Below are 52,822 nucleotides of genomic sequence, written 5' to 3'. Positions count from 1 at the left end.
AGTTTCTTAAGCGCACCCGTCGCCCATGAAGCCGCTTTCGCCTCTTCTTGACCAGCTGCGATGCCGATACCTTTCGGGTTGATGCCTTCACAGTTGGCCAGCACGATGTCTAGCACTTGTTGCTGTTTCGGTGTCAATGCCACGTCCACTGATTTCGCTGCGACGACTTTCTCAGCCGGTTTTTCAGCGGCTACTTTAGGTGCAGGCGCAGGCGCAGCTTTCGCTACCGCTTGAATGTTTGCTACCGTCGCTTTAATGCGTTTTTGCAGTTTCATCTGCACTTTACGCTTATGAGCTAATCTCATTGAATCTGTCTCCGTATCACTGCAGATTCACGAGGAATCGAGCAGCGGTTGAAATTTGAAGCGCGTTTTATACCAAAATTTCCACACTATTTACAGAGTTAGGGCGGCTTTGTGCGCCAAAAATGCGCTATCTACCAAGATCAGACTACAATTTAAACAACGTATAAACTTATCGGTCCTGCTCATCGTAGTATTAGAAGTCATCAGATTGTGACCGGAGAGCGACATGGAAACGCAACACCTTGTGAATCAGCCTATCAACCTTGCTTCCCCCTTGTGGCGAGTGTCACTGGCTTCTCTGTTGTTGGTGGTGTTTGCAGCGTTAATGTTCTGGGCCCCCGGTTTTAAACCCTTCTTATTGGCGCTGTTCTTGCTCGGATTTTCGCTCTTCGTCGCCTATTGGTTGATTTTAAAAAGTACCGTCAAATACACCCTAACGTCGACCCATTTTCAGCAGCATCTGTTCAAAGGCGGCTGGGTAGTGAAATGGAACAACATCAGCCGCGTTGGTCTGTGTTACTACGATAGCGACGGTTGGCAGCAACCACTGCCTTGGATAGGCATCAAGCTCAAACACTACTCGCCCTACCTCACTGGCGTGTGCCCTCGGATAGCGACAGAAATTTTGCTCAGCCAACGTGCACTACTTTACCTTGGCGCAAAACAGCACAAACAAGGAACGCGTTTTGAGGAGATTGTGTTGGACTCGGCCGATTACCACGACGAAGACGGGCAAGCCTTTACTGGTTTGCAAGCGATGCTCGCCAACCGCATGCGCTATCAACGCGCCTACTATGACTATGATATCTTCATCTCTACCCAAGACCTTGATCGCCCTGCCGATGAGTTTGTCGGTCTAATGCGACGTTACCTAGCCGCCGCAGAACCCGAATAGCGACCACAAAAAAGGCCGCATTCGCGACCTTTAGGGGAGGATTCATCAGTACAGCGGCATTTCATCCGCCACAAACGGGTTAGTGCGGCGTTCATGGCCGAAAGTAGATTCCGGTCCGTGGCCGGGAACAAAGCGGACCTCATTACCTAGCGGCCACAGTTTTGATTTGATCGAATGAATCAAGGTATTGAAATCACCTTTCGGGAAGTCGGTTCGACCGATGGAGCCGTTAAACAACACATCACCGACAAACGCCAGTTGCGCCGATGGACTGAACAACACCACGTGACCAGGAGTGTGGCCCGGAGTGTGAAGGACATCCAACTGCTGATGACCGAACGTGACCGTATCGCCATCCTCTAGCCACTCATGAGGTTCAAATGCACTGGTAAGCGGGAAACCAAACATTTGGCTCTGCCCTTCTAGTCCTTGCAACCAGAAGTTATCGTCTTTGTGTGGACCGACAATTTCAACACCGCCCAATACATCAGAAAGAGGCTCTGTGCCGCCGACATGATCGAGATGGCCATGAGTCAACACCAGTTTGACGACGTCGACACCCAACTCTTGGATAAGCGTTGCCAATGACTTCACGTCACCGCCTGGGTCAATGACGATGCCTTTCATGGTTTCATCACACCAGACGATGGAGCAATTTTGAGAAAAGGAAGTGACAGGGACGACTTGGTATTTGAGTGTCATAATTCAGCCTTGAGTAACAGTTAAACTGGCTGAACTATGACACCACAGGTTTGATTTGACAACCGTTACGCCCAGTAGCGTACCGGCCCAGTGTCGATATGAACAAAGTCGCTACTTGGGTAAAATCCAACGCCGCCCGCTTTGAGCTCTCTCGCGGCATCCCGTACTTTCTTCAAATCCACACCATCGAGGCGAAAATCGATTGCTTGACCAAGCATGTGGTAGCTCTTCTTCGCCACACCACTTGACTGCGCACGCAGCGCTTCATTGGTGGCTGGAGAGCGGTAGCCGGAGACAATCTGCACTTCGGCTTCGACACCAAGCATAGTTTGTATTTTTGAAATTTGGTCAAACAAACGTTTATCCATTGGGTGAACCTCATTACGTCGAAAGTCACGACATAAATGGTTCAAACGTTTGAGCTCATTTTTAACGTACTTAGCACCGTCAAAGTAACAGGTTTCTAATGCTTCTCCAGTATGGAGATTACTCATAGCGAGGACACGTGGCTGCTGGGCTCGTGATGCGAATGCCACCCCGGGTAGACAACTTGCTACAACAATGCCACTGCCTGCCAACTGAATGAAATGTCTGCGTGATAAATCCAAAACTTTGCACCTTCATCAAATAGGGTAGTTATCAAGATGTCAGGACACTACCCGAGTCTAATAATAAGTGCAAATGCATAAAACGTGCACAATCTCAAAAATTTGAGCGGCACGTTTGCTTAGTAATTGAGCTGTCAGGCTATTTTTGTACGTTGATAGAATTGTAAATTTTTGGTCAGCTTAACTTTTTGTGTAACTGGATTTATCGAGGCGGTAAATATCGTCGCGGTAGTGGACAATCCCTTCCTCATACCATGCCGTTTGATAAATGATGTAAACCGGAATACGCGTGCGCAGCGCTACGGCTTTGTTCGATACCCACTCACTGCGATCGACATCATTGATATTCATGCCTTGCTGAGCAAGAAGCAAGTTGGCGAAGGTGTCCGCATGTTCAACGCGAATACATCCGGAGCTGAACGCTCGCGACGTTTGACTAAAGAGACCTTTGCTTGGCGTGTCGTGCAGATAAATCGCGCGCGCGTTGGGGGTATTAAACTTATACAGACCTAAGGCATTGTAGCTGCCCGACATCTGCCGCATCCGATAAGGGAAAGACTTAGGTCTCAAGTTCTTCCAGTCTATCTCGCTGGCCGGAATTGTCTCACTTGATCCCCATTTAGGAATGATCTGGATATTGTGTTTAGTCAGATACTCAGGATCGCGTTTCACCTTAGGAATGATGTCCTCGACCATGATTTTCCATGGGATATTCCAAGTGGGATTGAATATCAAAGAGTCGAGACGGGTTTGCATTACTGGCGTAGGTCGTTTGGTTTTACCCACAATCACTTTGGATTCGAAAACCGTCTGACCGGCATGCCAATAGTGCATATCAAAGCTAGGCACATTGACCAAAATGAGCGTGTCGCGCTGAGCGGGCCACATTCGCATCCGCTCTGCATTGAGTGCGAGAGTTGTCATCCGTGATTCAATCGGTCGGTTTAGCCAGCCGATGGTCTCACTGCCAATAATGCCATCTTGGGTAAGGCCATGTAGCGCTTGAAAGCGTTTAATCGCCGGTTCCAGTGTCACGTCGTACCAACTCACATCGCGTCTGACCTCATCTAAGTTGACGCCGACCATCGCCATACGTTCAAGCAACACGTCACGATCGGTCAGCGTATCCCCCACCCGCTTGAGACCTTGTTGGGTGTATTTGGGCACATCAATCTTTTGATACTTAAGGAGATCCAGATAGCTATCGACCAATTTTTGATAGCCTTCGCTGTCGGGTGTATAGGCTTCAATCAACTCAGCGAGCTGCTGATTGTGAGCTGCAGATTGAAACGCGAGCCAAGCATCACTGCTCAGCTGAGGTAACGCTGCATTGAGTGAAGCGCCAAAAAACCAATCTTCGCCTTGTGAGCGTGCGTGCTCGGCGTAACTGAGATAGAGCAGCAGTGTGTCAGTGGCGAGGATGTCATACTCATGCCAGCGATTGCTCTTACGAAAGAAAGCCAAATAACTGAGTTGACGTGAAAAAAGAGGGCTGAATTGCGCTTGCTGGATAACCTCAAGTTGGAATTCAAGTTTGGTGCTTTGTTGCAGATCGAACCAAATCATCTGGTCACTGTTCTGACGATAAGCCTGCTCCACCAGTTGCGGATATTGAACAATCTCATGCACTTGACTGCTACTGTCAATCCAACCGATTTGCTGAAAATGCTCCATGGCTTTGAGTGGGAACGCCATTACTAGGGTTACCCAAACACCGATCATCCATCTCTTCATACGCTCTCTCCGCCGTTTGCTTTTCAGCGTCCATGTGATGAGTATGGCAAAAAATAATGGGCGCGTGTGCACAGTTTATGAGAACGCCCATTAAAAGTGTATGACACTCTATCGCTATTTAATTGAACTATGTGATCCTCGACCAATGGTTGTCCCATTGAACACCCGACTGTTGCCGAGTTTTCACGTTGGGTTGCTCTTGCGAGACCACTTGCCCTGAACCAGAGCTGACCATAAAACGTTGTTGATGAACAACCACACCAGAGGCATCGGCCAGTGCCGACAGTTCCACCAGCTGACCGGTCGCTTTACTCCAAATGCCATAGCAGTTTCCTCTTGGCGAGGTAGCAAGAATCCACTCTTGTGTAGCGGCAATACTGGCAATGTAGTGGTCAAAGCGCGCCCACTCTTCCGGCGCTGCTCGTAGCGACACCATCTCTTCACCTGCGCTATGCATAGCCAGCAGTGACGGGGTCGCCTCCGGTTGGCCTCTGTATTGCTGACCGCACAACACGGTTTGATCGCCATCATGGGCGAGATGCCGGATACTCAAATACCTATCAGGTAGCGAGACTTGTTCCACCACATGGCCGTTGGCGTCAAGATAACTTAGGCTCGGCTGCATAGTGGTGAGATTCAAAGGTGTCCGCCCATCAGTGTGTACCCCTCCGACACCAATCACCAAGCGATCATCAGGCATCACGATCACTTCATGCGGCCCAAGACCAAACCCGGTAAACTCTGCCACTTTCTTATAACCCGCCAGCACGTCGTAGACACCGATGATCCCGCGGCTAGATCCGCGTTCCCCTTCGGTGGCATAAAGCCACTGTCCATCATTGGAGTAAACGCCATGACCGTAGAAATGACGATCACCTGCTGCAGCGCTTAGAGTGACAACGTCACCGGTATCGTAATCAAACACTAAAAAGTAGTGCCCCGGACGACGCGCAAACGCGACCGCGTGGTGAAGCCTTGCGGATGTCGCGACACCATGCCCACGAGACGGGAGCGCGACTTGACGTATCGGCATGCCAGTGGAATCGGCCACCACCGCGCTAAAGCGATTCGGACCCGTCATCGCACAACCAATCAAATCGGGCTGCCCGGTATTCTTTTTCGCCGAGGCGCACCCCATAGGCATCCAAGGCACTGCGGCGCCGAGCAATGCGACTTTCAATAGCTGCCGGCGTGTTGAATCAGTCACCATCGGTTGCATTAAATCCTATCACCACACCTAACTTGACAGCCACTTCATCGTGAATGAGATACTTCAGCTGCTCCAACTTATTGTACTGAGCATACGCCTCTCGGTAACCCTCTTTACTCTCGAGCAAAGTAAACAAGCTGTCGTCCTTAGGCCATGTGGTAATGATCAGCTCAAATTGGTTAAGCACGCGATCGGCAAGCTCACTGTGCCCCTCGCGGCGTAAACGTGCATCTAAGCCATTACCGCCGGCCAGATAAAGAGCGTGCATCGCCTCGACGTTCGCATACAGATTGGCCATCGATACTTGCGAGCGCCAAGATTCAGCAAAGTAGCGACGCGGCTGACCAAAATCCGCCAGCGGCAAGGTCATCTTTTTCATACTGAATTCGAGTTGATTGGACAGCAACGCTATGTACTCCGCCAGCCATTGCTCATCGTTCAGCGCTTGCCAAGGGTTGGTTTTCCACGCTTGGTGAATGGTATTGGCATTGTTGGCGAGTGTTTCGGTGATCGCTTGCGCCGTTTGGCAAGTGGTCTGTGAGCTCTCCAGCGTCGAACTGGCGTCATAAAGTAACCATTCCACTGCCCCCAATCCTTGCACCGTAACACTTTGCTGCGCGATCTCTGCTGCGGTCCATGTCGATGTCGTTAATGCGCTCATCTTGCGACCCGTGGTGTTCTTTTTATCTGGCCAGAACTGTAAGTTCCAGCTCTGTTCAAGGGCCTGTACCGGCCCGCGCTCCTGACCTTGGAGCGCCATCCAATCTTGCATCGTGGCTTGCCACTGGGTTTTGAGTTCTGGGTTGTGGTGACCATTTTGGCAATAGTTCACCATCTCAAAGTGCAAGGCTTGGGTTGAGTCAGCCAAACGCGCAGCAGCAAGGTATTCCACTTGATAGACACCTTGGCTAACGTGAGACGTGACTTCATAGCCGCTATCTGACGTCGAGTGAGAGACGCTTTGGCAGCCAGACAAGCTCGCCGCTAAAACAACGGTCGATAGAGTAAAGGGCTTCATAACGTTCCTTATAATGAGTTGAGAAAGGCGACCAACGCCTCACGCTCTTGTTGATTAAATGTCAGTACATGCTGCTTGGCAGGGAGGGCTTCTCCCCCGTGCCACAATACGGCTTCGAGTAAGTTTCGAGCTCGCCCATCGTGGAGGAAGTAGGTATGCCCATTCACTTCTTGGGTATAGCCTATACCCCAAAGCGGCGCGGTACGCCACTCTCGGCCCGTCGCCAAGTATTCAGACCGATGGTCTGCAAGGCCTTCGCCCATATCATGCAGCAGCAAATCCGTATAAGGGTGAATGCGTTGCCCAGAAAGTGCAGGCAAGCCCTCTCGCTCGGCCGTCACAACGTCCGTTTTATGGCAACTGTCGCAGCCTGCTTGCGCAAACAAAGCCTGTCCCTGCTTCACCTTGGGGTCATTCATATTGCGGCGAATGGGCACCGCTAAGTGCTGAGAGTAGAATTCGACAAAGTCCAAAATATTGTCACTGACTTCCGGTGAGCCGCCGTTGGGCAAGTCACGGCACAGGCTTTGCGCTTGCGTGCAATTCTCTTCTGGGAATAAGCGGCTGGTGAGGCCAACATCGCCGTTAAATGCGGCGGCGTTTTGCTGCATCAAGGTCGGTTGCCCCGCTTTCCAGCCAAAACGACCAATGACATGGGTCTGTTTTTCAATATCCCACACGCGATTAAATTTGCCTGAAATGCCATCTTGATTCTCATCGAGCTCATCGGCCCACTGCACAAGTGTGTCATCGGCGATACTTTCCAGTAGTCCTAGCCCTATCATCGGTGGCGCAATACGCGCTGAGATCTGAGTGTCCGGGTGAAGTGGCCCATAGCCAAGATCCGTCAACTCAACATGAGGTTTACGCAACGTGATGGTGGTGCCATCACTGAAGGTTTCTACATGGTTGGTGTAGGTGATCTTGATTTGCCCTTCCGCTTGCTGATCTTGAATAGCGAAATCTTGCAACTGTGCGCCGTAAGTCGGTTCAGGGATCACGCCATCACGAATGTACGCCGCTTTTTGCTCCGCCGTCATCGCTGGGATGCTGAGTCTTATCAGCATTGACACGGCATGCTGGTCGTTCTCTTCTGGTGGATGACCACGACCATCTTTGATGTGACAGTTTTGACAACCGTTGGTATTAAACAGCGGCCCTAACCCGTCTCTGGCATCGGTTGATGCAGGCGCTTGTACCCAGGGGTTGCGAAAGAAGCTATTGCCGACACTGAAATCCAAACGCTTACTCAAGGGTAAATTCGCCGCTGGGAGCGAATACGCATTCGGTCCCTCTTTGTTTACAGAGGTGGCGCCACCTGACTTAACTTCATACGCATTCGCCATGGGCTGAAAGGCAAAAGCCAGTATGTATAGAGCCAATGAGCGCGAGGGTCGTCTGCGGGATAACGAAAGAGCTGAGTACAACATGATGAAAGGGACTTTTCCTTAAATCTAAACAAGAACTACTATCAAAAACCACTAGGGGATAAAAACAGCAAAAGGGCTCTAAAAAGAGCCCTTGGTTTTGATACCACGATTAAAATTCGTGGTCAGCGGTGTCAGGATTTAGGTTGGTGATACCCACAATTTTCGCCGCGCGCTCGATAGAAGCGGTCTGTGCAACCAGAGACATGATCGCTTCATTGACCAAGGTATTACCTTGCGCATTCCCTGATGCGATCAATTGGTCGAAATACTGACCTTGTTCAGCCGATGTGACCAACTCACCCACTTGGGCGCGTGTCACATCAAACTGTTTTTGGATCTCTGCTGCCGCTTGCGCATCTTGCTGTGTCACTAGATCATGCAGACTTGGGCCTGACAATAGTGTGCCATCTTGACGCTTGTAAAGACCGGTATAAACGTTGTAGATACCTTGCTCATTGTAGTAGTGAGAGTTGTGCGTGTTGTCAGAGAAACAGTCGTGCTCATCTTCTGTTGAGTTGGCTTCTAGCGCGACTTTCATTCGCTCACCCGCCAGTTCACCAAGAGAGAGTGACCCCATTCCAAACAGCATTTTACGCAAACCGTTCTCAGCAGAATCCGCCAGCAGGGCTTCACGGTAGTTGCCTTTTTCATCGGCGGACCATTGCTTTTCCATCCACTCAAGATCTTGGACCAACAAGTCTGCCGCCGCTTGCAAGTATTGACCACGGCGATCACAGTGACCATTGGTACAACCTTCACCCACTACGAAATCTGTGTAAGCACGTGCACCCGCGCCCGCATTGGTACCGTTCAGATCTTGGCCCCAAAGCAAGAATTCAATCGCATGGTAACCCGATGCCACGTTCGCTTCTGATCCGCCCACTTCATTCAAGTCCGCAATCAGCTCAGGCGTGATGGTCGACACATCTAAGGTCGTCGCACCGATCTTCAGCTCTGTGTTGGCAACGATGTTGGCCGCCGCGCCTTCATTACCAAGTTCGTATTGATAGTCGCTCGATACGTAGTCAATCAAACCTTCATCCAAAGGCCAGGCGTTGAGTTGTCCTTCCCAATCATCAACAACGGTGTTACCAAAACGGAACACTTCCGATTGTTGGTAAGGAACGCGTGACGCGAGCCAGGCTTGTTTCACGGCGTCAAGTTTCGCCGCCGATGGATCGGCCAGAAACGACTCGATAGCGTTGTCGAGTGTTTTTGCCGTGATCAGCGCGTCGGCAAAGACAGCGTGTGCAACATCCGCATAGTGTTCGACCACTTGCGCTTGGGTCACGTTGGCTGCGTACAACGATCCACTCGCCAATACGAGTGATGCAGTAACAGATTGAGCGAATAGAGACTTTACGTTCATGAAAGGGGCATCCTTGTTGAGCTTAACTATTATTTATATTATTAGTGCTAATCATTATCATTTGCACTACAGATGCCGATAATACAAATTTACAATTTTTTTGCAAGTAAGGATTCAGGGCGGATATAAAAAAACCTCACAAAAGTGAGGTTTTAATAATCGGTGGTAAATGAGTGTGTTACAGGTTGAGCTTATGCTTACCGTGCGACACTTTCGCCTGTAAGTAACCCTGATTCCCCTCTTTAAGGTGAGCAGAGGTATTGACGACTTCTTGAATCTCTATGCCGTGCTCTTTCAACTCTCGAATTTTCTTAGGGTTGTTGGTGACCAATCGGATGGCCTCTACACCCAGCGCTTTGAGCATTTGAGCCGCTTCAGTAAAGTCGCGCAAGTCATCGCCAAATCCGAGATGGTTGTTGGCTTCGTAGGTGTTCATCCCTTCACTTTGTAAACGATAGGCGTCTATTTTGTTGTAAAGACCGATGCCCCGCCCCTCTTGACGCAAATACAAAATGATACCGCCGAGCTCACCCATGCGGTTGATGGTTTCGTCCAACTGTTCGCCGCAATCGCAACGCGAGGAATGAAAAACGTCACCGGTCAGGCATTCTGAATGCATGCGAACCAGAGGCGCTTGCTGAGTTTTGTCTGCTTGCTTAAAGATGATCGCGACGTGTTCTTTGTCTGTTTTAAGACCATGAAAAGAAAGGATTTCTGCGTCGATGTTGCTTTGGGCTCCGACTTTAAAATCCACTCTGGCTCTTACTTCCGCCATATGGGTTCTCACTTGCAACTTTCTATTATCATTATACGCGTTCATTGATAGCGCCTTTGCCGTTAACTATGGGGACTCTTACTGTAAAATTCAACGATAAGATCACTTTTGTTATAATATAACAATTTTCTTGTTAAGCAATTACGATAGGCAATAAAAAACCCCAATCGATTCACTCAGATTGAGGTTGTCAGTATTTGGTGGTTTAAACGCAGAGCGCGTGGACTTAGCTTTGTTGGCTCTTCCAGATATTGAGCTCAATCCATCGAGCTTCCAACTCTTTTAATTCCTCTTGGGTGAGCACCGCCAATGAGGACTCTTTATTCGCCGCAGGGGATTGCAGCGCATTGAGCTTAGAGTGAAAGTCTTTTTTCAGTTCTCGGATGATCGCGTCCACTGCTTTTCCTTAACCTTACCTATCGATGATATTTACCTGTGGATGATAATGCACGGTAGCGTCATATTCACACTATAAGTCTCAAACATGATAACAAATTGCGCATATCTTGCATTATGACGTCAGGTAAATGGGAGCGAAATCACTTTTATTCGCGGTTCAAAATAATCATTTCCCGCTTATGGAAATAGAGCAGTCACCCCGACAAAAGCGGCTGGACGCCGCATATTGATTATTTACGACGCCCCAATTTTACTTGGCCGTCATCACTGAACCACAAGGCTTGATCACGGCGGCGGGCGATCAACATCGGGCCGTCATCGTAAAACAAAAAGTTCTTCCAGTGTTTTTTGAAAATAGCCCACTTAGTTTCGATGATGTTGTATTTCTCGTAACAAAAATAGACGGTGACATCATCTTGCCAATCAAGATGCTCAAGGACCGCTTGTGGTAAACTCTCGTCATCACTTTCCCAGTTGGCCATCCAGTCAACACTCTCAGACCAGTTACTGGCTTTCATCGGCCAATCGGATGAGCTAAAGCGCTCTGAATCGGGGCTTTGTGCACTGATGTTCTCTTTCCAGAGCTGCGCAGCTCTGGCTTGTGTCATGGGTTGCAGTTGCACCAAGTCTTCTTCAGGCAATGGCATTGACTGGTGAGTAAAAATCCATTTTCTTTGGTATTCATCCAAAGGTATGTACGACATCAATAGTCCTCTAGTGTTAGTCAGCTTTCAGCCAACCTTTTTTGGTCGCGTCTTCAATCAGGTGTTTGGCTTTATCCCACAACGCGGTGGAGCCCAACTCAATTTTACGATTCACCGTTAGCGCTTGCTCTCGGCGCACGCCATGCTCCTGCCAACTTTGCCCCTCATTGTGGTAGTTGAGCAACATAGGGATGAGCCTATCGAGCGCCTTGGCGAACTTAGCATCATCAGTTTGGCCTTGTTCAAACTCACACCACAGCTGAAACAGCGCCTCCCCCTGATCGCTAGGAAGCATTGCGAACAGGCGCTGCGCGGCTTTCAGTTCCTTTTCTTCTTGTTCAGCGCTCGCTTTGGCATCATAAACAAAGGTGTCACCGGCATCAATTTCGACAATATCGTGCAGCAGCAGCATTTTCACTACTCGTGCGATGTCGACGGGCTGATTGGCGTGCTCTTGCAGTAGCACCGCCATCAAAGCGACGTGCCAACTGTGCTCTGCGCTATTTTCTAATCGGCCCTGCGCGCTCTTGACTCGTGTGCGGCGCAAGACGCTTTTCAATTGGTCGAGCTCAATCAGAAGATTAAGCTGCTGTTCTAAGCGTGTCATTCAATTCGCCTTCCAATGTGGATTAATTAACGACGTCAGTTTGTGATCTTCCCACTGACCATTGATCAATAAGTACGCTTTTGCGAAGCCTTCTGCTTCAAACCCCACTCTCTGCAACACCGATTCGCTCCTTGTGTTTCTTGGCATATAGCTGGCGTTGATTCGGTGGAGGTTTTGAATCTCAAACATGTAGTTCACCGCTAAACGCAGTGCTCGGGTCATCACACCTCGTCCTAGCGCGCTTTGACCAAGGGAGTAGCCCACCGTGCACGTGTGAGCAGGAAAACGCGAGATATTGCTAAACGAAATCGTGCCAAGCATCTCGCCGGAATCCGTGTCGAGAATAAGCAGATAATAGCCAAGGCCCATCTTGTGCAGTTCATGCAACTTGATCAGGCGTTGAGTCCAACCTGAACAGGTATAAAACGGCGCTTCTCTCTCAGGCTCCCAAGGCTTTAAGTGTTCGCGGTTCGCCACAAAGTAATCACTGATCATCTGACCATCGGTTGGCTCTGCCGTGCGTAGTGTCACATCACCATCGACCTCAAATACGCTGGTGGGGGTACTGATTCGCTTCATCTAGTTTTTTCTGATCCCATACTCGCGCAGTTTATTGGCAATAGAGGTGTGCGAGACGTTGAGGCGTTTGGCCAACTTACGACTCGATGGGAACGACTGATACAAACGCTCTAACACCTGTGATTCATAGTCTTTCATAATGTCATCTAATGAACCGTCTAGATTGATCTTGGCGCTGCTGCCGTGGCTGTTTTCTAGTTGCGGAAGATGGAAAAGATCGACCGTTAACGTATCGCTTTCCAGTTCCGTCAGCGCTCTAAGGACCATGTTTTCTAGCTGGCGCATATTCCCCGGCCAATGGTAATTGACCAGTTGATCCACCAAGCCTTCTTGGAGAGTGGGTTTGTCCACACCCAACTGCTTCATGTATTTAGCGACAAATAGGTCGAGCAATACTGCGATATCGTTAGTGCGCTCACGCAGAGGAGGAATATTGAGGGTGAGGACATTAAGGCGATAGAAAAGATCTTCACGAAACGCTTTTGACTCCGCTAAATCGGCTAAGTTGTGGCGCGTAGAGGCAATCACACGCACATCGACATGCACTTCGTGCTCTTCACCCACTCGGCGGAAGGTGCCATCTTGAAGCAATCGCAGCAGTTTGATCTGCAAATGTGGACTCATTTCACCGATTTCGTCGAGGAACACTGTCCCACCATTGGCTTGTTCAAAGATCCCTTTGTGGCCTTGTTGATGGTTGAATGAGCCCGGCGCGTGACCAAACAGCTCGGTTTCCGCCACATCATCAGGCATCGAGGCACAGCTCAATACCAAAAATGGGTGATCCGCACGATGAGAGCGATTGTGACATGCACGCGCGAGCATCTCTTTGCCGGTACCGGTTTCGCCTTGAATCAGCAGGGGTTGATCAAGCATAGAGAGTTTCTTCGCTTGGCTGATCAGCGCTTTATGGCGATTGGAAATACCGACAAAATGCTCAAAGCCGAGGTTGTTGTGCAGTGGGAGCGAGTCATCAAACAAGCTCTTCTCTTGAGCTGAGCGAATCATCACCATCGCACTGGCGAGTACAGAAACATTGGTTTCATCGGTAATGTAAACCGGCATGACTTCCATTAAGTAATCCAGCCCACCAATCACGATGTTTTTCCGTTGGCGATTGATCTTGCCATCTATCCACTTTGAAAAGTTAAAGTTGGGCAGCAGTGAAGCCACAGGGTGACCCAGCATCTCTTGTGGTTCAAGATTAAACAAGCTCGTCGCCGCATGGTTAGCCATGTCGACATTGCCTTTGAGATCAATGGCCAATACAGGCTCAGGTAGATTGTTCAGCAGCGAAATCAGCTCTGTATTGTGGCGCTCCATCGGCATGAACTGAATTTTACGTACGTCGTCGACACCTGAAATGCGGCGTATTTCTGCCATCAGTTCACTGAAGGTGTCAAAGTCGATGTCTGGGCAGTTGAGATAAATGATGCCCGAGATGTCAATTTCGATGCCGCGTAAGTCGATGTCCTTAGAGGCAAGGATGTCGAGTAGCTCGCGGGTGAGACCAACCCTGTCTTCACATAGTACTTCTAAGCGCACAGATCCGTTCCTAATTTGGGTGTCACGAAAAGTTGACAGAAGTGTCGCCTAAGCCCCGATTTTCGTCAAGCCGCATGCGCTTGCCTGCCTCACATTCGCGCTATTTGACCGATAAAGCGACGACTTTTTCTACAATTTGCTTACGAATCTCACCCAATCGGACTTGTTTCCCCGCCAACCAAGGAAGCGGCCTCAATAGTCCCATCGCTTTGATGCCGAGTCTTGCTGTGAGTATGCCAACCCCAAGTCCTTGCCCCGCACGCGCAGACAAGCGACCTGCTAAGTCCATCGACATCAAGTCGATACTGGCATCGACCGCTAATTCACTCGCTCCCGCCGCGGCCATATTGACTAAGGTGGCTTTAAACAGTGTCAGCCGAGACCAATAGCCCAGCTCCACACCGTAGACCGCTGCTAGCTTGTCCAACATCTTGAAATTTCGCCACGCGACCAAGGCCATATCTGCGATCGCCAATGGGCTGATCGCCACCAACGCCGCGGACTCCGTGGCATGTTGAGTGACAATCGCTTTGGCGCGTCGGTCTTGCTCTGCGATGACCAACGCATCAAACAGTTCTAGAATATCAGCGTCGCTGTGAGATTGTGTCACCGCCTCTTGCCAGCGCTGAAAATCAAGGCTCTTGTCATCAAGGCCACCTTGCTTGGCCAACTGCTCACAAAATGCCTTCGCTTGGCCAACACTGTTGGCCTCCAACAGCGCTTGGCTTTGTTCTTGTACACTAAAATGGTGACACAAGCGGCGCAGTTTCCATAACTCTTTCCCCAGCGCTGTTACACCAAGGCCGGCCAACGCCGCGACAAATCCAGTCCACCCTAATGTCAGCCAATCCCCCGCTTGAATTGCATTGTAGAGAGAATCGACCGCTTGCCAGCCCACCAATCCAGCAAAGGCCGTAAGTAGCACTGTCACCCAACGACTGGTGCGTTTTTTCGGTCGCAAGTTTTCTAGCTTCTCAATGGCCTCATCCGCTTCCACCTCATCATCAATGCTAACGGGCGCGAAGGACTCTTGGGACGAGAAGGCCTGCTTGAGAGTCAAGTAGTCCGCCTGTGACTGCGTGTCCTCATTGGACGTGGACTCAAAGACCTGCTTTTTCTTTAAGCGAGGTTCACTGTGGTGCTCATCATGCTGACTCATTTCAATTTATCTCCCAGCAAAAACTGCAGAACTTTGTCCATTCGGATGTGAGGTAGTGGCGCATCGAGCTGTGCTTTTTGCGGTCTAAATTCCGTGAACTCAAAACCGTGCTGCTGCCAATAGCTGGCACCGGGAAGTTTTCTCGGCACTTCGCCGGGATAAATGGTTTGCGGCTCACCGCCAAGGTCGACACCTCTTAGTGCAGGGTAAGACGTCCCCGCTTTGGTCACAAAGCCCGGTTGGGTTGCCTGTACGGAAGCAATGGAGAGGCACTGCATCTCGATATTCTCAAACGTGGTGGCTTGCCATGCTGGGTAAACCATCTGGCCCAGCAGTGATACCAAGTGTGGGTGCTGATCGGGCGTCACATGATCGGCTTTGGTGGCGGCAAACAAAATCTTGTCGATAGTAGGAGAGAACAGACGTCGCAACAGGTGGCTTTTCCCATAGCGAAAACTGCCCATCAGTTGCTCTAACGCGCCGCGCATATCATGAAAAGCGTCAGCGCCCGCGTTGAGCGGCAGCAAACAATCCACAAGCACAATTTGGCGATCAAACGTGGCGAAATGGTGCTTATAGAATGCTTTGACAACCTTGGTTTGGTATTCGTGATAACGCGCTCTGAGCATCGCTAACTGGCTGTCTTTGTTTACTTGTTTCCCTTGTTCTTTCTCCAAATAAGGGAAAAATTGCAATACAGGCGCCCCGGTCAAATCGCCCGGCAAAACAAATCTCCCCGGCTGAACCCAGTGTAGCCCCGCGGCTTTACAGGCATGCAAATAGTCGGTGTAGGCGGCTGACAGTGCGGCCAGTTGCTCTTCATCGGCGTCCGCTTGGGGCGAAAATTGCGCTAACTGACTAAGCCAAGGCTCGGCCAGTTGAGCTCTTTCGCCTTTCAACGCAGCAAATTGCTGCTCAGACCATTGATCAAAATCCATCTCCAACAATGGCAAATCCAGCAGCCACTCGCCTGGATAATCAATAATATCAATATTGAGCGTTGCACTGCTGCCTAACAACTTTTTGCTTCGCTTCTTCGGCTTGTACTTAAGCGCTAAACGAATTTCACTCACGTCACGAGTGGGTAACGGCCAATCGGGCTGCTCCGCATACAAGGCCCGCATCGCCTCATCATAGGCAAAGCGCGGCACCATGAGATTGGTTTGCGGTTCACGTCGCGCACCAATAATTCGCTTTTCACGCGAGGCTTCCAGCAGGGGAAGCGCCTCATGGGTCGAGGCATGCAGCAGTTGATTGACGAGCGAGCTGATAAACGCGGTTTTCCCTGCACGAGATAACCCCGTGACCGCGATTCGCACGTGAGAATCCATACTGCGACTGAGCAAATCTTGCATCTCTTGTGAGAGCTGTTTTATCGGCGTAGGAATGGACATGAATGGCCTCTTTTGATCATTTGTACTAAAGGTACCGACTTCAATCTTAATCAAAGATGAACAAAAAAGCCCCTGATTAAAATCAGAGGCTTAGCAAATCGAGATTGCGCTTGAGCGTCGCTTAATCGTCTTCAATCAATTTGTAGATAACAAACAAGCTAATCTCAACCAACACAAACAGCACACAGGTAATGGTGACGTATTTCTCATTGAAGATACTGATACCGTGCAGGATTAAGTCGTAGCCGATGAGGGCGCCAACAACTGCAGCGATGATCAGCTGTAAGATTTGTACAAAACGAGGCATGTGCACTCCTAATACCAGTAGACGTTAAACAAAAGGTGCGACTCATTCGCACCTTTGTCAACTGATTCCTAATGAAATCAGCGATTTCTCACACTTAAGCTTGGCTTTCCATCTCTTGGATTTTCACTTTCCAAGTGTCTGGGCCAATCTGGTGAGCGTTCACGCCATTGGAGTCGACGGCGACAGAAACGGGCATATCTTCCACTTCGAATTCGTAGATCGCTTCCATACCCAAATCTTCAAAGGCGACGACACGCGCTTTTTTGATCGCTTTCGCCACTAGGTAAGCCGCGCCGCCTACGGCCATCAAATAGACCGCTTTGTGTTTTTTGATCGATTCCACCGTTGCCGGGCCGCGTTCGGCTTTGCCTATCATGCCCATGATGCCGGTTTGTTCGAGCATCATATCGGTGAATTTGTCCATACGGGTTGAGGTGGTTGGCCCAGCAGGCCCAACGACTTCATCGCCCACCGCATCAACGGGGCCCACGTAGTAGATAAACTTGCCTTTTAAGTCCACGCCTTCAGGCAAGCCTTCACCGCTCTCTAGCATCCCTTGAATGCGTTTGTGCGCCGCATCTCGGCCGGTCAGAATTTTACCTGACAACAGCACCGTTTCACCGGTTTTCCATTGCTCAATGTCTGCTTGCGTCACGGTATCTAGATTCACTCTGCGGGTGTTTTCGCCCGCTTCCCAGGTAATGTCGGGCCACTCTTCGAGTTTCGGCGGCGTCAGATCCGCAGGGCCGCTGCCATCAAGCGTAAAGTGAACGTGGCGCGTTGCGGCGCAGTTCGGGATTAAACAAACAGGCTTGGAGGCTGCATGAGTAGGCGCGGTTTTGATTTTAACGTCAACAACCGTCGTTAAGCCGCCTAAACCTTGCGCGCCGATACCTAGACGGTTCACACGGTTGAAGATGTCTAAACGAAGCTCCTCTTCTGCGTTCTGCGGGCCGCGTTCGATGAGCTCTTGAATATCAATGTGCTCCATTAATGATTCTTTCGCCAATACCGCCGCTTTTTCAGCAGTGCCACCGATACCAATGCCCAGCATACCCGGTGGACACCAACCTGCGCCCATAGTTGGCAAGGTTTTCTCTACCCACTCTGCAATATCATCGGATGGGTTGAGCATCACCATTTTGGTTTTATTTTCACTGCCGCCGCCTTTGGCCGCAATTTGAATTTCAACTTTGTCACCCGGCACCATATTGATGTGTACCACCGCTGGCGTGTTGTCTTTGGTATTAATGCGTTTCCCGGCAGGGTCCATCAGTACTGAGGCGCGCAGTGGGTTGTCAGGGTTGGTATAGGCTTGGCGCACACCCTCATCGACCATTTCCTGCACCGTCATGTCGGTGGAGTCCCATTGCACGGCCATGCCAATATTGACAAAACAGGTCACAATGCCGGTGTCTTGGCAGATAGGTCGGTGCCCTTCTGCGGACATGCGCGAGTTAATTAGAATCTGAGCAATCGCGTCTTTCGCGGCTTGACTCTCTTCCTTGTGGTAGGCTTTTTCTAGGGCTTGAACAAAGTCCAATGGGTGGTAGTAAGAGATGTACTGAAGTGCGTCAGCCACACTGCTGATCACATCCTGCTTGCGAATTACCGTCATTGCATGCCTCTTTTATCGTTATGCTTCCTTATTATAAGGCCGATAGATACGCGTTTGCTTAAGAGGAGTCGTATGACCAACGCCGTAATAGGGTCAAACGCCGATGTAGCGACCTGAGTTGCCATTATGATACTCTTGCTTTCCCTCTTATACCATGCAACGAACGATCTCTTTGTCACAAATTAAACAAATGAATAACAACGCGCCAAATGGCTTACAAATCAAACCTCTTTCTTATGATCCGCACTTAGCGACGACGCTATTTGCCCCAATTGCGTCGATGCCGTGGGCGATGTTGTTACGCTCACCGTCACGAGATCATGTCGACAGCCGTTTCGATATTCTGGTTGCCCAGCCGATTGCCACCGTCACAACGCGTGGCGATACCAGTACGGTGGTCACGCCTGAGGGGCAAATGGACAGCAAGTTAGACCCTTTTCAGCTGCTCGACGACACGCAACAGCGCTGGTTAAGTGACACAGACTACGACGGGGAACTGCCCTTTGTTGGCGGTGCATTGGGTTATTTTGCTTACGATTTGGGCCGCCGCGTGGAACAGTTACCTGTGTATGCGATGCACGATCTCACCACACCAGATATGGCCGTCGGCCTGTATCGCTGGGCACTGGTGGTCGATCACTCGCAACAGAGTGCGGTTTTGGTTGGTGAAGACATAGAGGCGGCGCACCAATGGTTGTTTGCTCAATCAGAGGTATCCTCGCCGACGTTTGCGCTGCAAGCGCCGTGGCAATCGAATATGACGCCAGCAGATTACGCGCGCAAGTTTGACCAAGTGCAGCAATATCTGCGCTCGGGCGACTGTTACCAAATCAACTTGGCGCAGCGTTTTCAAGCCCCTTATCTAGGTGATGAGTGGCAAGCGTATCAAAAACTCGAAGCGGTCAATCAAGGCCCTTTTTCTGCCTTTATTCGCACCGAGCAAGGCGCGATTTTAAGTGTCTCTCCCGAGCGTTTTCTGCAACTCAATGGCGGCCAGATCGAGACCAAACCGATTAAAGGCACCCGACCACGCCACACCAACCCTGAGCGCGACAAGCGCGCCGCTGACGATTTATTGTACGCGGAGAAAGATCAAGCGGAAAACTTGATGATTGTCGATTTGCTGCGCAATGATGTCGGCCGCGTCGCCGCGCCAGGCAGTGTTGCCGTTCCGAAATTGTTTGATATTGAGAGCTTCCCAGCGGTACACCATTTGGTGAGCACGATTACCGCCAGGTTGGACTCGCCATACCGTGCCAGTGATTTGCTACGTGCGTGTTTTCCGGGGGGATCCATTACCGGCGCACCCAAAGTGCGCGCGATGGAGATCATCGAAGAGTTGGAACCGCATCGCCGCAATGCTTACTGTGGCAGCATTGGCTACATCAGTCGCCACGGCCGAATGGACACCAGCATCACTATTCGCACCCTAGTGGCAGAAGGCGGCCAGATGTACGTTTGGGCAGGAGGCGGTTTGGTGGCTGACAGTCAAAATGATGCCGAATATCAAGAGACGCTCGATAAGCTCAGCCGCATTTTACCCGTGTTGAGTGCTTAACCCCACTTTTCAAGCATCAGATGTAGGTCTTTGGCAGTGTAGGGTTTGGTCAGAATGTCGTTCATCCCACTCTCGATGCAGCGCTCGCGCTCTTCTAGAGTGGTGCCGGCAGTCAACGCGATAATGGGTAAGGTGTAGTTTTGATCGCGTAAATATTGCGTCGCCTCAAACCCATCCATTTCGGGCATGCGGCAATCCATGAAAATCAAATCGTAGTGACGCTGTGTGACCGCCTCAACAGCTTCCAGCCCGTTGTTGGCAATATCAGGCACAATAGCGAGCTTTTTCAACATCTGGTTGATGATCACTTGGTTCATGCGGATATCATCCACCACCAAAATGGTGAGATCGTCTAAAGGTTTTTGATGTTTTTTCGCCTCGACTTGACCCGACGACCATTCTTCTATTGAAGCCAAGGTCAAAGGGATATGAAAAGAGAAACAACTGCCTTTGCCCTTCTCACTGTCTGCTGCGATCTCACCGCCCATCAGCTCCACAAGATTTTTCGAGATGGCTAGCCCAAGTCCAGTGCCCTCATAGTTACGTTTTGCCGTTCGGTCAGCTTGGACAAAAGGCGTGAACAACTGCTCTAACGAATCAAAATCGATCCCTATCCCCGTATCGACCACCTTGATGTGTAGCTGCCCCTTTTGCCACTTCGCAGAGACACTCACTTGGCCTTGTTCGGTAAACTTAACCGCATTGCCGACTAAATTGACTAAGATTTGACTGATGCGTTCAAAGTCACCAGTGAAGGCTTCTGGCAATTCGGTGCACTCGTCGATAATAAAACCAATGCCTTTTTCTCTCGCTCTTGGTTCAAACACACCGAGTAACATGGCTCGGATGTCCGCCCAGAGGAAGGTTTTGGGAATCAATTCCATCATCCCGGCGCTCATCTTACTGAAATCAAGAATGTCATTGATGATATGGCGCAGCAGGCCACCCGAATGGGCTAAGTTAGTGAGTAAGGTTCGCTGCTCTTCGTTGAGCTCCGTTTCAGACAGCAGCTCTGCACTGCCGAGCAATCCGTTAAGAGGTGTGCGTAACTCATGGTTGATCATCGCGACAAATTCCTTGGTCGCTTTCTCTGATTCCTCGGCACGTGCGCGCGCTTCTTGGTTACTGGTCATAATAAGCTGGCGACTGATGGCATTGCAGAGCAGCTCGCCTACCAGCGCGATTTGGCTCTCGATAAAATCAGCCTCTATCACGCTCGGTTCTACCTCTACACAGAGTTCACCTATCACCGCGAAATCCACTTCAAGTGGCAGCCTGAGTGTCGTCTCATCCCAAACCGCATAAGGCTTGATACTCTCGAGCGTTGTTTGGCTACCTTGACCAAATTGGTCGGCGATCACCGTAGGCAATAAGTTGGGTGAGATAAACACCCCTGCACGTAGGACGACGGAAGAGGATTGAATCCGCTCTAGGAAATTGGCAATTAAGCCATCATCAGGTGTGCGACTTAAGAACGCCCGGCCAAAATGGATCAACGCTTCGTTGATCTGCTGCTCAAAATCGAGCTTGCGTAAATCTTTGTGGGTTTGCTTTTTGAGTTGCGCTAAGACCAACTGAAGCTGCTGATTCGCCTCATACAGCTCCAAACTTTTATTTTCGAGCAGCTTTTCTGCTTGCTTACGCGCAGCGATTTCTCGTGCTAACTTGCGCTCTAGCGACGATGGACTATCCATAGGCTAGCCTTCAAGGACCACATGGAAACGCACGTCATCCCCCGCGCCGGTTTTGTCTTTCATTTCAATCGCCAATGTTTCACCAAAATGGCGCGCGCAGCCTTCAAGTAGGCCAAGGCAAACATGCGACATACATCGGGCACTTTGATAATCAAACACCACTTCAGATTCACTTTCTGAGATAAACACAAACTTCGGTGGATTGGCTTCGGCGTAAAGCTTTTTCACCTCAATATGAATGTAGTCTTCTACCAATTTGATAAATTGCAGTGAGTTTTTACAGCCCCCCAAACTGTTGGCGTCAGGCAAGGTCGCGAACAGATTATCAAACACGCTTTGACCAAAGACGCGCTGCAAATCTTCGGGCGAAATGCCGGTTTGTTTGCTCAAAATAACAATCAACTTGACCAAATTTTTCCTCGACCAAGGCGAGAAACTCAGTGAATATAATGCCCTTCATAAAATACGCTATCCTTGCAATAACCATTACCCAATAAAGCATGATCCATAAGCGGCGGTTTTTCAAATAACGACCAAGGGCTAAGATATTGTCTGTGCTAAATAAAAATCACTTAATACAACGTTTTCAGTTTCTTCAAACCGTGGATTATCATCAGGAAGCACTGAAACGTGTCTCGCACTTCAAATCGGAATCGCTGCGTCCAGCGTCAGTGCTGGTCGGCTTTGTGGAGCGTGATAATGGCCTGCACGTGCTGTTTACTAAACGGGCCGCGCACTTAAAGCACCACCCGGGTCAGGTGAGCTTTCCGGGCGGAAAGTATGAAACGAGTGATGGCACACTGGCCCAAACAGCGCTGCGAGAGACTCAAGAAGAAATTGGTATCGACCCTAAGCGCATCGCCATTTTTGGCCAGATGCCGGAACTTGTCACCGTCAGCCGATTTACGGTCACGCCCTTTCTCGCCTTTATCGAGCCGGACTACACCCCACGCATTGACACCAATGAAGTGGCAGAAGTGTTTGAAGTCCCCCTGAACTTAGTGTTGGACCGATCCAAACTGGTCAGTCAGCACTTTCTCGTCAACCAGAATCGACATCGAGTGTTCGGTCTCTCTTACCAACACCATTTTATCTGGGGGATGACGGCGCAGATCATTCAAGCGCTGCAACAACATTTATCACTCCCTCGCCGATAAGTGATCTTTTTTCATCTATTCACATCAACTTTGTTCATCTCACACAGCCAATCGTTTGCGCCAACCTCAAAATAGCCACCTTTTAGTCAGCATTAGTTTTTGTAATGATTAAAATTAGCATAAATCACCAGTGGCACGTCATTTTCGTGATGAAAAACCTGTTTTGAAAACCGACTGGTGCGACCAGACACAAAGCATGATTTAGATCTATTTTTCGTGAAACAAAATAAGGCACTATTGCACCCGACTTATTTCCTGTTCCCAAAAATGAGTATCACAACATGAATTCAACAACAACTGCGGTTAATGCCGCACAATCCTCTAGTAAGTTTGCTTACACCGACTTCACTTGGTGTCTCTCTTTGTTCGGTACCGCAGTCGGTGCCGGCGTTCTATTTCTACCGATCAAAGCTGGTGCGGGTGGCTTTTGGCCATTAGTTATCTTAGCGCTAATCGCAGCACCGATGACATGGTTTGCACACAAATCACTGGCTCGCTTTGTACTTTCGGCGAATAACCCTGACGCAGATATCACAGATACAGTAGAAGAACACTTCGGTAAGACTGGCGCAAACATCATCACTTTTGCCTACTTTTTCGCCATTTACCCTATCGTTCTTATTTACGGTGTCGGTATCACCAATACCGTTGACTCTTTCCTTGTCAACCAAATGGGTATGGAGTCGATTCCGCGCTGGTTACTCTCTGGTGCGTTGATCGCGGCGATGACAGCGGGCGTCTTGTTCGGCAAAGAGCTGATGCTTAAAGCAACGTCCGCACTGGTTTACCCTCTCGTGTTCATCTTGCTTGCGCTCTCTTTCTATCTTATCCCTGACTGGAACGGCTCTATGATGTCGGTCGCTCCAGACTGGTCATCAATGCCATCTATCGTTTGGCTTGCAATTCCTATCATCGTGTTCTCTTTCAACCACAGCCCGGTGATCTCTCAGTTCTCTAAAGAGCAACGTCGCGTTCACGGTGACAACGCAGTGAAGAAAACAGACGCCATTACCGGCGGCGCAGCGATGATGCTGATGGGCTTCGTAATGTTCTTTGTGTTCTCTGTGGTGCTCTCTCTGTCTCCTGAGCAACTTGCGATGGCGAAAGAGCAAAATATCTCTGTGCTCTCTTACCTTGCGAATGTGCATGAGTCTCCACTGATCTCTTACATGGGTCCTTTGGTGGCATTTGCTGCGATCACCTCAAGCTACTTCGGGCACTTCTTGGGTGCACATGAAGGTTTAGTTGGACTTATCAAATCACGTTCACAAACGCCGGTAAGCAAAATCGAAAAAGGCTCAATGGTATTCATCGTTCTAACCACTTGGGTTGTGGCGATTGTTAACCCAAGCATCCTTGGCATGATTGAAACCATGGGCGCGCCAATGATCGCTGCCATCCTATTCTTGATGCCTGTTTTTGCTATGCAAAAAGTCCCAGCGATGGCGAAGTACAAAACTTCTGCACCTGTACAGATTTTCACAACTATCTGTGGTCTTGCTGCCATTAGTTCTGTAATCTACGGCGCGCTATAAACCGGGCTCTGATTCATCAGGACGGATAGCAAACAAATAGAATAATACTAAGCCTCCCTCTTGCTCGGGAGGCTTACTTTGAGGTAATCAATATGATTAGTGTTTTTGATATCTATAAGATCGGCGTTGGTCCTTCTAGTTCTCACACAGTCGGCCCAATGAAGGCGGGTAAAGAGTTTATTGATGACTTACGTGCAATGGGAAAATTGCGCGACATCACTAAAATCACCGTTGACGTCTATGGATCACTTTCACTGACAGGGAAAGGTCACCACACGGATATCGCCATCATCATGGGTCTTGCTGGCAACACCCCTGAGAAAGTCGATATCGACGCGATTCCAGGCTTTATCGCTCGCGTTGAAGAAACAGAACGCCTTCCTGTTGGCATGCACTGTCATACCGTCTCGTTTCCTAGAGACGGAGGAATGAACTTCCACCGTAGTAACCTCTCTTTGCATGAAAATGGCATGCAGATTCATGCTTGGATTGGTGAAGAGAAAGCCTACTCTAAAACCTATTACTCTATCGGCGGCGGTTTTATCGTTGACGAAGAAAACTTTGGTAAAGAAGAAGCCAACCCAATCAAGGTGCCTTACCCGTTCACATCAGCGGAAGAGCTCGTCAATCAATGTAAAGAGAGCGGGCTATCCATCAGCACCTTGGTGATGAAAAACCAAGCGGCAATGCACTCTGATGAAGAGTCTCGCACTTACTTTGCCAATATTTGGAAAACCATGCGCGAGTGTATGGATCGCGGTATGAACACCGAAGGTATTCTTCCGGGACCATTGCGTGTACCGCGCCGTGCTGCGGCGTTGCGTCAGCAACTGTTGACCTCTGAAAAGACGACCAATGACCCTATGTCTGTGGTCGATTGGGTGAACATGTTCGCCTTTGCGGTGAATGAAGAGAACGCGGCGGGTGGCCGTGTCGTAACAGCGCCAACCAATGGGGCATGTGGCATCATCCCTGCTGTGCTCGCCTACTACGACAAGTTCATTCAAACCGTGACAGAAAAAGATTACATCCGCTACTTTGCTGCATCTGGCGCAATTGGTGGCCTGTACAAACGTAACGCCTCGATTTCTGGTGCTGAAGTGGGTTGTCAGGGTGAAGTGGGTGTCGCCTGTTCGATGGCAGCGGCGGGCCTCGCTGAGCTTATGGGCGGTAGCCCTGAGCAAGTGTGTATGGCAGCGGAAATTGCGATGGAACACAACCTTGGCCTTACCTGTGACCCTGTTGCAGGTCAAGTTCAAGTCCCTTGTATCGAGCGCAATGGCATTGCCGCTGTGAAGTCGATTAACTCGACTCGCATGGCGCTTCGCCGCTCGTCAGCACCAACAGTATCACTGGATAAAGTGATCGAAACCATGCTGGAGACGGGGAAAGACATGAACGCCAAATATCGTGAAACCTCGCAAGGTGGTTTGGCCGTTAAAGTGATCTGCTAATCCGATGATGTAATCGCTTACCTTTGAGTCGGTTACACTGGTTCGGGTTTGAATAAAAAGGGAGCGCTGAATATCAGCGCTCCCTTTTTCGTTGGGTTACTTCAACTCGAAAATACGCATCACAACAGCACTTGTGAAGCGAGCAGCGCGCTACCAAACAGCAATGACAGCACCAGCATCAACGGCCCACCTTCTGCGGTGTAACGCTGTGATTGTGTATCAGCCAGTCGCAGTGCATACACCATGGCAAGCGGTACAAACACCGCTAAAAACACCAAGATAATTCCGGCATAGCCCAACACCGCTAAGAATTTATCCGCCGCAAACAGCGATCCCAGAAGTGGCAAGATGAACGTCAACACATAGGTCACGACGCGGTTTTGGTGGAACATGTCGCGATTCTGGTTATACAGCGCCATAGCGACACCAAAAAACGATGTCAGCAATGCCAATCCGGTAAAGAGTGACAGCAAGGTGCCAATCCAGCGGGAATGATGCTCGAAAGCCGCGATCAAATCGCCCACCCCTTTCAACTCACCCAACTGAGTAGGGTTCAGATTCCCGACCACGGCAAACAGCCAACACAAATAGCAGAAAAGCGGTATCACCGAACCGATGATGACCATGTTTCTCAATTCGCGGTCCGTCGCCTGCGAATTGTAAGCAACCAAAGAAGGGATCACGACCATAAAACCAAAACTGGTAAAGAGTACGGCGCTGGTTTTGAACAGTTGCCAATGGTTGTCATTGAGCACTCGACTTAAGTGATCAAAATGAAAATCTGGCAGCAAAAACGCCAGTGTGGTCGCAAGACACGCGATCATGACCAAGAATAAGCCGCGGTTAAGCTTATCGATAATACCGGTTCCGGCGGCGATCACTCCACCAGCGATAACAGTAAAACCCATCTGGCTTTGAGTGGGTGTGATAGCCAAGCCCATTGCCGCCATCAACTGACTGACCAAATCCGCTGCGCCTAAGATGTAGGCCATCAATAAACAGATGAGCAGCGCGTATAAAAGCGCGTTGGTGATCCATTGACCACTTTTTCCTAACGTGTTGCGCGCGATGGAGTTCAGGCCCAGTCCGCCACCGGATTTTAACGTTGCTTCAAGCAGTAACAAGGCGGCGTAGGTGGTACCGGCGCAGATCACGATCATCAGTAAGGTGCCAGACCAAAGACCAAATTGCGCCAATACCATAGGTATAGCGAGCATGCCGGCACCCAGTGCCGTACCCGAGATAATAAGGGAGCTTCCCAAGAGTTTTGTATTCATAACGTTGTTTTCTGTGTTAGTGCGTGTTGAGTAAATGTGCGCTACCTAGCGCGGTGGCTAACGGTCAGAAACAATAGGAATAATGGTGTTTGACGTCGTGATATAGGGAGAAAAGTGACGATAAAGAAGCAGAATGAGAATAGAGCGAGTGAAGAGGCGTGACAGCACAGTGTGGCGACCCTTCCGTCGGCTCGATAATAGGCGTAGTAATTTTAACAATCATTGAACTATCCAAGGCGATGCAGCAATCCGTGCCAGAAAAACAGCCTATCCTCTGCTGCCGTGCCCAGTTTGGGCTCAGCCATCTTAAACATCATCCTCGTGATTGCAACGCCTGCCACGTTGAGTGATGAATTATTGGCCAGCACAGTGCGCAACACGATGAACCCAACGTCGATGGACGAGCACACAAAAAAAGCGAAGTCATCTATTCTTCGTTTTTTCCACAGAATCCTTTACCAGCCGCTACGCTGTGGCGATTACTCGCCTTTGTAAATACAACCGGCCGTGCAGGTCTCTTTAATTTCAACCTTGCTTAATAGCGGCAGTGACGGTTTGAGCTCGTTCCAGATCCATTTCGCCAATACTTCACTGGTTGGGTTTTCCAATCCCTTGATGTCATTAAGGTAGTAGTGGTCAAGGCGGTCATAAATCGGTTTAAACGCCGCTTTGATTTCCGCAAAGTCGACAACCCAACCTGTGTGAGGATCCACCTCGCCCTCGACATACAGGCGAACTAAGAAAGAATGACCATGAAGGCGACCACATTTGTGTCCTTCTGGCACATGGGGCAAGTGATGCGCGGCTTCGAACATGAATTCTTTGTATAGTTCAGTTTTCATTTTGACTCTCGGGTTTTTAAAGAGTGGCAATACTAAGGAATTAGTATAGTGGAGACAAGCGCGAAATCCGTTGAATGACCAAGCAAACGCTTTCCCTTCCACACCTCTTATCTGTAGCACGGCGGCAAAACGTCACAGCGTCAAGTTTTTGATTACAACAGTTACACATCACATTTACACACGACTAACATGTGTCGCATCACAGTCTCAAATAAACCTACTTTCTATAGCGGTATCTATCCAAGATCATAGTGATGTCAGTTCCAACTCATACCAAGAAACGATCATGCGTCTAATCATAACAACAAAACTCTTGATTACCCTACTCTCCGTTTTTGGCTTGGTGTTGCTTGCCTCGACAAGCTACCAATACCTTCAGCAACGTGAGTTATTAAATTCGGTACTCAGTGAGCAGCTCCATGATAAAGCCAGCAACTACTTTGATAACCTCAATATGATGATGTTGACTGGCACTATGGCGCAAAAAGAAACCTTGCGTCAGAAGGCGTTAGCTCAAGATGGCATTGAACAAGTACGTGTGTTGCGCTCGGATCTCGTCAGCAAGCTCTACGGCCCAGGCAACGACAATCAAAGCCCCGTCGATGACATTGACCAACGAGCGCTCAGCGGCGAATTGGTGATTGAGCCCATTCAAGCAGAATGGGGCTCAGGGATTGTGGTCGCCATGCCAATGAAATCGAGTGAGAACTATCGAGGCACGAACTGCGTGGCCTGTCATATGGCACCAGAAGGCGAAGTGCTCGGTGCTATCCGCCTTGAGTACAATCTGTCACACGTTAATCAGATGGTCAGCCAGCGTACACTGATCGCCTTAGCGATCATGTCCGGCTTTGGGTTCGTCGGTTTTCTCGTCACTATGGGTATCATCCGCAAAACCATTGTTCAGCCCATCCAAAAGACCTCGCGCTTTATGCAAAGCGTCAGTGATTCCAAAAACCTTACTCAGCGCGTCGCCTCCAAGCAAGGTGATGAAATTGGTCAACTGGCCAAAGCCATCAACTCATTTATGGACACAGTGACCAGCAGCCTGAGTCAAGTGCAAGCGACTTCCCATCAGGTGGCGCACTCAGCCAATCAGTTAACGCACGTGGCGCAAATTACCGACGATGCCGCTGGCAACCAACAGCAAGAGACCGACGAAGTTCAAGCCAATATTGAGCAGATGCAAGCGCAGCAAATCGATGTCGAACAAGCGACGGTGAACGCCTCTGAGCTGATCAAGCACACCACCACGATTGCCGAGCACAGTGCCACACGAGCGCACAACGCCAGTGACGAAATCAAACATCTTGTGACCGATATTGAGCAAGTCAAAGGTAATTTGGTCGATTTGAATCAGCAAACCGTCGAAGTCTCATCGATTTTAGAAGTTATCAAAGGCATCGCAGAGCAAACCAACTTATTGGCTCTGAATGCGGCCATTGAAGCGGCCCGTGCTGGCGAACAAGGACGTGGCTTTGCGGTAGTTGCGGATGAAGTCAGGCAGTTGGCCAGTCGCACCGCAGAGGCGACCGGCAGTATCGAAAAGATCATTGCGGATTTTCAAAGCGATAGCCAAACGTCGCTCGCATCCGTCGATACGGTGTGCGACACCGCCCATCAACGATCAAGTGAGGTGGAGCAGTTATCCGTCGCCATGTCCGAAGTGGTGTCAGAGATGCAGCAAGCCCTCTCCCACGCCACCAGCATTCAAAGTCAGAGCAGCAATACCTCGCACTTGACGCAAGAAGTTCAGCAGAAAGTCGACGTCATCACTCAACACGCCCGGGCAACCTCGGATTCGGCGGCACAAACACGAGACATTAGTATGAATCTTGAACAGTTATCCGAACAACTAGAGGATCTTCTTAATCAGTTTTCTCTTTCTCAACCGAAATGAGTGGATATGAACGGTTTTTCGCCAACTTATCGACATTAATGGTTGAAGCATATTAATTGAAAGGTAATATGTCACATTGAATAGTTAGAATTCTACCCAACCCAATGTTTTGCTCACGCATTGTCCAATGACGGTTTTGCAAACATTGGGTTGAATTTTTACTCAATGGAGAATATTGAAAACATGACTTACGCGCCTGTATCAGACGTTTTGAAAGGTCAGCTAGCGGTAGACAGTGAAGTCACTGTACGAGGCTGGATCCGTTCACGTCGTGATTCCAAAGCTGGAATCTCTTTCCTTGCCATTTATGACGGCTCTTGTTTCGACCCGATTCAGGCCGTGGTCCCTAATAATCTTAATAATTACGACGACAAAGTACTTAAGCTCACCACGGGCTGCTCTGTTGAAGTAACGGGTAAGATTGTTGAGTCTCCTGCGAAAGGCCAAGACTTTGAGCTTGCCGCTACAGATGTAAAAGTGGTCGGCTGGGTCGAAGACGCAGAAACCTACCCAATGGCGAAAACTCGCCACTCTATCGAGTACTTACGTGAAGTGGCACACCTACGTCCGCGCACCAACGTAATCGGTGCGGTAGCACGTGTACGTAACTGTCTATCTCAAGCCATTCACCGTTTCTACCACGAGCAAGGCTACTTCTGGGTATCGGCGCCACTGATCACCGCTTCTGATGCAGAAGGTGCTGGTGAAATGTTCCGTGTTTCTACGCTAGACATGGAAAACCTGCCGCGCACTGACGAAGGTAAAGTGGACTACAACGAAGACTTCTTTGGTAAAGAGACCTTCCTAACCGTATCTGGCCAGCTTAACGCGGAAGCATACGCCTGTGCACTAAGCAAGGTGTACACCTTTGGTCCGACTTTCCGCGCGGAAAACTCAAACACCAGCCGCCACCTAGCGGAGTTCTGGATGGTTGAGCCTGAAGTGGCGTTTGCCGAGCTAGACGACGTTGCTAAACTGGCGGAAGACATGCTGAAGTACGTCTTTAACGCCGTTCTTGCAGAGTGTCGTGATGACCTTGAGTTCTTCGCACAGCGCATCGACAAAGAGGCCATCACTCGACTAGAGAAGTTTGTCTCTTCTGACTTCGCACAAGTGGACTACACAGACGCCATCCAGATCCTGCTTGATTCTGGGCGTGAATTCGAGTTCCCAGTGGAATGGGGCATCGACATGTCTTCTGAGCACGAGCGCTTCCTTGCTGAAGAACACTTCAAAGCACCGGTGATCGTGAAGAACTACCCGAAAGACATCAAAGCATTCTACATGCGTGCGAACGATGACGGTAAAACCGTTGCAGCAATGGACGTACTGGCACCTGGCATCGGCGAAATCATCGGTGGTTCTCAGCGTGAAGAGCGTCTAGACATCCTAGATGCACGTATGCGCGAAGTCGGCATCGATCCTGAGCACATGAGCTGGTACCGCGACCTACGTCGTTACGGCACCGTGCCACATGCAGGCTTTGGTCTAGGCTTCGAGCGTCTCGTCTCTTACGTAACAGGTATGGGCAACGTTCGCGACGTGATCCCGTTCCCACGTACGCCACGCTCAGCGAACTTCTAAATGTTCGGCCTCTCGATTTAGTGTAAAAAAAACCTCCGTCTCACACGGAGGTTTTTTTCGCTTTCTCATAAAAATTGCGCCCCGCTTTTCCCCTTCAGGGGAGGACTTAACCCAAGAAAAAGGCGCGTTGATGTTAAAAATTGACCAAATATAACTTTTCTTCATTTTTCCCTGAATTGTCGGTTGTATGGCTGTTAGGAGAAAGGTATAAATAACCAAGTTTATTAACGCCTCCCTTCGACTAACATGGATGACGATTATGTTTGAAAAAGTTGTAGCTGCTCCGGCAGATCCTATTCTTGGACTCACTGAAGAGTTTAAAAAAGATCCACGCGCTGAAAAAATTAACCTTGGCGTCGGTATCTACAAAAATGAACAAGGCGAAACCCCTGTTCTTGCCACGGTAAAAAAAGCGGAAGCTGCACTGGTCGAAACTGAAAAAACCAAGTCATACCTAACGATTGAAGGCACAGCAGAGTACGGTCTTGCCGTACAAAAGCTGCTGTTTGGCGAGCAGTCGGACATTGTCGTGAACAAACTGGCTAAAACAGCGCAAGCCCCTGGTGGTACAGGCGCGCTACGTGTAGCTGGCGAATTCATTAAGCGTCAATTGGGCGATGTGAAGATCTGGATCAGTAACCCTACTTGGGCAAACCACAACGGCGTATTTACCGCCGCAGGCATCGAAACCGCGCAATACAGCTACTACAACGCCGAAACTAAAGACAAAGATTTCGCAGCAATGCTCGCCGATCTTGAAAAAGCATCTGCGGGTGATGTTGTCCTGCTGCACGGCTGCTGCCACAACCCAACCGGCATCGATCCAACATTGGAAGAGTGGGAAACTCTTGCAAAGCTGGTTGCTGAAAAACAACTTCTCCCTCTGTTTGACTTTGCCTACCAAGGTTTTGCTAAAGGCGTGGAAGAAGATGCGGAAGGTCTACGTATTTTCGCTCAATACAACAAAGAAATTTTGGTCGCGAGCTCGTTCTCTAAAAACTTTGGTCTGTACAACGAGCGTGTGGGTGCTTTCACCTTAGTTGCACAAACCGAGCAAATCGCTGAAACTGCGTTTTCTCAAGTCAAAGCCATCATCCGTTCGATCTATTCGAACCCACCTGCACACGGCAGTGCTGTCGTCACGCACATTCTTGGCAACGCCGAGCTTCGTGCCGAGTGGGAAGCGGAAGTGAAAGAGATGCGCGACCGTATTCAAGCGATGCGTGAACTGTTTGTTGCGACGTTGAAAGAGCAAGGCGTCGATGCTGACTTCAGCTTCATTGAACGTCAAAACGGCATGTTCTCTTTCTCTGGCCTAAGTAAAGAGCAAGTCGCGCGCCTAAAAGATGAGTTTGCTATCTACATCGTCGGCTCTGGCCGCATCAGCGTTGCAGGCATGACACGTTCAAACATGCTGCCACTTTGTCAGGGAATCGCTGCCGTACTTTAGTTCGGTATTCATAAGTTGATAGACAATAGCCAGCGGATACGCTGGCTATTTTTGTTTGTGGGGTTTATCGGTCAGCTAGTTTGCCAAATGCTCGCGTCTCGATAAGCGATTTATTTTGCGGGATACTCGCCTAAGCTAGAGCAGAAATCGCAGTGACACGCCCGCTTCGTTAGTTTGCGCGCTACCGGCTTGGCTTGCAGTATCATAATCACTATCGCGATAAGTGTAAAAGCCGCCCAGAACGAAACGTTGACTGATGCGATAATGCGCACTAATGGAATAGCTCTGCTCGTCAACGATGTTACTGCGCGTCAACTGCGCCTGCCCTTCCAATTTCCAATGTGTCGATAGCGCATATTGAGCACCAACACTTGCGCCCCATACGCCTGTATGATCGCTGTAAAATTTATCATCCGTCGCATCATCGGTTTGCGAAGCCCAGAGGTAGCCAAACTTACCCATTGCAAACAGATCAAGTTTGTCACTGGCCGCAATACGATAGCCGACGCCTGGCAGAAGGGTATAAAGGTTAGTGGTGATGTCGTCTGGGTGCAAAAAACGCGCGGAGTAATCGAGCTGAGTAAACCAGTGTTCCCCGACAGCCCAGCGGCCAGCGACGGTGAGGTCGGTCACTTTGCTATCGGCGTCAGATTGATCCATTGAGCCAGCACTGAGGTAGGCACCCAAGTAATCATAGTGGTTGTGCCAGTTTGAAGAAGGCGCTGACGGTGAAGATTCCGCCCATACACTCATCGGCAAAGCGACAAGGCTAGCGAGAAGAGAAGATGTGAGATGGCGTTTCATTGTTACTACTTACGCTCCATGAAAGTATTCACTCAGTGTTTTCACTATAGCGCAAATTTCATCATGGCTGCGTGCGCCTGATCTACAAAGTAATAATCAGCTCATCTTGTTGATTAGATTCGATTTTAGCATGCGACTGGCGACACACTCGCTCGATCTGAGACGGCTCCAATTCGTAGGGCATCACCAACTTGAGTTCAGATATCCCTTCGAGCTTTGCGAGTTCCAACAGGATAACAATATTGGATTCATCACTGCGATTTGCCGAGAGTGATTTTAGCGCGTTGTCCCACAGCCTATCCTCAACCGATACCGTCTCTTTGATGGTGTCTTTCCATGCAAGGCTAAAGATCGGGGCAAAAGTGCTCATCGCTTCGAGAAATGTCCACTTTTTACTGCATGAGGCACTTAAGAACGACGTGTAGTCAAATTCTACTCTTGCGCTATTTTGATGTTCCATATCATCCCCCGTACACATGGCAACACGTTCCACTCAATATCAATGATTCGGTTGCATATAGCAATAGGATATAGAAGATTGGTCTTTTATAGCTCTATTTCGTTTAAAACGGCTATATAAAAAGCAATACGGTAACAATTGCTGTACAAGAGCGAGACAAGCTGGATATTGGCTAGAAATATTTTCAGCAGCGAAATTTATCCTAGCGAATGTCGACGACTCGACTTGCTTTGCGATATTGAACGCGCCACCCTTGCCACTTTGGCAACTCCCAACGTTTTGGGTCGCCTTTCCTCAATCCCGAGTCATAAATCACCTCAACACATTTTCTTGTCGGGTAGTATTCGACACGCAGGTTTAAATCACCGAGGTAACATTCAAACGGATACGCCTGAGCAAACTCTTCATACTCCCAATACGGAATACCTTCGAACGCGAAGTCGTCTTCACTAAATAGGGCGAGCTCTTCGACACTCGACAGTTCAAGTAACGCCAGCTGTTCTCGGAACCAAGAGTCAAATGTCACCGCTGGCGCCACCTCACCCGCCAACTGTTGGTAGAGTACGTAATGCTTGATCGCTTTGGTCATCTTGTGAGCAAACCCTGGCAACACTCGCTGTGCATACACCGCGTCCATGAGCGGCGTCATCGCCAGTGCCCCTGTCGCTTCTTCAAGTCGAGCAGCCACGACTCTTCCCGCATACACCAGCTCAAGGGTGACTTGGGTTTGCTCACCCTCCACCACTTCACCCTCTCGCCACTCACCAAGATTTAACGTCGCAAAGGTGTCTAACGGCAAAGGCAGAATAAACGTTGCCAGATTCAGCGTTTGTTTGACGCCTCGCCCCGGTAAGCTGTGCGTATCTAAGACCAGTGCTGCCTGCGTCTGCGCTTTCAGGCGGTGCTGGCGAGGCAGCTGTACCTCCAGTTCACCATTAGCGAATGCGTCTGGTCGTTTTAAACGACGCACAAACGCGAGCTCTGGGTGCAAGCGAGCGATTTCCGCAATCAGCTCGCTGTGTTGATAGCGAGAAGCCACCTCAAGTTGAGGTAATTCAAACAGCTCACGCATTTGCATGGATAACCGCTGAGCTTCGTCAAGAGCAGCGGCATCGACTTCTACTCCGGTATATCGCTTGCCACGCACTAACCCAATGGCCAAGGCGCCATCACAGCCTAGCGGCTCTTGCTGATCCAACTTACTTAGGCGCTCCTCATCTGCAGTCAGTTTGTACAGTGAAGCCGGCGTGGCAAGCACTGCGGTCATGTCAATCATCGCCTCTTTGAGTGCTCTTTTCTGCATACGTGAGACAAGGTCGGCATAGAGTGCGTCAATGGGCAAAGGATAGAGTCGCTTACCGTGCTCCGTCGCCACACCCTTCTCATCCACCGCTTGCATCGCGCGAAGAAGTGACGCCGCTTGATTCAGCGAACGTTCTGGTAGTGGCTCTAAAAAATCCAACTGTGACAGAGGCTTGCCGCACACCGCCGCCGCTAACATGGCTTCGGTCAGGGATTCACGCTGCATTTCTGGTGGTGTGTGCTCAATCAGCGCTGCATGCTCACCATACAAACGCACACAGACGCCCTCCATCACGCGCCCTGCTCGCCCCGCTCGCTGCTTGGCACTCGCTTTTGAGATCGCTTTTAAACTCAAGGTCGTTTTACCATTGCGTTGCTCGGTTCTGCGCTCAAGTCCGCTGTCGATGACGAGCCCGATGTTATCAATGGTCAACGACGTTTCCGCCACATTGGTCGCCAGCACGATCTTTTTCTTGGCTTGTACCGTCAAGGCGACATCTCGTTGATGATCAGTAACAGACGCATGCAAGGGCGCAACGATAATCTGCTCTAATTGCGCAAGTCGGCTAGCACATTGTGCGATCTCTTTACGCCCGGGTAGAAACACCAGAATGTCACCATCGAGATCGCGCATCGCAGCTACCTCCTCGAACACTCGCTCGTCTAACCGACGTCCATCTGGCAACTGTTGCGAGTAAGTAGCACGATGACAAAGGGAGACCTCATACACTCGACCCTCTGCCGATAAACGTTCGGCGCTGAGGTAACGCGCAAGCTTTTCACCATCCAGCGTGGCTGACGTCACCACCAGTTTTTGCGCTCTTGGGCGGCGAAGCAAGGCAACCAGTAAATCGGTATCCCAGCGACGCTCATGGTATTCATCCACCACAATGTAATCGAAATCGGCCAGTTGGTTCTCACTGTACCAACGCAGTGCGACGCCCGGAGTGACAAACACCACTTTTGTCTTGTCGTCGTAGCGGTTGTCTAGCTTTATGGCATAGCCTATCTCTTTACCAAGCTCACTCTCGGTAGTGGTTGAAAGAAACTGCGCTAACGAGGTACAGGCAATGCGCCTTGGCTCGACAACTAGCACTCGACCTAGTTCACTGAGCCACAGAGGCAAACGGGTCGATTTTCCCGATCCAGTTTGCGCTTCCACCACCAAATCCGTGTGCTGGATGCGTTTGAGAAACTCGGTTTTTAAGTGATCAATGGGTAACGATGACATAGTTGATAAGCGCTGATAGTAAAAGGGGTGAGTATAACGAGCATCGAGGTAAAGCCCAACCTCACACCCTCTGTGCGTGCGTTTAATATTCGGTTTACTTTAGGTTTGCGAATCCCTATCATTTTCGGGTTCCTAGTTCCAAAGGTCCATTGGCCAACACCCTACTTATAGGCATGTGATGAATAACGATAAACGCCCACTCTATATCCCTTTTGCAGGGCCAGCACTTCTTAGCACTCCTCTGCTCAACAAAGGCAGTGCGTTCACCGCAGAAGAACGCAGTTCTTTTAACTTAGAAGGTTTACTTCCCGAAACCACGGAAACCATTCAAGAACAGGTTGAACGCGCTTACCAACAGTACAAAAGCTTCGAAAATGACATGGATAAGCACATTTACTTGCGCAACATTCAAGACACTAATGAAACGCTCTTCTACCGCTTGGTGCAAAATCATGTCTCAGAGATGATGCCGATCATCTACACCCCAACCGTTGGGGCAGCATGTGAGAATTTTTCCAATATTTACCGTCGCGGACGAGGCTTGTTCGTCTCTTACGCCAATCGAGATCGCATTGATGATATCCTCAACAATGCATCGAACCACAACGTCAAAGTGATCGTGGTGACCGATGGCGAACGTATCCTCGGCTTGGGCGACCAAGGCATTGGCGGCATGGGCATTCCAATTGGTAAATTGGCGCTCTACACTGCGTGTGGCGGTATCAGCCCTGCCTACACACTTCCGATCGTATTGGATGTGGGTACAAACAACCCGCAACGCCTCGCTGACCCTATGTATATGGGCTGGCGTCATCCGCGCATTACTGGTGCTGAGTATGACGCATTTGTTGAAGAATTCATGCAAGCCGTTGCCCGCCGCTGGCCTGACGCGTTGATTCAGTTTGAAGATTTCGCGCAGAAGAACGCAATGCCACTGCTTGAGCGATACAAAAACCGCGTGTGTTGCTTTAACGATGACATTCAAGGCACTGCTGCCGTCACTGTGGGCTCGTTGTTGGCCGCGTGTCAGGCAGCTGGCAGCAAACTCTCTGAGCAACGCGTCACCTTCTTGGGCGCAGGTTCGGCTGGCTGCGGCATTGCTGAAGCGATCATCGCGCAAATGGTCTCTGAAGGGATTTCTGATGAGCAAGCGCGCTCTCAAGTCTACATGGTCGACCGTTGGGGCCTACTTCAAGAAGGCATGCCAAATCTACTCGATTTCCAACAGCGTTTGGTACAAAAACACAGCAACACCAAAGCGTGGCAATCTGAAGGGACTGGCTTCTCGCTGCTTGATGTGATCCGCAACGCCAAACCAACTGTGCTGGTCGGTGTTTCAGGCGCGCCAGGGCTGTTCAGTGAAGAAGTGATCAAAGAGATGCACGCGCACTGCCCTCGCCCGATTGTGTTCCCACTGTCGAACCCAACAAGCCGCGTGGAGGCAACCCCAAACGACATCCTTCGCTGGACAAATGGTGAAGCACTGGTTGCAACAGGTAGCCCGTTTGCGCCGGTGGTGTTGGACGGCAAAACCTACCCGATCGCACAGTGCAACAACAGCTATATCTTCCCAGGCATCGGCTTGGGTGTCCTTGCCGTACAAGCTAAGCGAGTGACAGACGAAATGCTGATGGAATCAAGCCGCGCATTGGCGACCTGCTCACCGCTGGCGATTAATGGTCAAGGGGCGCTGCTACCGCCGCTCGAAGCGATTCATTCTGTATCGAAGAAGATTGCCTTCGCCGTGGGTAAAAAAGCCATTGAACAAGGGGTCGCCCTTGAGATTACTGACGAAGCGCTAGAAGAAGCGATTGATAATAGTTTCTGGCAGCCAGTTTACCGCCGCTACAAACGTACTGCATTCTAACCCGTCTCAACGCCTCTGCTCAGCAGGGGCGCTTTTATTTATGATGATTGTATTTAACTATCTTGACCCATTGGGTCGCGGGCTTTTGCCCTACCTCAGTGAAATATCCACTGCACTCATCGCCTGTTTGCTCGTCATGGGCGGTGGTGATATTAACGCGCTTTTGAGACGTTGGTTACGCCCTTACCATTTCTTAATCCGCACCGGAGTGTTTATCTTGATTAATGCGTTTGGTTACGGCTTAATCATCGTAAAAGCAACGCCTTACCTCAATATGACACTGAGAAACCTCCAACCTGGGATGATGTTTTCCATCGTGATACTCTGTTTCATCATCATAGGATTATGGGCTCAAAGGAATCGACAAATTTAGTGCGTAAACTGTTTCACCGCCGCTCAACCACCGAACACACACTGGGAATTATCAAATCACTGGTGAAATGGCTGCTATTGGCCACGATTGCGCTCGCCATCGCGTTAGTCGCGATCGATCGTTGGGTATCGATGCAAACTCGCGAGCAGTTGTTTACCAGCGCGGAGCAAATTGACCAATTTGATGTGGCCGTGGTTCTCGGGACGAGCAAATACCTCGGTAAAATACTCAACACATACTACATCAACCGTATTGACGCCGCGATCGCTCTTTATGATCAAGGTAAAGTATCGAACTTTTTGCTCAGCGGTGACAATGCCCACCGTTCGTATAACGAGCCCTGGACAATGAAACGCGATCTTTTGCGCGCTAACGTTCCAGAAAACCACATTTTTCTCGATTACGCGGGTTTTCGAACCCTTGACTCTGTGGTGCGTGCCAAGGAGATTTTCGATACCGATAACTTCTTAATCATCACCCAGAAATTTCACTGTGAACGCGCGCTGTTCATCGCCAACTATCACAAAATCAACGCCCGCTGTTATGCCGTCGCAGGCCCATCGGATCAATCGGGATCTAAGGTGCGTTTAAGAGAAGTGTTTGCGCGGGCAAAAGCGGTGTTGGACCTTTACATCACTAACGCCAAGCCTAAATTTCTTGGCCCCAAAGAGCCAATTATGGCCAGCGCCGAGCCCGTCGAACAACAGGTAGAGAGTGACGACTTAGACGAACCGCTGTTCGAGTATCTAGATGCAGCGGGCAGCGACGCAGAATCAGCGCAATAACGCCACTACTCACTCAGTTCAACACGATTCCGCCCACTGCGCTTGGCTTTATAGAGCGCTTCATCCGCACGAATCAACATCTCATTGGTGCGCTCTTCGCCCAGTGTTGCCACACCAATACTGGTGGTGAGCGGATCACCGTGCACCCAAATGTGCGCCTCAACTTTACGTCGTAGCCGCTCGCCAAGTTCGTAGGTGTCGAGCACATTCATCCCCGGACAGAACACCACAAACTCTTCGCCGCCCCAACGAACCAAACGCTGCTCTGCTTGGAGCGACGTCAGCAGCACCATAGTAAACTCTTTTAAAATGTCATCGCCAATGGCATGGCCATGCTCATCATTGACCTGTTTAAAATGGTCAATATCCAAATAGAGAATCGACAACACTTTGCCGCCTATCGGCAGATCATCATAATGCTTGTTGAGCCAATCTCGGATCGCGTGGCGATTCATCGCGCCGGTAAGGGGATCGCGATGCGCAAGCTCGGCAAACTCGATGTTCTTAGCGCGCAACGATTGGTTCATCGCGTGTAAGTGATGTTGGCGCGCTTTGACTCGTTGAATGGCAAGGCGACTTCGCTTAATTTCGTACATGCTGTAAGACAGTGCTAAGCCCACCCAACAGGCCAACAATAGCGCCATCAAGGTTTCGCCAGAGACATACTCCCCGATGAATTCAATGCGCTCAATCACCAGAGTGTAGTCGCCCTCGTCCATGCCTGACCCGGTGGCAAACTCAATTCGATTCACATTGGTAAACTCAGGCGCGGCATGTTCAATAGGAATATCCAAATCCGCCAGCCACCACGTCATCACTTGTAAATTGGCTTTGGGTAATGTCATCTCTTGCGCAGAAGCAGGTGGCAGAAACTCAAGCCCGTTGTATTTGTGAGTATACTCATCTTCGATGGTTGAATAGGCTGGATTAAAATTGCGCAAATAAAAGCGCATTGGCACACTTTCACCCTCTTGATTTGTGAGTGAAACAGCAAGTTTGATGGTGTGATAATGGGTCAGGTCAAGCCCGACATCAGGCTGGCTATCAATATGAATAGCGACGCCACAATAGGGCCAACGGTATTTCTCCGATGAGCGAATTTTGCATTGGAGTACGCTGCGCTGATACTCTGTCGCCAACGATGCTTGAGACCGTCCGCCTTGGCCTTGATCACTGGTCGGATAAAACGAATACGCATCGGGCGTCACGGCTAACACTCGTCGGTCACCATATATCCCATACAGCAACACCACCACTAAGGTCAGCACCACAAGGCCAAATACCGTTTTATGGATCGCTTTCAATCTACACCCATAGCTATAACGAAAAGAGTCAATAAAGTATGAGACAGACTCTACCACAATGCGACATTATCCTTGACTCAATGTCACACATTCGCCCGAGAATCTCGGCCAATGTCGCGAAAAATGGTAGCAAGAATCCCATCCTGTTTTCTGTTACACTCAGGCCGAACACGTATTTGGCGTAAGCCATGCGGATAAAAAATAAAACAGAGTAATGTCATGTCACTAATCGTAAAAGGCACCCTCAGCAAAATGACGGCATCGCTGGGAGAGCAAGTCCAATACTCACTGCCTGTCGGTGAGTCATCTGTCGCACTCAACCCACTCATCGGTCAAACGCTGACCCTAACGCACACTGGAAACATCTTTTGCTGTTCGTGTGGCAAGAAAACCAAAAAAAGTTACTCACAAGGTCACTGCTTTGTCTGTATGAAAAAACTGGCCAGTTGTGATATGTGCATCATGAAGCCAGAAACCTGCCATTATGATCAAGGCACCTGCCGTGAGCCGCAGTGGGGCGAAGAGAACTGCATGGTCGATCACTATGTGTATCTGTCCAATACCTCTAGTCTCAAGGTGGGTATTACCAGACACACCCAGCTCCCAACCCGCTGGATTGACCAAGGGGCCACGCAAGGTCTTCCCATATTTAAAGTGAAAACTCGCCATATTTCTGGTCTGATTGAAGTGGAATTGGCCAAACACATTGCTGATAAAACCAACTGGCGAACCCTGCTTAAAGAAGACGGTGCCCCAATAGCGCTGGAAGAGAAGTTTGCCGAGCTACTGCCGCTGGTTGAAGAGAAGATCGCCGAGATCAAACAACAATTTGGTGACGACGCGATTGAGGTGCTACCGAGCCAGATAACTCCGATTCACTACCCCGTGACAGAGCACCCGACTAAGATCACCTCGCACAACTTTGACAAAGAACCTGTCGTGAGTGGCGTTCTACAAGGCATCAAAGGTCAATACATGATTTTTGACACAGGTGTGATCAATATTCGTAAATTCACCTCTTACGAAGTGGAAGTGAGTGCATAATCACTGCCCCAACCGCATTAGCAGACTTAATGATGAGTGGATCGCATAGTCTTTTTCCTAACGTACAAAAAGCGCCATTTGGCGCTTTTTGTACGTTAGGATAGTGTGGCGATGTGCTATGGATTGAGAATGCGTTTTAGCTCGTCAAAAAACAGATCCACTTCTTGTAGCGTGTTGTAGTGCATAAAACCGACACGCAATACACCACCACTGGCTTCAAGCCCTAATTGCTTCACCAGACCCAGTGCATAAAAATGGCCGCTCCAAACACAAATGTTGCGCTCACCCAAACGTTTCGCGACCTCTTCTGGCGTAAACTCATCAAAGGTTAAGGCAAAGGTCGGCGTGCGCAGCTCACTGCTCGCATGAGTCCGCCCCCACAAGGTGACACCTTGTAGCTCATCCAAACGAGAGAGAAAACGCTCGTTGAGCGCCGTTTCATGCTGATTGTATTGACGAAATGAAACCACCAATTTGTCACGTAACGAATCGCCTTGTTCGCCCCACTGAGCAAGATAGTGTACCGCGGCAATCAGCCCAGCCAAGCCTTCAAAGTTTTGCGTACCCGTCTCAAAGCGACCAGGGCCTAAGTCTGTTGCGGGCTCCACCTTGTAAGGCGTGAGTGCCTGCAACCATTTTGGCGCCACATACGCTATGCCGACATGAGGACCAAAAAACTTATAGGAGGAACAGGCAAGAAAGTCACAACCGAGTGCCATCACATCCACCAAGTGATGCGGCGTGTAATGCACTGCGTCAACGTACACCATAGCGCCTACTTGTTGCGCTGCCTCAACGACACGTTTGACATCCACAATAGAACCGGTGGTGTTCGACGCCAAAGTCAGCGCCACCAGTTTAGTTTGCGGTGAAAGTAACGTGAGCAGGTGGTCAATATCTAAGCTGCAATCGTCTTGATTGACGCGTGCTTGATGAACCACCGCGCCTTTATCTTGCGCCGCTTGCTGCCAACTAGAGACGTTCGAATAGTGATCCAGCGCTGACACAATCACTTCATCACCGATTTGCCAGTCACGGCTGATGGCCCGGCTAAGCTGAAAAGTGAGCGAGGTCATGTTAGGCCCAAAGACAATATTGTCAGCCGAAGGCGCGTTGAGTAGCGCAGCGGCGGCCTCCCTCGCTTTGGCCATCAACGAGGTCGTGTGCTGACTGGAGAAATAGTGTCCACCCAAATTGGCGTTGTATTGACCAAGGTAACCCTGCATCGCTTCCAGAACCGAAAATGGCACTTGTGAGCCGCCCGGACCATCGAGAAAGATGACTGGCAATTGGTTGTGGATCTGATTTAAGGCACCAAATTGTGAGCGGACTAAATTAGGAGTGAAGTTCATTTACCGCATCCTTTGCCGTCAACACAAACACATCCATATGCCCTTCTTCTCCTTCTATCACGGTGCGAATCGGCGTCGCATTGTGCCAAAGTTTGTTGTCAGCCAGCATCGCCACTTCACCGCTTTGTAAGGTTTTTCTAAAAAACGGCGCTTCATTGAAGCTGTTGTAGAGCATGATGTCACCCCCTTCGATATTGTGGCGGCCCATCCCGACCATCGCAATATGGTCAAAGCCATCTTGGTGGACGCCCTCTGGCGCCACTTGGGTTTCGTCGTAAACCGCAGAAATACGGATTTGATGAATTTCGATCTCCTGACCATTGGCCAAACCGTTCGATTCGACAAACACCTCACAGATCTCTCTCATGCCATCACTTTGCAAGGTCGAGGCTTCAATGGGTTCGAATTGACGCACTACATCCCCTTGAAAACGGTTGATATCGTTGGTTTGCATAAACTCATGCTTATCCAGATCAACCACTTGTCCATCACGAAAAGCTACCACGGAGTAGCGACGCAGACGATACTGACCATCGGCGTGCTCAGTGTGCGGAAGATGGGAAAAGGAAGGCGCTAGTTGTTGAATCGCCTTCTCACTAAGCTGAGTTAATTGTAGGGTTGTTTCATGGTTATGTAGCATCATCGACTCCTTAATGAAGATACACTGCAATTTTTATAACATATATTTTACATTTATTATTTGCGCACATATCCCGTTAAATCAAATTTATTTGGCATTTACATCCAACAATATTGACAATACAACATGTTTATCCAATTAATGATTAATAGTTAGTGAAGTAAACCATTTGATAACAAAGGAAGATGAGAAAACCAGCACGGTTCACTAGTCAAATTGGAGAGGATGCTTGTAATCAAAGAGTTAGTGACTGTTTTTGCGCCCACACTCCACCCTTGTTGATCTAATCTATAACCATTTATTCCAGTGACAGACCTTGTTAACGCCGTGCTTAGCCCCATATAATCGAGAAGTTAAAAATCAATAAGCGTCACCGCGATGGAGCACAAATGAGCGACGTAAAACACTGTAAATTACTCATTCTCGGTTCTGGCCCTGCTGGCTACACGGCAGCGGTTTACGCCGCACGAGCCAACCTTAACCCAGTACTGGTTACCGGCATGCAGCAAGGCGGTCAGTTGACCACCACAACGGAAGTGGAAAACTGGCCTGGCGATCCTGAAGGTCTCACCGGACCCGGTTTAATGGAGCGAATGAAAGAGCATGCAGAACGCTTTGAAACCGAGATTGTGTTTGATCACATCAATGAAGTGGATTTCAGTCAGCGTCCATTTACGCTCAAAGGCGACAGCCGTCACTACACCTGTGATGCTCTTATTATCTCTACTGGCGCGTCGGCAAAATACCTTGGTCTGGAGTCAGAAGAAGCGTTTAAAGGGCGCGGTGTTTCCGCCTGTGCGACCTGTGACGGTTTCTTCTATCGTAACCAGAAAGTCGCGGTCGTGGGCGGTGGTAACACCGCGGTTGAAGAAGCGCTGTACCTATCCAACATCGCCTCTGAAGTGCATTTGATTCACCGCCGCGATACGTTCCGAGCGGAAAAGATCCTCATCAAACGCTTGATGGATAAAGTGGCAAGCGGCCATATTGTGCTGCACACCGACCGTACTCTTGAAGAAGTCGTTGGCGATGACATGGGCGTAACAGGCGTACGCATCAAGGACACCCAATCCGATGCGGTTGAGCAAATCGACGTAATGGGGGCATTTATCGCCATCGGTCACCAACCCAATACCGCCATTTTCGCTGATCAGCTTGAAATGAAAGATGGCTACATCGTGGTGAAATCGGGTCTAGAGGGGAACGCGACCCAAACCAGCATCCCTGGCATTTTTGCAGCAGGTGATGTTATGGATCACAATTACCGTCAAGCGATCACCTCTGCGGGAACGGGCTGTATGGCAGCGTTAGATGCAGAGCGATACCTGGATGGACTCGCGGATACGCAATCAGCCTAACGGCCAATCGCTTGTGGCGCTTTTTGGCGCTTATCTCAAATCCCTAAAACCTCGCGGTATTCCCGCGAGGTTTTCTTTTGTATAATGCGCGGCTTAAATCAAAATAATAATTCTCATTAAGCCTTTACCATGGATAAAAAGAAACAGCGTAGCTTGAATCAATGGCTAAAGCAGCAAAGTCGCCAAGCCAAGCGCTGGTTGATGATTGCCGTTGGCCTTGGTGTGCTCTCAAGCGTATTTTTGCTGATTGGTGCATCACTCCTCGCTCACATATTGCATGCTCTTATTATCGAACACGTCGATAAAACCGAACTTATGCCCCATTTCGCAGGGCTCGCCGCCACTGTCGTTGTGCGTGCGCTGTGCGCTTGGGGACGAGAGATCGCCGGCTTTCGCTGCGGCGAACAGATTCGCGTTTATATTCGTCAATTGATTCTCGACAAGCTCGACGAACTCGGCCCAGCGTATATCAAAGGGAAGCCTGCTGGGGCGTGGGCAACGCTGTTACTGGAACAAGTCGAAGATATGCACGACTTTTTCGCTCGCTACTTACCGCAAATGGCCCTTTCCGTGTTGATACCGCTTGTTATCTTAGTAGTGGTCTTCCCTGTCAACTGGGCAGCCGGGCTGATATTTCTGATCACCGCCCCCCTTGTGCCTCTGTTTATGGCCTTAGTGGGCATCAAAGCGGCGGATGCCAGCCGCAAAAACTTCAAGGCGCTGCAACGTCTGTCTGGCCATTTTTATGACCGCTTACAATCGATGACCACCATTCGACTGTTTGATCGCACGCGCGCAGAAACCGACACGCTGCGCGGCGCATCTGAAGTGTTTCGTACCCGCACGATGGACGTGTTGAAAATTGCGTTTCTATCCTCGGCTGTATTGGAGTTTTTCACCTCTATCTCTATCGCCCTCACTGCGGTGTATTTCGGCTTCGCGTTTATTGGTGAGCTCAATTTCGGTGACTACGGCGCGGGCGTCACCCTATTTTCTGGCCTATTTGTGTTAATTCTCGCCCCGGAGTTTTACCAACCGCTGCGTGACTTAGGGACTTTTTATCATGGCAAGCAACAAGCCGTTGGCGCTGCAGAAAGCATCGTGGCGTTTCTGAATACCGATGTCACTTCGGTAAAATCGGGCGATCGCAAGTTGACTGAACCGGCCAAGATAACCATTAAGGCCACAGAGTTAAGCGTTTATTCTCCACAAGGTACAGCGCTACTCGGCCCTGTCAGTTTCGAAGTAAAAGCAGGGGAAACCTGCGCACTCGTCGGCCCTAGCGGTGCGGGGAAAACAAGCCTGATTAACGCCCTACTCGGCTTCCTCCCTTACCAAGGCAGCTTAACCATTAATGGCGTTGAGCGCTGTGAGTTGGATTTGGCGCACTGGCGCGAGCAGATTAGTTGGGTAGGACAAAACCCACTGCTGCTGCACGGCAGCATTTATGACAACCTCACGCTTGGGGTCAACAAGCCGAGCCAACAAGCGCTGGATAGCGCGCTTGATGAATCCTTCAGCCGAGAATTTGTCGAACATCACGGGTTAGAGTATGTCGTGACAGACCGAAGCGGTGGCTTGTCCGTCGGTCAAGCGCAGCGCTTAGCCCTGGCGCGAGCTATGATTCAAGACGGCGCATTTTGGCTCCTCGATGAGCCAACCGCCAGCTTAGATGCACGTAGCGAGCGTCTTGTTATGCAAGGTCTGGATGCAAAAATCAAAGACAAAACCTGTTTGATGGTCACTCACCAACTCACGCCCTTAAAGAATGTGGATCAGATTTTAGTGATGGACAAAGGTCAGTTGATTCAATGTGGGGACTTCGCCAGCTTAGCCCATCAACCAGGACGCTTTGCGCAGATGTTGGACGCCAGTATGTCTATGACAAACACCGATAAGGGGAACCTGGATGCGTGAATTAGCCCCCTACCTCAAATTGTATAAAAAGCATTGGTTTGGCTTGTCGCTCGGTATGCTACTGGCGCTGCTTACTCTGTTTGCCTCCATCGGCCTATTAACACTGTCCGGTTGGTTTTTGTCTGCCGCCGCCGTGGCCGGATTGACTATTGCACGGGAAACCTTCAACTACATGTTACCCGGGGCGTTTGTGCGTGGATTTGCCATGGGACGCACCGCAGGACGCTGGGGTGAGCGCGTGGTCAGCCACAACGCCACATTTAAACTGCTCACCGATCTGCGTATTTTCTTCTTCAGCAAGCTCGCACCGCTCATTCCGGGCCGAGTGTCAAACTTGCGCGATGCCGATCTGCTCAACCGCCTAGTGTCTGATATTGATGCGATGGATCACGTTTACCTACGTTTAGTCAGCCCAATGATCGTTGGTACCCTCGGTATCCTTGGTCTCACTGCGCTGGTCGCTTGGTTTGATCAGCAGTTAGGGTTAACGCTAGGCGCCATTCTATTGGTGGTCTTGTTCACCTGGCCTGTTTTGTTCTATAAGTTAGGCAAACGCAATGGCCGTGATTTGACACAACATAAAGCGGATCTGCGCGTTACTACGCTCGACTGGCTGCAAGGCTACAGCGAACTGACGTTATTTGGCGCCAATCGGCGCTACCGAGACGCGATCCTCAACGCCCAATACAAACTGCTTACCAATCAGCGCCTCAACGCTCATGTTTCCGGGTTAGCGCAAGCGCTGTTACTGCTGGTCAATGGCTGGACGTTAGTCTTAATGCTGTGGTTGGCGGCGGACGGCGTGGGCGGCTTGTCGCCTGATCCTAAAATTGCGTTGGTGGTCTTTGCCACCATGGCCAGCGTTGAGCTCCTAATGCCGATTGCGGCGGCTTTCCAGCATTTAGGCCAAACGCTCACTTCCGCAAGACGTCTCAATGACATTATTTTGTCTACGCCGGATGTGGTCTTTCCTGACCAAGATGTGGCACATGAAAACGAATTTTCCATCGAGTATGAGCAGGTCTCCTTCTCTTATCCTGATAGCCATCAAACGGTGCTTAAAGACGTTACCCTTGCCATACCTTCTCAACATCGTGTCGCTATTGTCGGCCAAACCGGCAGTGGTAAATCGACCTTGATTCAGTTACTCAACCGCTACTGGGATGTCAATCAAGGTGAGATACGCCTCGCTGGGCGCCCAATAGCGGCGTGGAGTGAATCACAGCTGCGAGCTGCTATTAGTGTGGTGAGCCAACGGGTCGACATACTGAACGGCTCTCTGCGTGATAACTTATTGATGGCTAAGCCAGAGGCCGATGATGCCGAGCTCAGCGCGACACTGGATAAAGTTGGCCTTGCTGCACTGCTCGACATTCAAGGATTAGATATTTGGCTTGGGGACGGCGGAAGACAACTCTCCGGCGGCGAAAAGCGTCGCATCGGAATTGCCCGCGCGCTGCTGCATGATGCGCCGATTCTGCTGCTTGATGAACCAACGGAAGGGCTAGACAAACAAACTGAACAACAGATCATGACGTTGTTTGAGCAGCACTTTGTCGGCAAAACCGTCCTGTTTATCACCCACAGACTGGTTCATTTGGATAAGATGGACGCCATTTGTCTGGTCGAGCAAGGTCAAGTGGTCGAATATGGCAGCCACGCCTCATTGCTCGAACAACAAGGTCGTTATTATCAGTTGACTCAAACGCTCTAAACCATCAGTCACAACGGCAGCACAAGCTGCCGTTGTGTTTTAGATGTGCTGCGAAGTAGCTTATCGGTTGTCGAGGATAAAGCGGCGAAGTGCCTCTAATTTCATCGGGCGGGCAAAGTGATACCCTTGGAAGACATCACAACCGAGACGCCTCAACACCCCCGCTTCCTCTTCTGATTCAATCCCTTCAGCGACCGTTTCCATCCCCAATTTTTGCACCATGCCTAACACGCCAGCCAGCATAGAATAAGAGGACTCGCTCACCAACATATCTGAGACAAAACTCTTATCGATTTTGACTTCGTCAATGGGGAAGTGTTTAAGAACACTCAGCGAAGAGTAACCGGTACCAAAATCATCCAATGAGACACGAATCTGCTCGGCTTTTAGGGCATTGAGCAAGGCACAAATGCGCTCAAAATCGTCGGCTAAGACGCTCTCCGTGATCTCAACAATCAACCGGTGTTTGTTAAAGCGTCGCTCCTCAATCGCCTGTTCCAACATTGGAATAAATTGCATGCTTTGAAACTGCTTAACGGAAACATTGATCGCGACATCAAGCTCCACCTGCAAAGCCTCAAACAGCTCAGAGAGCTCGGCTAACGTGCGGCGCACGATAAACTCACCGAGCTCGTTCATATAGCCACAGTTTTCAGCCACAGGGATGAATTTATCCGGTGGCACAAAACCCAGTTCAGGGTGCTCCCAACGCACTAACGCCTCGACCCCTTTAAGCGTTTTACTTGAGGTAAATTGCGGCTGATACATCATATAAATCTCATCGCGCTCAATCGCTCGTTTGAGTTCGAGTTCGATTTTACTCTTATCCAGGTGCTCTGTGAGAAAGCGCGGCTGGTAAAACACAATCCCGTTGCGTGTCTGTTTAGCGTGTGACATCGCCAGTTCAGCGTTGCGCTTGACCGCTTCTGCATCGACATCGTCTTGACCGGATGAGGCGACGCTGATGCTGCAACTTAACACAATCTCGTAGTCACGATAGAGGAACGCCTGGGTAAAACAGCTTCGGCAAAGATCAATGGTGGCATCGAGCGCTTCTCTGTCTAACGTATGCGCCACTACAACAAATTCGTCACTACCAGAGCGAAACACCGCGTGCTTTTCACCGACACTGGCCACTAAACGATTGGCGATGTTTTTCAGCACCGCATCCCCTGCCGGGTTACCAAAGTTGTCATTGACCAATTTAAAACTGTCGACATTGATACACAGCAGGCTGTAGCGAGCGTGCTTATCCAACCCCGATAAATAACGCTCGAGACTGTACCGATTGGCAATACCGGTTAAATAGTCATGGTTCGCTTGGTGAGCAAGCTCTTGTTGCTTGCGCTGTTCACTGAGCGCGATATTACGAAATAGGAAAAACATCACACTCACTGCCACCATATAGAGAGCGATAAGATTAGGCAATTTCTCAACAAATCGCGCCATTATTACGCTCTTTTTCACTTCAGTAGTTATCCAAAGATCGTATTTGTTGATATAAGTGCTGGCAGCGTATGATTGCCTTGATGGAGCGGTCAATTCGTTAATATGAACGTTGTTGCTTTGTTTTATCTCTTCAAAAGTCATCCCCGTCATAACTTCTAAACGTTGTATGCTGCGATCCATCTCCTCTTGTGGTACTTGATATAGATACACTTGCGGATCGTAAATGCGCTCCATTGGCGCAATCTGGAAGTAACGATCATTTTCACGAAATAAGAAGGTATCAAAGCTGTGGCTTTCCATCTCAGTTTTATTGGTCAAGAAGTACTCAAAACCACCTTTAAGTGAGATAGAGATGGACAAGACAAACTTAGGCACACCTTTTTCGTCACGAATGGCTTTGCGAAAAGGGATAATAAGCTCGCTAATGTCTTTATGAAAATAGGTACGCCCGATCACCGCTTCGTCACTTGCAAGGGTTTTCTCGAAGGTCAATTTGGTTTCAGGATTATCGCGCAGATAGTTGGTGTGCCCATCCACCATCCGCGGCGAACTCGTCAGCGGATAGCCCTCTACATCAAACAGCGCCAGCGCTAAAATGGTTTTTTCAATCCTGGTGGTATCATAGAGCACAGCATTGATATGGTCGAGATCGTGCTCAAAATCCAATCGTGATAATTCACTGCCGACAATATCTATGATGGTTTGGTACTGGGTGAGGGATGACTTGAATGCGTGCGCGGTCAAACGAGTGAGATTAACTTGCGATTGAGTAATATCTTCATAGGAGTCTTGGTACGACATATAGGCAGCGATCGCGCTTATCACTGACCATAGAGCCAGAATAAAATAAAACGCTAACCAAATATTTTTTTTAATCAATGCCATACGTCTAAGATCCCTGACAAGCCGCGGCTCTATTTCCGTTCTGTTTAAGGATAGTGTAAAGCGTCATAGCTCACCGACCTAAAATAGATCGAACACACTATACGATTCTTTGTCTCTCTTCACCCATCACAATTGAGATAAGTATCAGTTTTCACTCTAAAGTTAAGGTTAGTCATAAATTGATGAAAAAAAAGCAGCCTAACTCGGCTGCTTTCACAAATTGAACAATGGCATCAATCAATAGATGTATCAGTGATACCTACACATTAACACCTGTGGTATCAACGCTGACGGGTATTTTTACGAGGTGACTGCTCGGTTGCGCCTTTGCGTGGCTTACGGCGTGCAGGGTTGTTGCTACGACCACCGCCACTGTTGACGCGCTCTTCATGACGTTTCACGGCACGACGAATCTTCTGGCTGCGTGAGCGCTCACGTTTACGTGAGGTGTTGGCTTTGTTCTCATCCAACATGGTTTCTTTTTCAGGACGAAGCTCCACCAATTCACGCAGGTAGTTCACTTCTTTGAGATCCAGTTCCATCCAACCGCCACGAGGCAGTTTTTTGTCGAGGAAGATATCACCATAGCGCACACGTTTCAGGCGGCTAACGGTACAGTCCTGAGACTCCCACAAACGACGAACTTCGCGGTTTCGACCTTCGTTGATCACCACATAGAAGGTGTGGTTCATACCTTCACCACCCGCGTAAACCACATCCTCAAAACGGGCTAAACCGTCTTCGAGTTGAACACCACGAACCAAGTTTTTCACTTTGTCTTCGTTCACTTCACCGAAGACTCGTACAAGGTACTCACGTTCCACTTGACGGCTTGGGTGCATCAGACGGTTGGCGAGCTCACCATCGGTGGTAAACAACAGCAGACCCGAGGTGTTGGCATCCAGACGCCCTACTGAGATCCAACGAGAACCACGGATCTTAGGCAAACGGTCAAATACAGTGCGACGACCTTCAGGGTCATGACGAGTACACAATTCGCCTTCCGGCTTGTAGTACGCTAGTACGCGACAAATCACTTCTTCTTGCGCTTTAGCGTTGACAGTGTGGCCGTCGATACGAACGATGGCGTTCTCATCTTCTAGTCGCTCACCAAGTTTAGCGACAACGCCATTGACGCTCACGCGGCCAGCTTTGATTAAAGCTTCTAACTCGCGTCGCGATCCGTGACCAGCTCGTGCTAAAACTTTCTGTAATTTTTCGTTCATTGATTTACCTATGTGTCGTCTTCACAGACGTCGAAATAAAAAAGTGCGACCCAAAAATCGCGGCCGCATATTATCTCAAAATCCTTGCCAAAGATCACGTATTTTTGATCACTCAAACGGCTGCGGATCTCCTGCGCCAATGCGCGCGATGACTGGGTCACCATCACTAAAATCGACCACTGTGGTGGGCTGTTCGCCTAGGTATCCACCGTTGAGGATCACATCCACTGCATGCTCTAACTTATCACGAATGTCTTCCGGGTCTGACTCAGTGTGCTGGTTGCCCGGCAAGATAAGCGAGG

At 49.7% G+C, this 52,822-nt stretch carries 45 protein-coding genes and 1 pseudogene (1 of these 46 running past the window's edge); 15 read left to right on the top strand and 31 right to left on the bottom strand.

The annotated features are described in order from the left end of the window. Positions 1-305 (bottom strand): MarR family transcriptional regulator (locus AC6R1A_RS17415; RefSeq protein WP_500646210.1); only part of this gene is annotated, 305 nt, incomplete at its 3' end. 226 nt (positions 306-531) lie between these two features. On the opposite strand from AC6R1A_RS17415, the gene AC6R1A_RS17410 reads away from it, so the two are divergent. Continuing rightward, positions 532-1,200, top strand: a complete 669-nt coding sequence (locus tag AC6R1A_RS17410; protein ID WP_487901225.1) for a DUF2982 domain-containing protein — start codon at positions 532-534, stop codon at positions 1,198-1,200. 45 nt (positions 1,201-1,245) lie between these two features. Here AC6R1A_RS17410 and AC6R1A_RS17405 read toward each other — a convergent pair whose 3' ends face one another. From AC6R1A_RS17405 to AC6R1A_RS17325, 17 genes are all read right to left on the bottom strand, one after another. Next, entirely contained in the window at positions 1,246-1,902 is a 657-nt protein-coding gene (locus AC6R1A_RS17405) for an MBL fold metallo-hydrolase (protein ID WP_500633810.1), read from the bottom strand. 65 nt (positions 1,903-1,967) lie between these two features. Continuing rightward, a complete protein-coding gene (gene mepK, locus AC6R1A_RS17400) occupies positions 1,968-2,510 on the bottom strand; it encodes a peptidoglycan L,D-endopeptidase MepK (protein ID WP_334552401.1) in 543 nt (180 codons plus the stop codon). A 180-nt stretch (positions 2,511-2,690) separates the two neighbouring features. After that, a complete protein-coding gene (locus tag AC6R1A_RS17395; protein ID WP_500633809.1) occupies positions 2,691-4,244 on the bottom strand; it encodes a L,D-transpeptidase family protein in 1,554 nt (517 codons plus the stop codon). A gap of 127 nt (positions 4,245-4,371) precedes the next feature. Continuing rightward, entirely contained in the window at positions 4,372-5,454 is a 1,083-nt protein-coding gene (locus AC6R1A_RS17390; RefSeq protein ID WP_500633808.1) for a DUF1513 domain-containing protein, read from the bottom strand. Continuing rightward, a complete protein-coding gene (locus AC6R1A_RS17385; protein ID WP_500633807.1) occupies positions 5,444-6,472 on the bottom strand; it encodes an imelysin family protein in 1,029 nt (342 codons plus the stop codon). The genes AC6R1A_RS17390 and AC6R1A_RS17385 overlap by 11 nt, the downstream gene beginning before the upstream one ends. Before the next feature lie 8 nt (positions 6,473-6,480). Further along, the gene (locus tag AC6R1A_RS17380; RefSeq protein ID WP_500633819.1) at positions 6,481-7,818 is read right to left on the bottom strand and encodes a di-heme oxidoreductase family protein; all 1,338 of its coding nucleotides are present in this window, start codon (positions 7,816-7,818) and stop codon (positions 6,481-6,483) included. Between the two features lie 193 nt (positions 7,819-8,011). Then, a complete protein-coding gene (locus AC6R1A_RS17375) occupies positions 8,012-9,271 on the bottom strand; it encodes an imelysin family protein (RefSeq protein ID WP_500633806.1) in 1,260 nt (419 codons plus the stop codon). 178 nt (positions 9,272-9,449) lie between these two features. Beyond that, positions 9,450-10,091 (bottom strand): GTP cyclohydrolase II, encoded by a 642-nt coding sequence (locus tag AC6R1A_RS17370; protein ID WP_487901219.1) that lies wholly within the window; start codon positions 10,089-10,091, stop codon positions 9,450-9,452. A gap of 181 nt (positions 10,092-10,272) precedes the next feature. Continuing rightward, positions 10,273-10,443 carry a hypothetical protein gene (locus tag AC6R1A_RS17365; RefSeq protein ID WP_487901218.1) on the bottom strand — a complete coding sequence of 57 codons (171 nt, stop codon included), beginning with the start codon at positions 10,441-10,443 and terminating at the stop codon, positions 10,273-10,275. 232 nt (positions 10,444-10,675) lie between these two features. After that, positions 10,676-11,149 (bottom strand): DUF2947 domain-containing protein, encoded by a 474-nt coding sequence (locus AC6R1A_RS17360; RefSeq protein WP_487901217.1) that lies wholly within the window; start codon positions 11,147-11,149, stop codon positions 10,676-10,678. A gap of 16 nt (positions 11,150-11,165) precedes the next feature. Then, the gene (locus tag AC6R1A_RS17355; protein WP_487901216.1) at positions 11,166-11,756 is read right to left on the bottom strand and encodes an HD domain-containing protein; all 591 of its coding nucleotides are present in this window, start codon (positions 11,754-11,756) and stop codon (positions 11,166-11,168) included. After that, complete coding sequence (rimJ, locus tag AC6R1A_RS17350; RefSeq protein WP_500633805.1) at positions 11,757-12,335, bottom strand: ribosomal protein S5-alanine N-acetyltransferase; 579 nt, start codon at positions 12,333-12,335, stop codon at positions 11,757-11,759. It abuts the gene before it with no gap. Then, positions 12,336-13,880: a transcriptional regulator TyrR gene (gene tyrR, locus AC6R1A_RS17345; protein WP_500633804.1), complete on the bottom strand. Its 1,545-nt coding sequence runs from the start codon at positions 13,878-13,880 to the stop codon at positions 12,336-12,338. A gap of 100 nt (positions 13,881-13,980) precedes the next feature. Next, positions 13,981-15,039: a YcjF family protein gene (locus AC6R1A_RS17340; protein ID WP_500633803.1), complete on the bottom strand. Its 1,059-nt coding sequence runs from the start codon at positions 15,037-15,039 to the stop codon at positions 13,981-13,983. Next, the gene (locus AC6R1A_RS17335) at positions 15,036-16,415 is read right to left on the bottom strand and encodes a YcjX family GTP-binding protein (RefSeq protein WP_500633818.1); all 1,380 of its coding nucleotides are present in this window, start codon (positions 16,413-16,415) and stop codon (positions 15,036-15,038) included. The genes AC6R1A_RS17340 and AC6R1A_RS17335 overlap by 4 nt, the downstream gene beginning before the upstream one ends. A gap of 139 nt (positions 16,416-16,554) precedes the next feature. Then, positions 16,555-16,740 carry a hypothetical protein gene (locus AC6R1A_RS17330; protein ID WP_500633802.1) on the bottom strand — a complete coding sequence of 62 codons (186 nt, stop codon included), beginning with the start codon at positions 16,738-16,740 and terminating at the stop codon, positions 16,555-16,557. Between the two features lie 94 nt (positions 16,741-16,834). Further along, positions 16,835-18,358: a fumarate hydratase gene (locus AC6R1A_RS17325; RefSeq protein WP_500627585.1), complete on the bottom strand. Its 1,524-nt coding sequence runs from the start codon at positions 18,356-18,358 to the stop codon at positions 16,835-16,837. A 190-nt stretch (positions 18,359-18,548) separates the two neighbouring features. Here AC6R1A_RS17325 and pabB point away from each other — a divergent pair, with 190 nt between their 5' ends. Then, positions 18,549-19,916: an aminodeoxychorismate synthase component 1 gene (gene pabB, locus AC6R1A_RS17320; protein ID WP_500633817.1), complete on the top strand. Its 1,368-nt coding sequence runs from the start codon at positions 18,549-18,551 to the stop codon at positions 19,914-19,916. Here the strand turns inward: pabB and AC6R1A_RS17315 are convergent. Together AC6R1A_RS17315 and AC6R1A_RS17310 are read right to left on the bottom strand one after the other, a co-directional pair. Continuing rightward, positions 19,913-21,610, bottom strand: a complete 1,698-nt coding sequence (locus AC6R1A_RS17315; protein WP_500633801.1) for an ATP-binding protein — start codon at positions 21,608-21,610, stop codon at positions 19,913-19,915. The two genes, pabB and AC6R1A_RS17315, sit on opposite strands and share 4 nt — an antisense overlap. A 3-nt stretch (positions 21,611-21,613) precedes the next feature. Further along, a pseudogene (locus tag AC6R1A_RS17310) lies at positions 21,614-22,070 on the bottom strand (heme NO-binding domain-containing protein). A gap of 85 nt (positions 22,071-22,155) precedes the next feature. Between AC6R1A_RS17310 and AC6R1A_RS17305 the strand changes: the two are divergent. The 3 genes from AC6R1A_RS17305 to AC6R1A_RS17295 all read left to right on the top strand — a co-directional run bounded on the left by AC6R1A_RS17305 (position 22,156) and on the right by AC6R1A_RS17295 (position 25,756). Then, a complete protein-coding gene (locus AC6R1A_RS17305) occupies positions 22,156-22,767 on the top strand; it encodes a CoA pyrophosphatase (protein ID WP_500633816.1) in 612 nt (203 codons plus the stop codon). A gap of 281 nt (positions 22,768-23,048) precedes the next feature. Beyond that, positions 23,049-24,302, top strand: coding sequence for an aromatic amino acid transport family protein (locus AC6R1A_RS17300; protein WP_500633800.1), 1,254 nt, complete (start codon positions 23,049-23,051; stop codon positions 24,300-24,302). Positions 24,303-24,394: 92 nt separating this feature from the next. Then, entirely contained in the window at positions 24,395-25,756 is a 1,362-nt protein-coding gene (locus tag AC6R1A_RS17295; RefSeq protein WP_334552417.1) for an L-serine ammonia-lyase, read from the top strand. A 119-nt stretch (positions 25,757-25,875) separates the two neighbouring features. On the opposite strand, the gene AC6R1A_RS17290 is transcribed toward AC6R1A_RS17295, so the two are convergent. Together AC6R1A_RS17290 and queD are read right to left on the bottom strand one after the other, a co-directional pair. Beyond that, the gene (locus AC6R1A_RS17290) at positions 25,876-27,033 is read right to left on the bottom strand and encodes an amino acid permease (protein WP_500633799.1); all 1,158 of its coding nucleotides are present in this window, start codon (positions 27,031-27,033) and stop codon (positions 25,876-25,878) included. Between the two features lie 479 nt (positions 27,034-27,512). Continuing rightward, the gene (gene queD, locus AC6R1A_RS17285; protein ID WP_334552419.1) at positions 27,513-27,875 is read right to left on the bottom strand and encodes a 6-carboxytetrahydropterin synthase QueD; all 363 of its coding nucleotides are present in this window, start codon (positions 27,873-27,875) and stop codon (positions 27,513-27,515) included. A gap of 286 nt (positions 27,876-28,161) precedes the next feature. Here queD and AC6R1A_RS17280 point away from each other — a divergent pair, with 286 nt between their 5' ends. From AC6R1A_RS17280 to AC6R1A_RS17270, 3 genes are all read left to right on the top strand, one after another. Then, on the top strand, positions 28,162-29,775 hold the full coding sequence (locus AC6R1A_RS17280) for a methyl-accepting chemotaxis protein (protein ID WP_500633798.1): 1,614 nt from the start codon (positions 28,162-28,164) through the stop codon (positions 29,773-29,775). A gap of 183 nt (positions 29,776-29,958) precedes the next feature. Further along, positions 29,959-31,359: an asparagine--tRNA ligase gene (gene asnS / locus AC6R1A_RS17275; RefSeq protein WP_500633797.1), complete on the top strand. Its 1,401-nt coding sequence runs from the start codon at positions 29,959-29,961 to the stop codon at positions 31,357-31,359. Positions 31,360-31,618: 259 nt separating this feature from the next. Next, entirely contained in the window at positions 31,619-32,809 is a 1,191-nt protein-coding gene (locus AC6R1A_RS17270; RefSeq protein WP_500630414.1) for an amino acid aminotransferase, read from the top strand. Positions 32,810-32,944: 135 nt separating this feature from the next. On the opposite strand, the gene AC6R1A_RS17265 is transcribed toward AC6R1A_RS17270, so the two are convergent. The 3 genes from AC6R1A_RS17265 to AC6R1A_RS17255 form a co-directional block, all read right to left on the bottom strand. After that, entirely contained in the window at positions 32,945-33,613 is a 669-nt protein-coding gene (locus AC6R1A_RS17265; RefSeq protein WP_500633796.1) for an outer membrane beta-barrel protein, read from the bottom strand. Between the two features lie 82 nt (positions 33,614-33,695). Further along, positions 33,696-34,073, bottom strand: a complete 378-nt coding sequence (locus AC6R1A_RS17260) for a transporter (protein ID WP_334552424.1) — start codon at positions 34,071-34,073, stop codon at positions 33,696-33,698. Between the two features lie 202 nt (positions 34,074-34,275). After that, a complete protein-coding gene (locus tag AC6R1A_RS17255) occupies positions 34,276-36,606 on the bottom strand; it encodes a DEAD/DEAH box helicase (protein ID WP_500633795.1) in 2,331 nt (776 codons plus the stop codon). Positions 36,607-36,784: 178 nt separating this feature from the next. Between AC6R1A_RS17255 and AC6R1A_RS17250 the strand changes: the two genes are divergently transcribed. Genes AC6R1A_RS17250 through AC6R1A_RS17240 form a run of 3 tightly spaced genes read left to right on the top strand, consistent with a single transcriptional unit; the run spans position 36,785 to position 39,631 of the window. Continuing rightward, on the top strand, positions 36,785-38,473 hold the full coding sequence (locus AC6R1A_RS17250) for an NAD-dependent malic enzyme (RefSeq protein WP_500633794.1): 1,689 nt from the start codon (positions 36,785-36,787) through the stop codon (positions 38,471-38,473). A gap of 43 nt (positions 38,474-38,516) precedes the next feature. Continuing rightward, positions 38,517-38,846 (top strand): DUF3392 domain-containing protein, encoded by a 330-nt coding sequence (locus tag AC6R1A_RS17245; RefSeq protein WP_500627734.1) that lies wholly within the window; start codon positions 38,517-38,519, stop codon positions 38,844-38,846. Next, on the top strand, positions 38,819-39,631 hold the full coding sequence (locus AC6R1A_RS17240; RefSeq protein WP_500633793.1) for a SanA/YdcF family protein: 813 nt from the start codon (positions 38,819-38,821) through the stop codon (positions 39,629-39,631). Before AC6R1A_RS17245 ends, AC6R1A_RS17240 begins: the two co-directional genes overlap by 28 nt. A gap of 5 nt (positions 39,632-39,636) precedes the next feature. Here AC6R1A_RS17240 and AC6R1A_RS17235 read toward each other — a convergent pair whose 3' ends face one another. Continuing rightward, positions 39,637-40,935 carry a GGDEF domain-containing protein gene (locus AC6R1A_RS17235; protein ID WP_500630410.1) on the bottom strand — a complete coding sequence of 433 codons (1,299 nt, stop codon included), beginning with the start codon at positions 40,933-40,935 and terminating at the stop codon, positions 39,637-39,639. Between the two features lie 219 nt (positions 40,936-41,154). On the opposite strand from AC6R1A_RS17235, the gene AC6R1A_RS17230 reads away from it, so the two are divergent. Beyond that, entirely contained in the window at positions 41,155-41,979 is an 825-nt protein-coding gene (locus tag AC6R1A_RS17230) for a DUF2797 domain-containing protein (protein WP_500630409.1), read from the top strand. A 116-nt stretch (positions 41,980-42,095) separates the two neighbouring features. Here AC6R1A_RS17230 and AC6R1A_RS17225 read toward each other — a convergent pair whose 3' ends face one another. Then, positions 42,096-43,331: a cysteine desulfurase-like protein gene (locus AC6R1A_RS17225; protein WP_500630408.1), complete on the bottom strand. Its 1,236-nt coding sequence runs from the start codon at positions 43,329-43,331 to the stop codon at positions 42,096-42,098. Further along, a complete protein-coding gene (locus tag AC6R1A_RS17220; RefSeq protein ID WP_500630407.1) occupies positions 43,315-43,974 on the bottom strand; it encodes a 2OG-Fe dioxygenase family protein in 660 nt (219 codons plus the stop codon). Before AC6R1A_RS17220 ends, AC6R1A_RS17225 begins: the two co-directional genes overlap by 17 nt. A 386-nt stretch (positions 43,975-44,360) precedes the next feature. Between AC6R1A_RS17220 and trxB the strand changes: the two genes are divergently transcribed. The 3 genes from trxB to cydC all read left to right on the top strand — a co-directional run bounded on the left by trxB (position 44,361) and on the right by cydC (position 48,960). Continuing rightward, positions 44,361-45,329: a thioredoxin-disulfide reductase gene (trxB, locus tag AC6R1A_RS17215; RefSeq protein ID WP_334552431.1), complete on the top strand. Its 969-nt coding sequence runs from the start codon at positions 44,361-44,363 to the stop codon at positions 45,327-45,329. A gap of 129 nt (positions 45,330-45,458) precedes the next feature. After that, a complete protein-coding gene (gene cydD, locus AC6R1A_RS17210) occupies positions 45,459-47,246 on the top strand; it encodes a heme ABC transporter permease/ATP-binding protein CydD (protein ID WP_500630406.1) in 1,788 nt (595 codons plus the stop codon). Then, positions 47,239-48,960 (top strand): heme ABC transporter ATP-binding protein/permease CydC, encoded by a 1,722-nt coding sequence (cydC, locus tag AC6R1A_RS17205; RefSeq protein ID WP_500630405.1) that lies wholly within the window; start codon positions 47,239-47,241, stop codon positions 48,958-48,960. Before cydD ends, cydC begins: the two co-directional genes overlap by 8 nt. Before the next feature lie 60 nt (positions 48,961-49,020). On the opposite strand, the gene AC6R1A_RS17200 is transcribed toward cydC, so the two are convergent. The 3 genes from AC6R1A_RS17200 to AC6R1A_RS17190 all read right to left on the bottom strand — a co-directional run. Next, positions 49,021-51,294, bottom strand: coding sequence for a bifunctional diguanylate cyclase/phosphodiesterase (locus AC6R1A_RS17200; protein WP_500630404.1), 2,274 nt, complete (start codon positions 51,292-51,294; stop codon positions 49,021-49,023). A 281-nt stretch (positions 51,295-51,575) separates the two neighbouring features. After that, the gene (gene rluB, locus AC6R1A_RS17195) at positions 51,576-52,520 is read right to left on the bottom strand and encodes a 23S rRNA pseudouridine(2605) synthase RluB (RefSeq protein ID WP_500627567.1); all 945 of its coding nucleotides are present in this window, start codon (positions 52,518-52,520) and stop codon (positions 51,576-51,578) included. Between the two features lie 108 nt (positions 52,521-52,628). Beyond that, positions 52,629-52,822 carry the end of an L-threonylcarbamoyladenylate synthase gene (locus AC6R1A_RS17190; RefSeq protein WP_334552436.1) on the bottom strand. It continues 427 nt past the right edge of the window, so 194 of the gene's 621 nt are visible here — the last part of the coding sequence; its start codon lies beyond the right edge, outside the window; it ends in the stop codon at positions 52,629-52,631.

It is taken from the genome of Vibrio sp. R10-SG3-ISO3, from assembly GCF_059834225.1.
Note: the sequence above shows the minus strand (reverse complement) of the source record. Positions and strands in the feature narration are given on the sequence as shown.

Coding starts and splice junctions, on each gene's coding strand:
- AC6R1A_RS17410 (WP_487901225.1), top strand. CDS start 532: ATGGAAACGCAACACCTTGTGAATCAGCCTATCAACCTTGCTTCCCCC.
- AC6R1A_RS17405 (WP_500633810.1), bottom strand. CDS start 1,902: ATGACACTCAAATACCAAGTCGTCCCTGTCACTTCCTTTTCTCAAAAT.
- AC6R1A_RS17395 (WP_500633809.1), bottom strand. CDS start 4,244: ATGAAGAGATGGATGATCGGTGTTTGGGTAACCCTAGTAATGGCGTTC.
- AC6R1A_RS17390 (WP_500633808.1), bottom strand. CDS start 5,454: ATGGTGACTGATTCAACACGCCGGCAGCTATTGAAAGTCGCATTGCTC.
- AC6R1A_RS17385 (WP_500633807.1), bottom strand. CDS start 6,472: ATGAAGCCCTTTACTCTATCGACCGTTGTTTTAGCGGCGAGCTTGTCT.
- AC6R1A_RS17380 (WP_500633819.1), bottom strand. CDS start 7,818: ATGGCGAATGCGTATGAAGTTAAGTCAGGTGGCGCCACCTCTGTAAAC.
- AC6R1A_RS17375 (WP_500633806.1), bottom strand. CDS start 9,271: ATGAACGTAAAGTCTCTATTCGCTCAATCTGTTACTGCATCACTCGTA.
- AC6R1A_RS17370 (WP_487901219.1), bottom strand. CDS start 10,091: ATGAACGCGTATAATGATAATAGAAAGTTGCAAGTGAGAACCCATATG.
- AC6R1A_RS17360 (WP_487901217.1), bottom strand. CDS start 11,149: ATGTCGTACATACCTTTGGATGAATACCAAAGAAAATGGATTTTTACT.
- AC6R1A_RS17355 (WP_487901216.1), bottom strand. CDS start 11,756: ATGACACGCTTAGAACAGCAGCTTAATCTTCTGATTGAGCTCGACCAA.
- rimJ (WP_500633805.1), bottom strand. CDS start 12,335: ATGAAGCGAATCAGTACCCCCACCAGCGTATTTGAGGTCGATGGTGAT.
- AC6R1A_RS17340 (WP_500633803.1), bottom strand. CDS start 15,039: ATGAGTCAGCATGATGAGCACCACAGTGAACCTCGCTTAAAGAAAAAG.
- AC6R1A_RS17330 (WP_500633802.1), bottom strand. CDS start 16,740: ATGCCTCGTTTTGTACAAATCTTACAGCTGATCATCGCTGCAGTTGTT.
- AC6R1A_RS17325 (WP_500627585.1), bottom strand. CDS start 18,358: ATGACGGTAATTCGCAAGCAGGATGTGATCAGCAGTGTGGCTGACGCA.
- pabB (WP_500633817.1), top strand. CDS start 18,549: ATGAATAACAACGCGCCAAATGGCTTACAAATCAAACCTCTTTCTTAT.
- AC6R1A_RS17315 (WP_500633801.1), bottom strand. CDS start 21,610: ATGGATAGTCCATCGTCGCTAGAGCGCAAGTTAGCACGAGAAATCGCT.
- AC6R1A_RS17300 (WP_500633800.1), top strand. CDS start 23,049: ATGAATTCAACAACAACTGCGGTTAATGCCGCACAATCCTCTAGTAAG.
- AC6R1A_RS17295 (WP_334552417.1), top strand. CDS start 24,395: ATGATTAGTGTTTTTGATATCTATAAGATCGGCGTTGGTCCTTCTAGT.
- AC6R1A_RS17290 (WP_500633799.1), bottom strand. CDS start 27,033: ATGAATACAAAACTCTTGGGAAGCTCCCTTATTATCTCGGGTACGGCA.
- queD (WP_334552419.1), bottom strand. CDS start 27,875: ATGAAAACTGAACTATACAAAGAATTCATGTTCGAAGCCGCGCATCAC.
- AC6R1A_RS17280 (WP_500633798.1), top strand. CDS start 28,162: ATGCGTCTAATCATAACAACAAAACTCTTGATTACCCTACTCTCCGTT.
- asnS (WP_500633797.1), top strand. CDS start 29,959: ATGACTTACGCGCCTGTATCAGACGTTTTGAAAGGTCAGCTAGCGGTA.
- AC6R1A_RS17270 (WP_500630414.1), top strand. CDS start 31,619: ATGTTTGAAAAAGTTGTAGCTGCTCCGGCAGATCCTATTCTTGGACTC.
- AC6R1A_RS17265 (WP_500633796.1), bottom strand. CDS start 33,613: ATGAAACGCCATCTCACATCTTCTCTTCTCGCTAGCCTTGTCGCTTTG.
- AC6R1A_RS17260 (WP_334552424.1), bottom strand. CDS start 34,073: ATGGAACATCAAAATAGCGCAAGAGTAGAATTTGACTACACGTCGTTC.
- AC6R1A_RS17255 (WP_500633795.1), bottom strand. CDS start 36,606: ATGTCATCGTTACCCATTGATCACTTAAAAACCGAGTTTCTCAAACGC.
- AC6R1A_RS17250 (WP_500633794.1), top strand. CDS start 36,785: ATGAATAACGATAAACGCCCACTCTATATCCCTTTTGCAGGGCCAGCA.
- AC6R1A_RS17245 (WP_500627734.1), top strand. CDS start 38,517: ATGATTGTATTTAACTATCTTGACCCATTGGGTCGCGGGCTTTTGCCC.
- AC6R1A_RS17240 (WP_500633793.1), top strand. CDS start 38,819: ATGGGCTCAAAGGAATCGACAAATTTAGTGCGTAAACTGTTTCACCGC.
- AC6R1A_RS17230 (WP_500630409.1), top strand. CDS start 41,155: ATGTCACTAATCGTAAAAGGCACCCTCAGCAAAATGACGGCATCGCTG.
- AC6R1A_RS17225 (WP_500630408.1), bottom strand. CDS start 43,331: ATGAACTTCACTCCTAATTTAGTCCGCTCACAATTTGGTGCCTTAAAT.
- AC6R1A_RS17220 (WP_500630407.1), bottom strand. CDS start 43,974: ATGATGCTACATAACCATGAAACAACCCTACAATTAACTCAGCTTAGT.
- trxB (WP_334552431.1), top strand. CDS start 44,361: ATGAGCGACGTAAAACACTGTAAATTACTCATTCTCGGTTCTGGCCCT.
- cydD (WP_500630406.1), top strand. CDS start 45,459: ATGGATAAAAAGAAACAGCGTAGCTTGAATCAATGGCTAAAGCAGCAA.
- cydC (WP_500630405.1), top strand. CDS start 47,239: ATGCGTGAATTAGCCCCCTACCTCAAATTGTATAAAAAGCATTGGTTT.
- AC6R1A_RS17200 (WP_500630404.1), bottom strand. CDS start 51,294: ATGGCATTGATTAAAAAAAATATTTGGTTAGCGTTTTATTTTATTCTG.
- rluB (WP_500627567.1), bottom strand. CDS start 52,520: ATGAACGAAAAATTACAGAAAGTTTTAGCACGAGCTGGTCACGGATCG.